Origin of the sequence: Cyanobium gracile PCC 6307, assembly GCF_000316515.1 — a bacterium.
GTDB lineage: Bacteria > Cyanobacteriota > Cyanobacteriia > PCC-6307 > Cyanobiaceae > Cyanobium > Cyanobium gracile.
This window is the reverse complement of the sequence record NC_019675.1, coordinates 993872-1047723: the sequence shown is the minus strand read 5'-3', so window position 1 is coordinate 1047723 and position 53852 is coordinate 993872. Positions and strand designations below refer to the sequence as shown.

General features: G+C 68.5%; 59 protein-coding genes (2 of these 59 running past the window's edge). 28 read left to right on the top strand and 31 right to left on the bottom strand.

Annotated elements, in window-relative coordinates; translation table 11 throughout:
- On the bottom strand, positions 1-383 hold the 5' portion of the coding sequence (locus tag CYAGR_RS04995) for a glycogen/starch/alpha-glucan phosphorylase (RefSeq protein ID WP_015108695.1). The gene continues 2143 nt to the left of window position 1, outside the view; only the first 383 of its 2526 coding nucleotides appear in the window; its start codon is at positions 381-383; its stop codon lies off the left edge, out of view.
- A gap of 134 nt (positions 384-517) precedes the next feature.
- On the opposite strand from CYAGR_RS04995, the gene CYAGR_RS19375 reads away from it, so the two are divergent.
- Positions 518-2458, top strand: a complete 1941-nt coding sequence (locus tag CYAGR_RS19375) for an NAD-binding protein (protein WP_015108694.1) — start codon at positions 518-520, stop codon at positions 2456-2458.
- The gene (locus CYAGR_RS04985; RefSeq protein WP_015108693.1) at positions 2455-4296 is read left to right on the top strand and encodes a pyruvate kinase; all 1842 of its coding nucleotides are present in this window, start codon (positions 2455-2457) and stop codon (positions 4294-4296) included. The genes CYAGR_RS19375 and CYAGR_RS04985 overlap by 4 nt, the downstream gene beginning before the upstream one ends.
- A 26-nt stretch (positions 4297-4322) precedes the next feature.
- Here CYAGR_RS04985 and CYAGR_RS04980 read toward each other — a convergent pair whose 3' ends face one another.
- Entirely contained in the window at positions 4323-4610 is a 288-nt protein-coding gene (locus CYAGR_RS04980) for a DUF7219 family protein (protein ID WP_245552615.1), read from the bottom strand.
- A gap of 148 nt (positions 4611-4758) precedes the next feature.
- On the opposite strand from CYAGR_RS04980, the gene corA reads away from it, so the two are divergent.
- The 7 genes from corA to CYAGR_RS04945 all read left to right on the top strand — a co-directional run bounded on the left by corA (position 4759) and on the right by CYAGR_RS04945 (position 11787).
- A complete protein-coding gene (gene corA, locus CYAGR_RS04975) occupies positions 4759-5856 on the top strand; it encodes a magnesium/cobalt transporter CorA (protein ID WP_245552614.1) in 1098 nt (365 codons plus the stop codon).
- 26 nt (positions 5857-5882) lie between these two features.
- Positions 5883-7055 (top strand): PstS family phosphate ABC transporter substrate-binding protein, encoded by a 1173-nt coding sequence (locus CYAGR_RS04970; RefSeq protein WP_015108690.1) that lies wholly within the window; start codon positions 5883-5885, stop codon positions 7053-7055.
- 17 nt (positions 7056-7072) lie between these two features.
- A complete protein-coding gene (locus CYAGR_RS04965) occupies positions 7073-8032 on the top strand; it encodes a CHAD domain-containing protein (RefSeq protein WP_015108689.1) in 960 nt (319 codons plus the stop codon).
- A 77-nt stretch (positions 8033-8109) separates the two neighbouring features.
- On the top strand, positions 8110-8742 hold the full coding sequence (ptrA, locus tag CYAGR_RS04960; protein WP_015108688.1) for a Crp/Fnr family transcriptional regulator PtrA: 633 nt from the start codon (positions 8110-8112) through the stop codon (positions 8740-8742).
- A 44-nt stretch (positions 8743-8786) separates the two neighbouring features.
- Positions 8787-9479, top strand: coding sequence for a response regulator transcription factor (locus tag CYAGR_RS04955; protein ID WP_043325450.1), 693 nt, complete (start codon positions 8787-8789; stop codon positions 9477-9479).
- A complete protein-coding gene (locus CYAGR_RS04950) occupies positions 9480-10580 on the top strand; it encodes a sensor histidine kinase (protein ID WP_015108686.1) in 1101 nt (366 codons plus the stop codon).
- A gap of 34 nt (positions 10581-10614) precedes the next feature.
- Entirely contained in the window at positions 10615-11787 is a 1173-nt protein-coding gene (locus CYAGR_RS04945) for an aminotransferase class I/II-fold pyridoxal phosphate-dependent enzyme (protein WP_015108685.1), read from the top strand.
- Between the two features lie 13 nt (positions 11788-11800).
- On the opposite strand, the gene CYAGR_RS04940 is transcribed toward CYAGR_RS04945, so the two are convergent.
- From CYAGR_RS04940 to CYAGR_RS04925, 4 genes are read right to left on the bottom strand one after another with little or no spacing between them, the layout of a single operon-like run.
- Positions 11801-12481 (bottom strand): hypothetical protein, encoded by a 681-nt coding sequence (locus CYAGR_RS04940; protein ID WP_015108684.1) that lies wholly within the window; start codon positions 12479-12481, stop codon positions 11801-11803.
- Positions 12478-12843 (bottom strand): ExbD/TolR family protein, encoded by a 366-nt coding sequence (locus tag CYAGR_RS04935; RefSeq protein ID WP_015108683.1) that lies wholly within the window; start codon positions 12841-12843, stop codon positions 12478-12480. Before CYAGR_RS04935 ends, CYAGR_RS04940 begins: the two co-directional genes overlap by 4 nt.
- Positions 12840-13193 carry a hypothetical protein gene (locus tag CYAGR_RS04930; RefSeq protein ID WP_015108682.1) on the bottom strand — a complete coding sequence of 118 codons (354 nt, stop codon included), beginning with the start codon at positions 13191-13193 and terminating at the stop codon, positions 12840-12842. The genes CYAGR_RS04935 and CYAGR_RS04930 overlap by 4 nt, the downstream gene beginning before the upstream one ends.
- Complete coding sequence (locus tag CYAGR_RS04925; RefSeq protein WP_015108681.1) at positions 13190-13687, bottom strand: MotA/TolQ/ExbB proton channel family protein; 498 nt, start codon at positions 13685-13687, stop codon at positions 13190-13192. The genes CYAGR_RS04930 and CYAGR_RS04925 overlap by 4 nt, the downstream gene beginning before the upstream one ends.
- Before the next feature lie 135 nt (positions 13688-13822).
- Between CYAGR_RS04925 and cysK (CYAGR_RS04920) the strand changes: the two genes are divergently transcribed.
- From cysK (CYAGR_RS04920) to CYAGR_RS04910, 3 genes are all read left to right on the top strand, one after another.
- Positions 13823-14803, top strand: coding sequence for a cysteine synthase A (cysK, locus tag CYAGR_RS04920; RefSeq protein ID WP_015108680.1), 981 nt, complete (start codon positions 13823-13825; stop codon positions 14801-14803).
- Between the two features lie 37 nt (positions 14804-14840).
- Entirely contained in the window at positions 14841-15275 is a 435-nt protein-coding gene (locus tag CYAGR_RS04915; RefSeq protein WP_015108679.1) for a hypothetical protein, read from the top strand.
- Between the two features lie 96 nt (positions 15276-15371).
- Positions 15372-15653 carry a 2Fe-2S iron-sulfur cluster-binding protein gene (locus CYAGR_RS04910; RefSeq protein WP_015108678.1) on the top strand — a complete coding sequence of 94 codons (282 nt, stop codon included), beginning with the start codon at positions 15372-15374 and terminating at the stop codon, positions 15651-15653.
- 15 nt (positions 15654-15668) lie between these two features.
- Here CYAGR_RS04910 and gorA read toward each other — a convergent pair whose 3' ends face one another.
- Genes gorA through CYAGR_RS04895 form a run of 3 tightly spaced genes read right to left on the bottom strand, consistent with a single transcriptional unit; the run spans position 15669 to position 17987 of the window.
- Entirely contained in the window at positions 15669-17027 is a 1359-nt protein-coding gene (gorA, locus tag CYAGR_RS04905; protein ID WP_015108677.1) for a glutathione-disulfide reductase, read from the bottom strand.
- Positions 17024-17704 (bottom strand): pentapeptide repeat-containing protein, encoded by a 681-nt coding sequence (locus tag CYAGR_RS04900; RefSeq protein ID WP_015108676.1) that lies wholly within the window; start codon positions 17702-17704, stop codon positions 17024-17026. Before CYAGR_RS04900 ends, gorA begins: the two co-directional genes overlap by 4 nt.
- Positions 17682-17987: an ArsR/SmtB family transcription factor gene (locus CYAGR_RS04895; protein ID WP_015108675.1), complete on the bottom strand. Its 306-nt coding sequence runs from the start codon at positions 17985-17987 to the stop codon at positions 17682-17684. Before CYAGR_RS04895 ends, CYAGR_RS04900 begins: the two co-directional genes overlap by 23 nt.
- A 144-nt stretch (positions 17988-18131) precedes the next feature.
- On the opposite strand from CYAGR_RS04895, the gene acsF reads away from it, so the two are divergent.
- The 9 genes from acsF to cpcA all read left to right on the top strand — a co-directional run bounded on the left by acsF (position 18132) and on the right by cpcA (position 26674).
- Positions 18132-19160, top strand: coding sequence for a magnesium-protoporphyrin IX monomethyl ester (oxidative) cyclase (gene acsF, locus CYAGR_RS04890; protein ID WP_015108674.1), 1029 nt, complete (start codon positions 18132-18134; stop codon positions 19158-19160).
- Positions 19157-19831, top strand: a complete 675-nt coding sequence (locus CYAGR_RS04885) for a long-chain fatty aldehyde decarbonylase (RefSeq protein ID WP_015108673.1) — start codon at positions 19157-19159, stop codon at positions 19829-19831. The genes acsF and CYAGR_RS04885 overlap by 4 nt, the downstream gene beginning before the upstream one ends.
- Positions 19832-19890: 59 nt before the next feature.
- Entirely contained in the window at positions 19891-20907 is a 1017-nt protein-coding gene (gene cysK, locus CYAGR_RS04880) for a cysteine synthase A (RefSeq protein WP_015108672.1), read from the top strand.
- An 89-nt stretch (positions 20908-20996) separates the two neighbouring features.
- Positions 20997-21374, top strand: coding sequence for a rhodanese-like domain-containing protein (locus CYAGR_RS16900; RefSeq protein WP_071881550.1), 378 nt, complete (start codon positions 20997-20999; stop codon positions 21372-21374).
- 1 nt (position 21375) lies between these two features.
- The gene (epsC, locus tag CYAGR_RS16895; protein WP_015108670.1) at positions 21376-22380 is read left to right on the top strand and encodes a serine O-acetyltransferase EpsC; all 1005 of its coding nucleotides are present in this window, start codon (positions 21376-21378) and stop codon (positions 22378-22380) included.
- A 148-nt stretch (positions 22381-22528) separates the two neighbouring features.
- Positions 22529-23458 (top strand): family 2A encapsulin nanocompartment shell protein, encoded by a 930-nt coding sequence (locus CYAGR_RS04870; protein WP_015108669.1) that lies wholly within the window; start codon positions 22529-22531, stop codon positions 23456-23458.
- A 262-nt stretch (positions 23459-23720) separates the two neighbouring features.
- A complete protein-coding gene (locus CYAGR_RS04865) occupies positions 23721-25178 on the top strand; it encodes a cysteine desulfurase (protein ID WP_245552612.1) in 1458 nt (485 codons plus the stop codon).
- 444 nt (positions 25179-25622) lie between these two features.
- Positions 25623-26144, top strand: a complete 522-nt coding sequence (locus CYAGR_RS04860) for a C-phycocyanin subunit beta (protein WP_015108667.1) — start codon at positions 25623-25625, stop codon at positions 26142-26144.
- A 38-nt stretch (positions 26145-26182) separates the two neighbouring features.
- On the top strand, positions 26183-26674 hold the full coding sequence (cpcA, locus tag CYAGR_RS04855; RefSeq protein ID WP_015108666.1) for a C-phycocyanin subunit alpha: 492 nt from the start codon (positions 26183-26185) through the stop codon (positions 26672-26674).
- 82 nt (positions 26675-26756) lie between these two features.
- On the opposite strand, the gene CYAGR_RS04850 is transcribed toward cpcA, so the two are convergent.
- From CYAGR_RS04850 to CYAGR_RS16340, 4 genes are all read right to left on the bottom strand, one after another.
- Entirely contained in the window at positions 26757-28052 is a 1296-nt protein-coding gene (locus CYAGR_RS04850) for a bifunctional o-acetylhomoserine/o-acetylserine sulfhydrylase (RefSeq protein ID WP_015108665.1), read from the bottom strand.
- A 49-nt stretch (positions 28053-28101) separates the two neighbouring features.
- Positions 28102-28569 carry a beta-class carbonic anhydrase gene (locus CYAGR_RS04845; RefSeq protein ID WP_245552640.1) on the bottom strand — a complete coding sequence of 156 codons (468 nt, stop codon included), beginning with the start codon at positions 28567-28569 and terminating at the stop codon, positions 28102-28104.
- Between the two features lie 546 nt (positions 28570-29115).
- A complete protein-coding gene (locus tag CYAGR_RS04840) occupies positions 29116-30156 on the bottom strand; it encodes an L-lactate dehydrogenase (RefSeq protein WP_015108663.1) in 1041 nt (346 codons plus the stop codon).
- A 203-nt stretch (positions 30157-30359) separates the two neighbouring features.
- The gene (locus CYAGR_RS16340; protein WP_015108662.1) at positions 30360-30785 is read right to left on the bottom strand and encodes a hypothetical protein; all 426 of its coding nucleotides are present in this window, start codon (positions 30783-30785) and stop codon (positions 30360-30362) included.
- A 147-nt stretch (positions 30786-30932) separates the two neighbouring features.
- On the opposite strand from CYAGR_RS16340, the gene CYAGR_RS04830 reads away from it, so the two are divergent.
- Both CYAGR_RS04830 and hemN read left to right on the top strand, forming a co-directional pair.
- A complete protein-coding gene (locus tag CYAGR_RS04830; RefSeq protein ID WP_015108661.1) occupies positions 30933-31622 on the top strand; it encodes a biliverdin-producing heme oxygenase in 690 nt (229 codons plus the stop codon).
- Positions 31623-31688: 66 nt separating this feature from the next.
- Positions 31689-33059 (top strand): oxygen-independent coproporphyrinogen III oxidase, encoded by a 1371-nt coding sequence (hemN, locus tag CYAGR_RS04825; protein WP_015108660.1) that lies wholly within the window; start codon positions 31689-31691, stop codon positions 33057-33059.
- A gap of 6 nt (positions 33060-33065) precedes the next feature.
- On the opposite strand, the gene CYAGR_RS04820 is transcribed toward hemN, so the two are convergent.
- The 4 genes from CYAGR_RS04820 to CYAGR_RS04805 all read right to left on the bottom strand — a co-directional run bounded on the left by CYAGR_RS04820 (position 33066) and on the right by CYAGR_RS04805 (position 36464).
- Positions 33066-33788 (bottom strand): SDR family NAD(P)-dependent oxidoreductase, encoded by a 723-nt coding sequence (locus CYAGR_RS04820; RefSeq protein WP_015108659.1) that lies wholly within the window; start codon positions 33786-33788, stop codon positions 33066-33068.
- Between the two features lie 174 nt (positions 33789-33962).
- Positions 33963-34301 (bottom strand): P-II family nitrogen regulator, encoded by a 339-nt coding sequence (locus CYAGR_RS04815; protein ID WP_015108658.1) that lies wholly within the window; start codon positions 34299-34301, stop codon positions 33963-33965.
- A 13-nt stretch (positions 34302-34314) separates the two neighbouring features.
- Positions 34315-35784, bottom strand: a complete 1470-nt coding sequence (locus CYAGR_RS04810; protein WP_015108657.1) for an ammonium transporter — start codon at positions 35782-35784, stop codon at positions 34315-34317.
- 161 nt (positions 35785-35945) lie between these two features.
- Positions 35946-36464, bottom strand: a complete 519-nt coding sequence (locus tag CYAGR_RS04805; RefSeq protein WP_015108656.1) for a C-phycocyanin subunit beta — start codon at positions 36462-36464, stop codon at positions 35946-35948.
- Positions 36465-36583: 119 nt separating this feature from the next.
- Here CYAGR_RS04805 and CYAGR_RS04800 point away from each other — a divergent pair, with 119 nt between their 5' ends.
- From CYAGR_RS04800 to CYAGR_RS04790, 3 genes are read left to right on the top strand one after another with little or no spacing between them, the layout of a single operon-like run.
- A complete protein-coding gene (locus CYAGR_RS04800; RefSeq protein WP_015108655.1) occupies positions 36584-37864 on the top strand; it encodes a glutathione S-transferase family protein in 1281 nt (426 codons plus the stop codon).
- Positions 37865-37890: 26 nt separating this feature from the next.
- The gene (locus CYAGR_RS04795; protein ID WP_071881625.1) at positions 37891-38463 is read left to right on the top strand and encodes a DUF2808 domain-containing protein; all 573 of its coding nucleotides are present in this window, start codon (positions 37891-37893) and stop codon (positions 38461-38463) included.
- A 44-nt stretch (positions 38464-38507) separates the two neighbouring features.
- The gene (locus tag CYAGR_RS04790; RefSeq protein ID WP_425386790.1) at positions 38508-38801 is read left to right on the top strand and encodes a DUF427 domain-containing protein; all 294 of its coding nucleotides are present in this window, start codon (positions 38508-38510) and stop codon (positions 38799-38801) included.
- A 19-nt stretch (positions 38802-38820) separates the two neighbouring features.
- Here the strand turns inward: CYAGR_RS04790 and CYAGR_RS18155 are convergent, their stop codons facing one another.
- From CYAGR_RS18155 to CYAGR_RS04740, 10 genes are all read right to left on the bottom strand, one after another.
- Positions 38821-39093, bottom strand: a complete 273-nt coding sequence (locus CYAGR_RS18155) for a hypothetical protein (RefSeq protein ID WP_245552611.1) — start codon at positions 39091-39093, stop codon at positions 38821-38823.
- 86 nt (positions 39094-39179) lie between these two features.
- Positions 39180-40313 (bottom strand): FAD-dependent oxidoreductase, encoded by a 1134-nt coding sequence (locus CYAGR_RS04780; RefSeq protein WP_015108651.1) that lies wholly within the window; start codon positions 40311-40313, stop codon positions 39180-39182.
- The gene (locus tag CYAGR_RS04775) at positions 40310-40729 is read right to left on the bottom strand and encodes a tellurite resistance TerB family protein (RefSeq protein WP_043326492.1); all 420 of its coding nucleotides are present in this window, start codon (positions 40727-40729) and stop codon (positions 40310-40312) included. Before CYAGR_RS04775 ends, CYAGR_RS04780 begins: the two co-directional genes overlap by 4 nt.
- Positions 40730-40839: 110 nt before the next feature.
- Complete coding sequence (locus CYAGR_RS04770) at positions 40840-41106, bottom strand: DUF3136 domain-containing protein (RefSeq protein WP_015108649.1); 267 nt, start codon at positions 41104-41106, stop codon at positions 40840-40842.
- Positions 41107-41261: 155 nt separating this feature from the next.
- Positions 41262-43430, bottom strand: a complete 2169-nt coding sequence (locus tag CYAGR_RS04765; protein ID WP_015108648.1) for a glutamine synthetase III family protein — start codon at positions 43428-43430, stop codon at positions 41262-41264.
- 95 nt (positions 43431-43525) lie between these two features.
- The gene (locus CYAGR_RS04760) at positions 43526-43954 is read right to left on the bottom strand and encodes a hypothetical protein (protein WP_015108647.1); all 429 of its coding nucleotides are present in this window, start codon (positions 43952-43954) and stop codon (positions 43526-43528) included.
- Positions 43955-43967: 13 nt separating this feature from the next.
- Positions 43968-44333 carry a hypothetical protein gene (locus CYAGR_RS04755; RefSeq protein WP_043325444.1) on the bottom strand — a complete coding sequence of 122 codons (366 nt, stop codon included), beginning with the start codon at positions 44331-44333 and terminating at the stop codon, positions 43968-43970.
- 72 nt (positions 44334-44405) lie between these two features.
- Positions 44406-45098, bottom strand: coding sequence for a pirin family protein (locus tag CYAGR_RS04750; protein ID WP_015108645.1), 693 nt, complete (start codon positions 45096-45098; stop codon positions 44406-44408).
- 11 nt (positions 45099-45109) lie between these two features.
- Positions 45110-45628: an NADPH-dependent FMN reductase gene (locus CYAGR_RS04745; RefSeq protein ID WP_015108644.1), complete on the bottom strand. Its 519-nt coding sequence runs from the start codon at positions 45626-45628 to the stop codon at positions 45110-45112.
- Position 45629: 1 nt separating this feature from the next.
- The gene (locus tag CYAGR_RS04740; protein WP_015108643.1) at positions 45630-46697 is read right to left on the bottom strand and encodes an alkene reductase; all 1068 of its coding nucleotides are present in this window, start codon (positions 46695-46697) and stop codon (positions 45630-45632) included.
- 146 nt (positions 46698-46843) lie between these two features.
- Here CYAGR_RS04740 and CYAGR_RS04735 point away from each other — a divergent pair, with 146 nt between their 5' ends.
- Positions 46844-47200 (top strand): winged helix-turn-helix transcriptional regulator, encoded by a 357-nt coding sequence (locus tag CYAGR_RS04735; protein ID WP_245552610.1) that lies wholly within the window; start codon positions 46844-46846, stop codon positions 47198-47200.
- Here the strand turns inward: CYAGR_RS04735 and CYAGR_RS04730 are convergent.
- The 4 genes from CYAGR_RS04730 to CYAGR_RS04715 form a co-directional block, all read right to left on the bottom strand.
- Positions 47109-49109 carry a glycosyltransferase family 2 protein gene (locus CYAGR_RS04730; RefSeq protein WP_015108641.1) on the bottom strand — a complete coding sequence of 667 codons (2001 nt, stop codon included), beginning with the start codon at positions 49107-49109 and terminating at the stop codon, positions 47109-47111. The genes CYAGR_RS04735 and CYAGR_RS04730 overlap by 92 nt on opposite strands.
- A 630-nt stretch (positions 49110-49739) precedes the next feature.
- Positions 49740-50987, bottom strand: a complete 1248-nt coding sequence (gene glnT / locus CYAGR_RS04725; RefSeq protein WP_015108640.1) for a type III glutamate--ammonia ligase — start codon at positions 50985-50987, stop codon at positions 49740-49742.
- 58 nt (positions 50988-51045) lie between these two features.
- Positions 51046-52104: an alpha/beta fold hydrolase gene (locus tag CYAGR_RS04720; RefSeq protein ID WP_015108639.1), complete on the bottom strand. Its 1059-nt coding sequence runs from the start codon at positions 52102-52104 to the stop codon at positions 51046-51048.
- 11 nt (positions 52105-52115) lie between these two features.
- Positions 52116-53087: a fatty acid desaturase gene (locus CYAGR_RS04715; RefSeq protein ID WP_245552609.1), complete on the bottom strand. Its 972-nt coding sequence runs from the start codon at positions 53085-53087 to the stop codon at positions 52116-52118.
- A 170-nt stretch (positions 53088-53257) separates the two neighbouring features.
- On the opposite strand from CYAGR_RS04715, the gene CYAGR_RS04710 reads away from it, so the two are divergent.
- On the top strand, positions 53258-53852 hold the 5' portion of the coding sequence (locus tag CYAGR_RS04710) for a sugar phosphate isomerase/epimerase family protein (protein WP_245552608.1). Its footprint extends 266 nt past the window's final position; 595 of the gene's 861 nt are visible here — the first part of the coding sequence; it begins with the start codon at positions 53258-53260; its stop codon lies off the right edge, out of view.

The following is a 53852-nucleotide window of genomic DNA, read 5'->3' as shown; positions in this document are numbered from 1 at the left end:
TCGAGGATCTCCTCAATGTCGTCGATGCCGAACTGGCGCAGGGCCTCGGCGGCCTCCTTCTGGATGCCGAGCATCAGCAGGTTGTTGCCGAGCTGGGGGCCGATCAGGAATTCGGCCGAGAGATAGGCCACCACCCTGGCGGGGCTGGCCAGGATGGCGTCGAGACCCGCCAGGTAGCGGGTCATCAGCCTGTCGCGCACTGCGTAGCTGAGCGCCATGTAGAGGTCGTGGCGGTCGGCCTCCTGCACCCGCCGGCCCAGGGAATAGAAGAGGTGCTCGACGAGGCCGTCGAGAAGATCCTTCGTCGCCAGGCCGTTGCGCTGGGGATCGGCGTAGGTGCCGGGCTCGGGGAGACCCATCACCGGGGCGAGGGTGCTGGTCATGGCTGGACGGTCATGGGCACACCCTCACCCTCACCAGGGATGGTTAAGACCCGGGGGCAGCGGCATCAACGTGAGCTTGGGAAGATGGGAGGGCCTGCCAGCGTTCCATTCCCGACCCTCTAGCCCAGCCCGGGGTGGCCAGCACTCCGTCCTCCACCCCCGGGGCGTCCTGCCCGCGGGAGGGCTCGGTGCTGATCTGTGGCCTGGGGTCCCTGGGCCAGGCCTGTCTGCTGCGCCTGCTGCCCTTCGACGTGCCGCTGCGCTGTCTGGACCGTGAGCGGCCGGACTGGCGCGATCCCCGCCTGGAGGAACGCTTCGGATCCACGCTGGTGCTCGGGGACATGCGCCTGCCCCATGTGCTCTCCCAGGCCGGGGTCGAGACGGCCCGTGCCGTGCTGCTGCTCAGCACCGAGAGCACGGTGAACGTGGAGGCGGCCCTGCAGGTGCGGTTGCTCAATCCCTCAGCCGACCTGGTGGTGCGCTCCTCCGGCCAGCTGGCCAGCCTGGGGGCCCTGCTCGAGGAGCGCCTGCCCGGGGTGGCCGTGGTGGATCCCCTGTTGCTCACGGCCGGGGCGATCACCGAGGCCCTCCGGCCCGGTGACCAGGAGGCCTGCTTCCGGGTGGATGGCCAGTCCTACCTGGTGGTGGAGGGAAACGACCCGGCCCGCCGGCAGCAGCGCAGCCTGCGCCAGGACGGCACCGACCCGGCCCGGCCCCTGCAGGTGGTGCCGATGGGCTCGCACCACCACCGCTCGGCGGACGCCGTCCCCGCCACGACGGCCAGGGGCCGGTGGCTGGCCATGCGTCGCGGCCTGGGGGCTCCGCTGCGCCTGTGGCGGCATTGCAGCCGGCTGCAGCAGGCCGGGTTGCTGGTGATCCTGGCGTTGCTGGCCCTGGGTCTGACCCTGTTCTCCGCCGGTGGCGGCTGGAGGCAGGGGGTGTTCGTCACCCTGGCGTTGCTGCTGGGGGAGTTCGTCGATCCGGTGAATGTGCTGCTGCCCCCGGGTGACGGCATCGAGGCGGCGGCCCCCTGGCTGATCGGCATCACCCTGCTGTATTCCCTTGTGGGGACGCTGCTCACCTCCGCCCTGGTGGCGGTGATCCTGGAACGGTTGTTGCGGGAGCGTTTCGGACTGGGCCATCCCGGCCGCTTCCGGCGCGGCAGCCGCTGGATCCTGCTGGCCGAAGGGGACGAACTCGCCGTGCGGGTCGCCGACAATCTGGTCAGGGATGGCCTGCAGGTGCTGCGGATCGATACGCGACCCGTGACACCACTGCACCGACCGGGGATGGTGGTCTTCCATCGCTGGGAAGCCGCCCTCGCCGCTCTGCAGCACTGCCGACTGGAGGGGATCGGCCTGCTGTCCGTCGATCTGCTCGCCAACCTCCAGGAGACCTTCCAGCTGCAGAAGTCCTGGCCTGAGGCCCGTTACGTGATCCTCTCCCATGCCGTCGAGGCGGCCGAACAACTGGGCGACCTGCTCGGCGGCATGGCGGTGATCTCCAGCATGGATCTGGTGGCCGATGCGGTCGTGGCCACGGCCTTCGGCGAACGGGTGGAGGAGATCTGCCGCATCGATGGGGCCAACCACCTGCTGGTGCGCTACCGGATTCAGCAGGGCGATGCCCTGTGGGGCCTGAACCTCTCCCGGGTCGAGCAGGGCTACGGGGTCACCACCATCCATCTGCTGCGTCCCGGTCGCCGTTCTCCCCTGGTGTTGCCCTCTCTCGATCTGGTGCTGGCGGCGGGGGATCAACTGGTGGTGCTGGCCACCCTGGCTCAGCTGCGGCGGGTCGAGCTGGGCTGCCCCGTTCCGCCCGGGTGGCGCCTGCGCCTGCAGGGTGCCCCCAGGGAAGAAGGCCGTTTCGAGGCCCTGCAGTCCCTGGCCAGGCATCTGGGCGGCGCGCCGGGGACCATGGCCCCTTTGCTCGATGGGGCGGAGCACCTCACCCCGGCCCTCGACCGCGTGCTGGCCGAGCAGCTGGCGGAGGAGTTGCGCCGCCAGGGGCTCCACTGCTCGGTGGAAGCCGTTGCCGTGGGTGAAGCTGTAGCCGGCGAGGGCCTGCGGCCATGAAGGACCCCACGCCCGCCCCGGCCCTCTGGCTGCTCGACACCTTGCGGGCCCTCAGGGCCACCCTGGAGCGCATCGAGGTGGAGGAGGCCGCCTGCCTGGAGGGCATTCACCCCGACTACCGGGTCAGTGCCCGCAACCTGCTGCATTTCATTGCCTTCCATCGCCATGCCCATCCGGGCCTGCCGAAGGCGCTGCGGCAACGGGGTCTGTGTTCCCTCACGGATTGTGACGCCCACCTGCTGTCCAGTCTGGAGGCGGTGATCACCGCCCTCGAAGCTCTCGATGGTCAGGGCCCCTCGGCGGCGGCGTCGCAGGACCAGCCGGGCGGCCCCCCAGGCCTGGGCGGTCCCGAGGTGCTGGAGCGGCATTGCGACAGGCTGTTCGGAGCCCTGGCCGCCACGGGGGTCGCCGGAATCATGGTCACACTGCCGGCGGAGGCGGCCGAGCGCCCCGCCCTGGTCGTCGATCTGCTGGCGGCGGGGATGTCCATCGCCCGCATCAATTGCGCCCATGACGACCCCGTGGTCTGGGGCCGGATGGTGGACGCGCTCAGAGAAGCCCGGGTGATCACGGGCCGCCCCTGTGCGATCGCCATGGACCTGGCGGGCCCGAAGCTGCGCACCGGCCAGCTGGCCCTCCAGCCCGCGGTGATCCGCGCCCGTCCCCCCCGCGACCGGATGGGGCGGCCCAGCCAACCGGTGCGGATCCTGGCGGTGCCGCGTGGAGCCTTGGCCGGGCCGCAGGACACGCAAGCCGTGCTGCTGCCGGCGCGACTGTCGAAGGCGAAGCGGCTGAAGCAGGGGAATCGCCTGCAGGGGCGGGATGCGTCCGGCCGCCGCCGCTCCCTCCAGGTGGTCCGACGCGGCCCCGATGGGGTTCTGCTGCTGCAGGCCGAAAAGACCTGCCATTTCACGTCCGGCCTGGTGTTCCGCCAGCGGCACGGCAAAGCCCGGCTGCGCGTGGGTCCACTGGAGCCGGTGAGCGGGGAACGGCTGCTGCGTCCGGGCGATGTCCTCCGCCTGACACCGGAGCCGGACCAGGGCGGCGGCACGCTGCCCTGCACCCTGCCGGAGGTCTTTTTTGATCTGCGCCTCGGTGAGCGGGTCCTCTTTGACGATGGCCGCATCGGTGCCGTGATCCGGGGGGTGTCACCCCAGGCCGTGGTGCTCGAGGTCACCACGGCCCAGGCCAGAGGCAGCCGACTTCGCTCCGACAAGGGGATCAATTTCCCCGACAGTGAACTGCGCACGCCGGCCCTCACCGCCAAAGACATCGAGGATCTGGCGTTCGTGACACGGCACGCCGACATGATCAGCTATTCCTTCGTGCACCGGGAGTCCGACATCCAGACCCTGCGCCACTGCCTGGAGGAGATGGGCCGGGGCGATCTGGCGGTGGTGCTCAAGATCGAAACCCGCCAGGCCTTCCTGAACCTGCCCCGGCTGCTGCTGGCGGCCATGGCCCACGGCGCCCCGGTGGGCGTGATGATCGCCCGGGGCGATCTGGCGATCGAGTGCGGCTGGGAGGCCCTGGCTCCGATTCAGGAGGAGATCCTGCGGATCTGCGCGGCGGCGCATGTCCCCTGCATCTGGGCCACTGAGGTGCTCGACACACTGGCCCAGCACGGCCATCCCACGCGGGCCGAGATCACCGATGCGGCGATGGGGGCCCGTGCCGACGCGGTGATGCTCAACAAGGGACCCAACATCACGGCCACCGTGAAGGTGCTGGAGGCGATCGTGGCCCGCAGCGCCAGCGACCGAAGCGATCGCAACGTGCCCCTGCTCACCTGCCTGGCGTTCCGGAGCAACTGTGAACCCGACGACCCGCTGCCCTGATCGCCGTCACCGCGCAGACGGCAGGATCAGTGCGTGGATTCGTCGAAGAGGGAACTGCGGGTGAATTTGAGCCCTTTCCAGATCTTCTTGATTTTCGCGTAGGCCTCGTCCTGGGTCATCTTGCCGTTGGCCTGCAGGCCGACGATCAAGCCGACCTGGTCGGCGAAGGACTCCAGGTTCTGGTGGAACATCAGCCGCTCCGGGCTCCAGTCGCTGCCCCGGTAGCTCCCATGCGCCTCCATGGGAGATTGGACATCCCGTTCCGGCCGGCCGAGTTCGGGATTGGATGGTCCCGTGGAGGGCTGGTTGGTCAACGAATCGTCAAGAGCAATGACTAAACCTAGCCAGCCAGCCTTAAGACCCCGTAAAGACCAGGGGCCAGCGCCAAAACCCTCGCCACGCCTGCCATTCCCACCATTCGGCCGTTGCGGTTGAATCATGGCAACAACCGGGACGTCAGTCGTGCGACTCACCCCTGGGGCGCTGAGCTCCCAGCGTCTGGAGCAACGTCCGGCGGGCCTGCCCACCCATCTCTACGTCCATGGCGGGCTCGGGCCCACCCGGGCCGATGCTGTGCTGTTCCTGGATTCCGGGCCGGTGCGGACCCCCGCCCCCGCCATCGAACGGCTGGCCAGCCTGTGCCAGGAAGGCACCCCCCTGTGGCTGCGCCTGCAGGGGCTGGGTGACCGCCGCTACATCCAGCAGCTGCTGGATCGCCTCGAGGTGCCGGCGGTGCTGCTGGCCCCCCTGCTGGAGGTGCCCCAGCGCCCCCAGGTGAACGGATTGGAGGATGTGCTGCTGGTGGTGCTGCACCGACTCAGCTTCGCCAAGGACCCGGCCCATCTGGTCAGTGAGCAGGTGGGCCTGGTGCTGCTGCCTGGCTTGCTGATCACCCTGGAGGAGGGCTGCGGCGGGGATCCCTTCCCGGATCTCACCGAATGGCTGCTGTCCAAGTCGGGGTCCCTGGCCGACCGGGACCTGGACGACATCCTGCACTTCGTCATCGATGACCTGCTTGATGATCTGTTCCCGATGCTGGAGGCGATGTCCCAGCGGCTTGATGCGCTGGAGGAATCCTCCCTGCGCAATCCCCGCCCCCTGATCCTGCGCCGCTCCTACGAATTCAGGAGCAACCTGCGCATCATTCGCACCCTGATCTGGCCCCTGCGTCACCAGATCCGCCTGCTGCTCCGTCAACGGCAGCGATTGCTGGGAACCGAGGCCCTGGAGGGCTTCCGGGACATGGCCGAACTGGTCGACCAGCTGTTCGAAGCCTGCGGGTCGCTGCGGGGCCAGTGCGATGCCATCACCCAGTCCTATGCCGCCAGCGTGGGCAACAGGATGAACCAGGTGATGAAGACCCTCACCATCCTCACCAGCATCTTTGCGCCGCTCACGTTCATCGTCGGCATCTATGGCATGAACTTCGAGTTCATGCCCGAGCTGAAGTGGCGCCATGGTTACGCCTTCGTCATGTTGCTGATGCTGCTGATCGCCTCACTCCAGGCCTGGTGGCTGTGGCGCCGGGGCTGGTTCCAGGACTGGACGGGCCAGGGCTGACGGGCTGGGAAGGCACCCCCTGCAGGGTGGGATTCAGCGGCCGCAGCCACAATCTGTCCTTAACCCAACCCCTTGGCTTGCTGGTGCAGGATCGGCGCAGCGTCCTCCCTTCGCTGGTCTCCACCATGGTCCTGAAGCTGCCTGCGACAGTCCGGTCGATGGGCGTGATGGCCTTCAGTGGACTGGGTGCCCTCCTCGGCGTCGGGCTGACGCCATCGCTGGCCCCGGTGCCTGTCCAGGCCCAGACCGGGATGGCTCCGGTGGTGCGCATCGAGGGCTCCAGCACGGTGTTCCCGATCATGGAGGAGGCCGCCAAGGCCTTTCAGAAGCGCCAGGGTTCGGCGTTGTCCATCGCCCTGAAGGAGACGGGCAGCTCGGCCGGGATGCGCAGGTTCTGCCGCGGCGAGATTCCGATCAGCAACTCCTCCCGCCCGATCAGCTCCAAGGAGCTGAAGGCCTGCGCCGCCAAGGGGGTCACGTTCATTGAACTGCCGCTGGCCTTCGATGCCATTTCGGTGGTGGTCCATCCCAGCAACAGCTGGGCCAGCCGCATCAGCACGGCCGAGCTCTCCACCCTGTGGAACCGCAAGGCGCAGGGACGCATCAAGCGCTGGAAGCAGGTGAACGCCTCCTGGCCGGATCGGCCGATCAATCTGTGCGGCCCGGGCGCCGAATCAGGAACGTTTGATTACTTCAACAAGGCAATCAATGGGGATTCTCGTAATTCCCGCACCGATTACACCGCCAGCGAAGATGATAACGTTTTAGTAAGTTGTGTTGAGAAGAACCCTCTGGCGCTGGGCTATTTCGGCTTTTCCTACTACCGCGCTCAGGCAGCCAAGTTGAAGGCGCTCGCCATCAGAGGTCCCAGGGGAACCTGGCCACCGACCATCGAGAACGTGCAGCAGGAGCGCTACGTTCCGCTGTCCCGACCCCTGTTCGTCTACATCAACGACAAGGATCTCAGGGATCGGCCCGAGGTGCGTCGCTTCATCACCTTCACGGTCCAAGGTGGGTTGCGTTTCAGTGAGAGGGCCGGTGTGATCCCCCTGCCTCCGGACACCTATCGTGTAGTTGAGTCCAAGCTTTATCGCCACTTGATCGGCACCTCCTTCGGGGGTGATCTGCCCGTCGGGCTCTCGATCAATGAGGCGATCCGGCGCAGCTTCGAGCAGATCCGTTCGAAATCACCCCGCTGAGGCCCCCGGCCCGTCCCATGGCCAGCCCGCACGATGATCACCCGTTCAGCAATGGAGCGTTTGCGGTCGGTCTGATCGGGCGCTTCACCCACAAGCTTGCGTCACTGCAGGGGCCCGTGCTCGCCGACAACGATCCCGAACCCCTGCATCAGATGCGGGTCGCGTTGCGGCGGCTGCGCACCTGCCTGCACCAGTTCGCCCCCGCCCTGCAGCTGCCCAAGGCCGTCGCTGACCCCCGCCTGGCCAAGACCGTGCGGCGGCTCGGCATGGCGCGGGACCTGGATGTGCTCCGGGATCGGCTGGAGAAGGATCTGATGCCCGAGCTTCCCGAGGCGGAACAACGGGCTCTCAAGCCCGTCTTCAAGCAGCTGCGGCGTGAACGGGCCCTGGCCTACGAGCAGGTGGTCACCACCCTCCAGAGCAGCGGCTACCTGAAGCTGCTGTCCCAGCTGCAGGGTTGGCTGCGCCATCCCGAGTTCACGCGGCTGGGGGAGCTGCCGCTGCTGGCCTGGACCCTGGAGTGGCAGGCCCCGATGATCGCCGGGCTGTTCCAGCATCCCGGCTGGTTCATCCTCAAACAGGAGGGGGACATGGAGCGGGTCCACGACCTGCGCAAACGACTCAAGACCGCCCGTTACGGCCTCGAGAATCTCGGGGCCGTCACCGGCTCACGCTGCCGGCAGTGGGTGGCCGAACTGAGGGAGCTGCAGGAACTGCTCGGAGAACTCAACGATCTCCATGTCCTGGAGAGGGCGATCGATGACCAGTTGCCGGCCGGACTGGCCAGGAGCCTGCCGGTTCTGGAGGCCCTGTTGCGGCGCAGGGCCCTGGGCTGCTGGGACCAGTGGCGGCAGCGAGCCGATGGGCTGATCCTCCCCGAACGCCGGCGCAGCCTCTCGATGGCGCTCTGGCTCGAGCGGCGTTCCGACAGCCACCCTGAAGTGCCCCCGCTGGCCCTCGCCTTACCGAGCTCTTAACCAAAGCACTAACAGCCCTTTGCCCGTCCCTCGGGTGTCGCTGCATACAGTTCGCTGCATCCGATGCGCTTTCCCCGATGGTATTCACGCCCTCCCGTGAATCCGGCAGCAAGGATGGATTCCGCGAACTTCTCGAAGCGAACTACCAGAAACGCAGTCTGGTTCATGTCAGCGCCGGGAGCCATGTCCCCTTGCTGAAGAACAACGTCTGGCTCGTGGTCCGCGGCATGGTGAAGCTCAGTGCCATCACCATTCACGGCGACGAGATGCTGCTCGGGCTGGCCGGCCCCAACGAGCCCTTCGGCGATCCCCTCAATGGTGTCGAGGCCTACGCCGCCACCACCCTGGCCGACACCGACCTGCTCTGCCTCAGCTGCAGCGAGATCCGCCAGGACGGCACCCTGGCCGTGGCCATGCTGGAGGCCCTCGGCCAGCGCATCCATCAGAGCCAGGCCCTGCTGGCCCTGATGGGTCTGAAGCGCGTCGATGAACGGGTGCGCGGCTTCCTTGAGCTCCTGGCCAGCGAGTACGGCCAGCCCTGCGAGTCGGGTCTGCGCCTCAACCTGCGCCTCACCCATCAGGAGGTGGCCAGTGCCCTGGCCACCACCCGGGTCACCGTCACCCGCGTGATCGGCGCCCTCCGCGACGAGGGCTGGCTGCAGCTCGACAGCCAGCGGCGTCTGGTGGTCAGCTATCTGCCACGCCGTTGAGACAGTTCTGGGATCTCCCCGCCGCCGACACTGATAATGCCGGCATGCATCCCCCCCTCCTGGTCGTCGAGGACGACGACACGATCCGCGAGACCATCCGCGACGTGCTGGTGCTGGAGGGTTTTTCCGTCACCGCCTGCGGCAACGGCACAGAGGCCCTGCGCACCCTGCAGGAATGCCCTCCGGGAGAGGAATTCTCCCTGGTGGTGCTCGATCTGATGCTGCCCGGCCTGGGGGGCCTCGATCTCTGCCGGCAACTGCGTTCCGCCGGCAACCAGACCCCCATCCTGGTGGTCAGTGCCCGCGACAGCGAAACCGACCGGGTGCTGGGCCTGGAGGTGGGGGCCGACGACTATCTGATCAAGCCCTTCGGCCTGCGGGAACTGGTGGCCCGCTGCCGGGCCCTGATGCGCCGCAGTCGCTCCGTGGAGGTGGCCGCCAAGGTGCTCCAGCACGCCAATCTCAGCCTGTACCCCGAGGAGTGCCGCGTCACCCGCGATGGCCTGGAGGTCAACCTTTCGCCGAAGGAGTACCGGCTGCTGGAGCTGTTCATGCAGAACCCCCGCCGCGTCTGGAGCCGCGACAAGCTGCTGGAGCGGGTCTGGGGCTACGACTACTTCGGCGACAGCAAGACCGTCGACGTCCACATCCGCTGGCTGCGGGAGAAGCTGGAGGCCAACCCCTCGGCTCCGGAGCACCTGATCACCGTCCGGGGCTTCGGCTACCGCTTCGGCTGAATGGAGGCTCTGCTGGCGGGTCTGCTGGGGCTGGCCCTGGGCTGGCTGCTGGCGCGCCGCACCGGTCGGCCCGGCCTGTCCCGTTCCGGGCTGTCTCAGCGCCAGCTGCTGCGCTGGATCGGGGAGGCCCCCGATGGCTGGCTGATCCTCGACAGCGGCGATCGCATCCAGCTGATCAACCAGCGGGCTGAACGGCTGCTGGAGGCCCCCGGAGCGGGACTGCGGCGTCAGGAACCCCTCGATCGGGTCTGCCGCTCGCCCGAGCTGCTGGAGGTGGTCCGCAACGCTCGCCGGCGGGAGCGTCCCCAGCGCCTCGACTGGGAGCTCGGCGAGCAGCAGCTGGCCGTGTTCGTCCTGCCCGGCGACGACGGCTGGGTGGCCCTGCTGCTCCAGAGTCGTCGTTCGCTCGAAGCCCAGCTGGAGCAGCAGGAGCGCTGGGTGAGCGATGTGGCCCACGAGCTCAAGACGCCCCTCACGGCCCTGCTGCTGGTGGGTGACAGCCTGGCCGCCCACGTCAACGACGCCAATGTGGTGCTGGTGGAACGGCTGCAGCGGGAGCTGCTGCGGCTGCAGCGGCTCGTGGGCGATCTGATGGAGCTCTCCCGGCTGGAGAACACCCTGCCCGAGGGGCTGCGCAGGCGCAGCCGCGTGGAGCTGCCCCAGCTGGTGCAGCAGGTCTGGCTTGGCCTGCGGCCCCTGGCCGAGCGGCGTTCCATCCGCCTGGAGCTCACCGCCGCGGGGGATCTGGCGGTGCTGGGGGATGGCTCGCGGCTGCACCGGGCCGTGCTCAACCTGCTGGACAATGCCCTGCGCTACAGCCCGGAGGAGGGCACCGTGTGGGTGGAGATCGAAGCGACGGCGGGCTGGTGCCTGCTGACGGTGCGCGACGAGGGCCCTGGCCTCAGCGAGGACGACCTCGAGCACATGTTCGAGCGCTTCTACCGCGGTGATCCCTCCCGGGTACGCAGCGACCGGGGCGGCAGCGGACTGGGTCTGGCGATCGTCCAGCAGATCGCGCTCACCCATGGCGGCCGCATCCAGGCGTCCAACCATCCCCGGGGCGGGGCGGTGATGGAACTGCTGCTCCCCGCGGTGGCCTGAGATGGAAAGGACAGCCCCTGGAGCCGCGGGGCGGATGGCGGCGGTGGCCGACCCGGTGATTGCCCAGGTGGGGTGCCTGATGCGCCAGCGCCCAGATGCCCTCTCCCTGGCGCAGGGCATGGTCAGCTGGGCGCCGCCGGAGGCGGTGCGCCAGGCCGTCGGCCGGGCGGTGGCGGAGGCTGACCCGCGGCTCGACCGCTACGGGGCGATGCAGGGCGAGGAGGCCCTGCTGGCGGCGGTCCGGCGGGAGCTCACCGAGGAGCGGGGGCTGGATCTGGAGGGCAGCGACCTACTGGTGACCGCCGGCAGCAACATGGCCTTCCACGCCATTGCCCAGGTGCTCTGTGACCCGGGCGACGAGGTGCTGCTGCCGCTGCCCTTCTACTTCAATCACGCCATGGCGATCCGCCTGGCCGGCGGCGTGCCCGTGCCGGTGGCGGCGGGGCTGGTGCCCGATCCCGAGCGGCTGGCGGCGGCGATCACCCCCCGCACCCGGGCCATCGTGACGATCTCCCCCAACAACCCCAGCGGCCTGGTGACGCCGCCGGAGGTGCTGGCGGCCATCAACCGCCTCTGCCACCGCCATGGGCTGCTGCATGTGAGCGACGAGGCCTACGCCGATTTCCTCCATGGGACGGTGCCCCATGGAAGCCCTGGCCGGCTGCCGGGCAGCGGAGCCCACACGGTGTCCCTGTTCTCCCTGTCGAAGGCCTACGGCATGGCCGGCTGGCGGGTGGGCTACGCGGCGGTGCCGCGCCAGCTGATGGGGGCGCTGGCCAAGGTCCAGGACACGGTGCTGATCTGTCCGCCCCTGGTGAGCCAGCGGGGGGCACTGGCGGCCCTGGAGGCCGGTCCGGCCTGGTGCCGGCCCCACATCGCCGCCCTCGGCGAGCGGCGCCGGCAGCTGTTCGAGGCGGTGGCGACGGCCCGCGCCGGCGGCCAGGCGGTGGAGCTGCTGGGTCCCCCCGACGGCGCCTTCTATGGTCTGGTGCGGTTCCCCTGCGGCCTGGGGGGCGAGCCGTTGCTGCGCCATCTGGTGCTGGGGCACGGGGTGGCCGCCCTGCCGGGCGACAGCTTCGGCCTGCCGCCGTCCGGCGGTCAGGCCCTGCTGCGGCTCAGCTACGGCATGCTCGAAGCCACCGCCCTGGCGGAGGCTCTGGAGCGTCTGTTCGAGGCGCTGGCGGCGCTGCAGCCCACCGGCGACTGAGCCCTGTCTCCGCTCAGGGCCTGGCGCTGGAGGTACGGCTGTCGCTTGCCGCCGCCAGCAGCCAGAACGTGCTCCCGTCCGGCCACAGCAGCAGCACCTTGCCGCCCGCCAGCACGGCGAGGGGATCGCTGGAGGCCAGACCGGCGCTGCGGGCTTTGGCGAGCGGCAGCCGCCGCAGTTCCATTCCCTCCGGAGCGGCGGCCATCCCGGCGGGGGCCTCCCGGGTGGGCGTCGCCTGCTCCCAGAGCGTCGCAACGGCGGTGGCCTCGGCTGACTCGAGTGTTCTGGCCTGCAGGGCAAGGGCGAGCATCCGGGTGGTCGCCGCCAGCTCCGCGCCCGTCCTGGCGCCGGTGCGCTCCTGGCCGGCTCCTGGCGGCGCCGGCGTGGCCGCCGCTGGCCGTGCCCGGTCCGCGCCCCTGTCGGCCCTACGGCGCGGCTGCGCCGGCAGATCCGTCGGCGGGGGCGGCGGCAGGGCGCTGAGCGGGGGGAGGGGCAGGGCCGCCAGGGCCGGCTCCCGCGCCTGCTGGCGGCTGAACCGCAGCAGCTCAGGGGTGTCATCCGGTGGTGGGGCCGCCACGGCGGGTGCCGTCCTGGCGGGCGGACGCAGGGCCGCCACAACAAGAAGCCCGTTCAGGGCCAGGGCCCCCAGCAGGGGCAGCCGCAGATGGCGCCAATGGGGAAGGCTGGCCTTCATGGCAGCTGCAGCTCCAGGGGCAGATCGGAACGGCCCAGGCGCTCCATCAGCTGCTGCACCGATCCCCAGGGGACGTCCGGTTCGGGGATCAGACGCAGGGTCGGTTGGCCCCGGCCGTCCTTGAGACCCTGGAGCACGGCGGCCAGCTGTCCGGGTGGGACCGGCTGATTCCAGAGCCGTAATTGGCCGTCGGCGTCCAGGTGCAGGCTGACGACCCCCTGGCTGGCCGGACGCTGGGCCAGCCGCTGGGGAACCAGGACCAGGGCCAGGGAGAGCAGCGCCAGCCCGGTGGCCATGGCCCCGAGGGCCACGGCGTCCAGGGCGGGTCCCCAGCGAGGCGTCGGGGCAGCGTCGGCGTTCATGGCCCCGCCTCCGGCAGGGTCAGCCCCACCGGCTGGGGGCTGATCGAGCGCAGGTGGGCCAGGGAGCGGGCTACCTCGCCCAGGGGCAGCCGGGCCGCCGGCAGGAAGTGGATCTCGCTGCCGGCCGGTTGGGAGCCCAGCAGGCCGGGCAGCCGGCCGCGGGAGACGGGTTCCCCGTTCACGAACCAGCGATCCCCGGGCGCCTGCACGATCCAGAGGGCGCCCGTGAGGGACGGGCCCCCCGGGGGGCGCAGCCGCGGCTGGCGCTGCCGGGCCAGGTCGGCCAGCGCCGCCACCGACCCGCACAGCAGCAGGGTCAACCCCACCAGGGCGGCAAGGGCGTGGTTCATGCCGGCGGGGCCCAGGTACGGCCGAGCCGCTGCAGCCGCAGGCACTGGCTGCGCCGCAGCCATTGGTTGGCGAACAGGCCGGTGCTGGCGATCAGGCTGAGGATCAGCCCCAGGGCCGTGCTGAGCAGCACCTGGCCGAATCCGGCCAGGTTGGCCCCCGCCGGCAGCAGCAGCTGGGGGCCGAGGCTGGCGAGCACCTGCATCAGACCGAGCACCGTGCCCACCAGACCCAGCAGCGGCGCCAGCACGACGGCGGCCTGCAGCAGCGGCTCGCCGAACCGCATCTCCAGCTCCCAGTCCTCCAGCAGGCGTCCCGCGGCCGATCCGCCCTGGTCGGCCAGCACCCGTTCCCACTGCCCGCGGCGGGAGGCGCGGCTGCGCCACCAGCTCCACCAGTACCTGCCCCGGTCGATCACCACGGTCACCACGGCGATGGAGAGCAGCAGCAGCAACAGGGCGATGGGTCCATGGATCCCGGGGACCGGTGTCTTCACCCCTGACGACGCTGCATCCGATGGGGGCGATGGTATGGGCCGACGTCGCCCGGACGACGTGCCCCAGCTGCTTGACAGTCCCCCGTGATCGGGCGCTGACTAAGGTGCCCATGGACCGGATCCAGAGGGAGCACCATGAGCCCCATCCATGCCGATAACAGCCTCAGCATCGGGCAGACCCCGCTGGTGGAGTTGCATCGCGTCACGGAGGGATGCGGCGCCCGGGTGCTCGCCAAGATCGAGGGCCGCAACCCGGCCTACTCGGTCAAATGCCGCATCGGCGCGGCGATGATCTGGCAGGCCGAGAAGGAGGGTCTGCTGGGGCCCGGCAAGGAACTGATCGAGCCCACCAGCGGCAACACCGGCATCGCCCTGGCCTTCGTGGCCGCGTCCCGGGGCATCCCCCTCACCCTCACCATGCCGGAGACGATGAGCCTGGAGCGGCGCAAGCTGCTCACGGCCTACGGCGCCCACCTGGTGCTCACCGAAGGACGGCAGGGAATGGGGGGGGCCATCGCCGCCGCCAGGGAGCTGGCGGAGTCCGAACCGGACCGCTGGGTGATGCTGCAACAGTTCGTGAACCCGGCCAATCCCCGCATCCACCACGACACCACCGGCCCCGAGATCTGGACGGACACCGGCGGCGTGGTCGATGCTCTGGTCTGTGGTGTCGGCACCGGCGGCACCATCACCGGCGTCAGCCGCTACATCAAGACCACCCTCGGCCAGCCGCTCGTGTCGGTGGCCGTGGAGCCGCTCAACAGCCCCGTCATCCGCCAGACCATCGCCGGTGAGGACCTGCGGCCCGGTCCCCATAAGATCCAGGGCATCGGTGCTGGCTTCGTTCCCGCCAACCTCGACCTCAGCCTGGTCGACCGGGTCGAGGCCGTCAGCGACGAGGAGGCGGTGACCATGGCCCGCCGCCTGATGAAGGAGGAGGGGATCCTGGCGGGCATCTCCTGCGGTGCCGCCACGGTGGCCGCCCTGCGGCTCGCCCGGGAGCCGGCCTTCGAGGGCCGCACGATCGTGGTGGTGCTGCCCGACTCCGGCGAGCGCTATCTCAGTTCGGTGCTGTTCGAGGGGGTGTTCAACGAACGGGGCCTGGCGGCCGTCTGACCCCACCGACCGCACGAGTGCTGCGAGGCCACCACCGATGAGTTACCTGCGTCAGATCATGCAGCGGCTCCATGACCGCAGCACCGCTCCGGTCCCGGTCGATCGCTCCGGGGACCCTGCCGTGCTGGAGGAGCATCTGACGCTCTATGCCGGCCGTCTTGAGGACTGCAGCGACGCCATGCTCCACTACGAGGCCGCCTGGCTTGAGCAGCACATCGAGACGCTGGAACTCTGCGCGCGGCAGCCGACGATGCTCGCCAGCGCCGGGGGGGCCGAGCGGGTCGAGCGGCTGCTGCAGGAGAGCCTGAGGTTCCGCCAGCTGCTGGAGCACTGCCGGGCGGCCAGGGGGCTGACGGGGGAAGGGGTGCGGGCCGCCGTGGTGGCCAGCGAACATGCCTGGGAACTGTCCGACCCGGGACTCCGCCGGGCCTGGGGGTTCCCCGCCGACCCCTCCAGCGGTCCCGGGGCCTGACCTCCGCGCGTGTCCCCTCGCGCATCCTGTTCGCTGCGATACATACCGCTGCCCGAGGTTCCCCCAAGGATTGGCTGATCGTCCTTCTGCCGCACCATGGCGAGCTTCACGATCAGCCTGGAAGGGGGCAAGACCTTCACCTGTCCCGACGACACCTACATCCTCGACGCGGCCGAGGAGCAGGGCATCGATCTGCCCTATTCCTGCCGCGCCGGGGCCTGCAGCACCTGCGCCGGCCGGATCCTCTCCGGCAGCGTCGACCAGTCCGACCAGAGCTTCCTCGACGATGACCAGATCGGCGAAGGCTTCGCCCTGCTCTGCGTCAGCTACCCCCTTTCCGACTGCACCATCCAGCCGGGGGTCGAAGAGGAGCTCTGATCGTCCCGGTCCTGTTCAGCCGGCCATGGTGACGAACTCCTCGGCCACCGAGGGGTGCAGCGCCATGGTGCGGTCGAAGTCGGCCTTGGTGGCGCCCATGCCGATGGCGATCGCCGCCATCTGAATGATCTCGGCGCTGTGCTCGCCCACCATGTGGCAGCCCACCACCCGGTCGGTGGCGGCCTCCACGATCAGCTTCAGCAGCACGCGGGGGCCTCGGGCCGGCAGGGCCTGGGCCATGGGGCGGAAACGGGCCCGGTGCACCCGGATGCCCTCGGCGCCGAAGCGCTCGATCGCCGTCTCCTCGCTCAGCCCCACCCCGGCCAGTTCCGGCTGGCTGAAGACGGCGCTGGCCACCAGGTCGTGGTTCACCTGGCGGGGCTTGTTGCCGTAGACGGTGTCGGCGAAGGCGCGGCCTTCATCCACCGCCACCGGGGTGAGGTTGATGCGGTCGGTCACGTCGCCGACGGCATGGATGTGGGGCACGTTGGTGGTCTGGTCGGCATCCACCGGGATGCGGTGGCCTTCCACCGCCACCCCGGCGCACTCCAGCTGCAGGCCGTCGAGGAAAGGCCGGCGGCCCGTGGCCAGCAGCACCCCGCCGCAGGGCAGCAGCTCGCGGCTCTGGGTGACGAGCTCCAGGGCGCCGGGGACGCCGGTGATGGCGGCGGGGCTGTGGGCGAAGCGGATCTCGATGCCTTCGGCCTCCATGGCCTCCTGCACGGCAGCGGAGGCCTCCCGGTCGAAGCCCCGCAGCAGGTGGTCACCACGCACCAGCAGGGTCACCGCCACCCCCAGGCCGTGCAGGATGCAGGCGAATTCGCAGGCGATGAAGCCGGCGCCCACCACCACCACCCGGTCCGGGAAGCGCTCCAGCAGAAACATGTCGTCGCTCACCCAGCCCAGTTCGGCCCCGGGGAAGCTGGGCCGGTGCGGCCGGCCGCCGGCGGCGATCAGGATCCGCTCCGCCTGGAGCCGACGGGTGGTCTCGGCGCCCTGGACCACATCGATGTGGTGGGGATCGGCGAAACGGCCCCAGCCCCGCACCAGTTCGACGCCGGCCTTCTCCAGCAGGGTGATGTGCAGCTGGTTGAGCCGGTCCACCTCCCGGCGCACGTTGGCGAGCAGCACGGAGGCGTCGGGCCTGAAGCCATCCAGCTGCCAGCCGTAGCTGGCCGCATCGTCGAGCAGGTGGCGGTAGGCCGAGCCGTAGACCAGCAGCTTCTTGGGCACGCAGCCGCGGATCACGCAGGTGCCCCCCACCCGGTCGCCCTCCACGATCGCCACGGAGGCCCCGTAGGAGGCCGCCCGTTTGGCGGCCGCCAGGCCACCGGAGCCCGCCCCGAGGACGATCAGATCGAAGCAGTCGGTCATGGCAGCAGGGCGTCGTGGAGCACGGTGCCTTCCAGCATGGCGTCCCGGAGATCGGTGTCCCGCAGGTCGCAGCCGCTCAGATCGGCCTCGCGCAGGTCGGCGCCTTCCATGTTGGTGCCGTAGAGGCAGGCACCGCGCAGATCACTCCCCTGCAGCAGGGCCCCCTGCATCTGGGCGAAGCTCAGGTCGGCCCCCTGGAAATCGGCCCCGCCCAGGTCGGTGCGCTGGTCGAGGCCGCCGCGGAAGTCGGCCTCCACCAGTCGGGTGGACCGCCAGTGGCTGTGGGCCCCGAGCACCCCCCGCAGGCAGCAGCGGTGCATCAGGGCGCCGCCGAAATCGGCCCCCTGCAGCCGGGCCGCCGACAGGTCGGCGTCGTGCCAGAAGGAGCCGCGAGCCTGGAGTTCGGAGAGGTCGGCCCCCCAGAGCAGGGCCTGCTGGAAGCAGGCGGCCTCCACGTTCGCTCCCGCCAGCCGGGCATGGCCGAAGCGGCCTTCCTTGAAGCAGCCGCCTTCCAGGTTGCAGTCGCCAAGATCCAGGGCGACCCCATCGAGATCCCCCAGCCGCAGGCCGGCGAAGTCGCGTCGTCCCTCGGCCAGGGCACGTTTGAGGGCCTCCAGGTCGGCGGGGAGATCGCCCGGCAGGTCGGCGGAACGGTCAGAGGATGGCCGCAAGGGCATCGAGTTGCTGGCGGCGGGAGGCGAGCATCAGCTTCCGGGCCTGGGCCAGGAGCTGGAAGACGCCCTTGTCGATCACTTCATAGAACACCAGGCTGCCTTCGGGACGGCGGCGCACGACGCCGGCGATGGTGAGCAGCTTGAGATGCTTGGACACCAGGGCCTGGCTCAGGCCGGTCTTCTCGACGACGGCGGTGACGTTGAGGGGCCCCTGGCGCAGGGTCTCGAGCACGGTGAGCCGGTTGGGCTCGGAGAACACCTTGAAGTAGTCGGCCAGAGATTCCATCGACCGCAGCGAAGCCCGGGATGGTGGGAGGTTACCACGCTTGCGTCTCAGACTGTTGATGCAGAATCGTGAAACCACAGGTCTGCTTCACGTGGACCACGTAGTATCGCGATGTCGTTATGACGCGCAGCCGCGTCGCCCCTGATGACCGCCACCCTCTCCTCCCCTGCTGCGGCGCCCCACCTGCGGGAAGACCTGCTGACCCCGCGGTTCTATACGACCCAGATCGCCAAGGCGGCTCGCACGGATCTGGAGCCCCAGCGGCCGGCCTTCGACGCCATGCTCGCCGAGATGGAAGCGGACTACAACCGGGACCATTTCGATCGCAAGGCACCACTGGACCGGCTCCGGGACCTGAGCCCCGAGGAGAAGGAGGCCTACGAGAGCTACCTGGTGCGCTCCTGCGTGTCGGAGTTCTCCGGTTTCCTGCTGTTCAAGGAGCTCTCCCGCCGGCTGTTCCAGGCGCAGCGTCCCGAGATGGGGCGGCTGTTCCAGCTGATGGCCCGCGATGAGGCCCGCCATGCCGGTTTCCTGAACCGGGCCCTGGTGGCCGAGGGCATCGAGATCGACCTGCCCAGCCTCAGCACCAAGCGGCCGATCACCTGGTTCCCCCTGAGCTGGGTGCTCTACAGCGTCTTCCTGTCGGAGAAGATCGGCTACTGGCGTTACATCCTCATCGACCGCCATCTCAAGGCCCACCCCGACAGCAACTTCGCGCCGCTGTTCGATTTCTTCGAGCCCTGGTGCCAGGACGAGAATCGCCATGGCGACATCTTCAACATGCTGATCCGCTGCTGGCCGGCCCTGCGCCAGGGGCTGCGCGGCAAGCTGCTCAGTCGCTTCTTCCTGTGGTCGGTGTTTCTCACCCACAGCCTCACGGTCTGTGAGCGCGGCGAGTTCTATCGGATCCTGGGCATGGACCCGGAGTCCTTCGACGCCGAGGTGATGCGTCAGACCAACCGCACGGCCCGCCGTGCCTTCCCATGGGTGTTCGATCTGGAGTCCGGCGGTTTCATCGCCCTGCGGGACCGCCTCGTCGCCTGCTTCCAGGAGATGGGGGCCGCCCGCCGCCAGGGGGCCGGCCCCCTGCAGCAGCTCGGCCTGCGGCTGCGCTTCGGCGGGCTGCTGTGGCGGCAGTTCTGGCAGCCGATGGTGCGGGTGGATGCGGCATGAACTGCGCCTATCGCGACGCCTACAGCCGCATCAACGCCCTGGTGATCGTGGGTGAGGGCCTGGCGGACAGCCATTTCCGCCTGCTGGCCGGCCTCCTTCCGGAGGACCGGGACGACCTGATGCGGCTCGCCGCCATGGAGGGGCACCATGCCCGCGATTTCTCCGGCTGCGGCAAACAGCTGGGGATCCGCCCGGATCTGCCGCTGGCGCGGCGCCTGTTCGCACCCCTGCATCGGCTGTTCCGTGAGGCGGTGAGCAGCGGCGACCGCGTCAGCGCCCTGGTGATCCAGTGCCTGATCGTGGAAAGCTTCGCCGTGGCCGCCTACCGCTGCTACCAGCCGGTGGCCGATGCCTATGCCGCCCCGATCCTCCAGACGGTGCTGGACGATGAGGCAGAACACCTCGACTACGGCGAGCGTTGGCTGGCCGTCCGCTTCCCCGAAGTGGCGGCTCCGATCGCGGCTTGCTGCGAGCGGGCCGTTCCGATCGTGCTGGCGGTACTCAACGCCGTGCGTGCCGATCTCACCGCCATCGGCATCGATCCGGCCGAGCTGGTGGGCGAGTTCGTGGGCTGCTTCCAGGCGGCGATCGAGATGGTCGGCTTCGAGCCGCGCCAGGCCCGGGGGCTGGTGGCGCGACTGGCGGGCCAGGCGGTGGCGGTGGGGGTGTAATCGCCACCACGACGGGGTTAGCAGGTCCATGGCTAGGTCTGGCTTTTCGTCGCCCCGTCATGACCTCCACAGGTTTCGCCGCCACGCCGGCGGCGGCGGCCCTTCCCGCCTTTGAGGACAACAGCCTCACGATTGGCCACACGCCGCTGGTCCGACTCAATCGCGTCGTCGGTGAGGCCAAGGGAATCGTCTACGCCAAGATCGAAGGACGCAATCCCGCCTATTCGGTGAAGTGCCGGATCGGAGCGGCGATGGTGTGGCAGGCGGAAAAGGACGGTCTGCTCGGTCCGGGCAAGGAAATCGTCGAACCCACCAGCGGCAATACAGGCATCGCCCTCGCCTTCGTGGCCGCAGCGCGGGGGATCCCGATCACCCTCACGATGCCGGAAACCATGAGCCTGGAGCGGCGCAAGCTGCTCATCGCCTACGGAGCGAAGCTGGTGCTCACCGAGGGTGCCCGGGGCATGGCCGGTGCGATCGCCAGGGCCCAGGACATCGCCGCCTCCGATCCCCATCGCTATGTGCTGCTGCAGCAGTTCGCCAATGCAGCCAACCCACGCATTCACCACGACACCACGGGACCGGAGATCTGGGCCTCCACCGGCGGTCGCGTGGCGGCACTGGTGGCAGGCGTCGGCACCGGCGGCACGATCACCGGCGTCAGCCAGTACATCAAGCGAACGCTCGGCGAGCCCCTGGTGTCGGTGGCCGTGGAGCCCGTGGAGAGTCCGGTGATCAGCCAGACGCTGGCGGGACAGCCGCTTCAGCCTGGGCCCCACAAGATCCAGGGGATCGGGGCTGGATTCGTCCCAGCCAATCTGCATCTCGATCTTGTTGACAGGGTTGAACAGGTCAGCAGTGCTGACGCTGTGGTCTTTGCGCGGCGCCTCACCCGCGAAGAGGGGATCCTGTCAGGCATCTCCAGTGGCGCCGCCGCTGCAGCGGCGGTGCGGCTGGCCCATGAGGAGGCCTTTGCCGGTCGGACGATCGTGGTGGTGCTGCCGGATTCCGGCGAACGCTATCTGAGTTCAGCGCTCTTTGAAGGACTCTTCAATGAGCATGGCCTGGCGCTTTGATTGAAGTCGCAGGTACCCATCGATGTGGCTGAAACTACGTTGTCAGGCACACCAATCAAGGGATGATCAATGGATCACGCAGCGGCCACATGTCTCTTCTGCATGGCTCGGATTTCCTTCAGAAAGCGGCGGCGGCGCGCTTGCAGATCCGGGAGGTTGATGCCAAGGGCGTGAAGCACCTGATCGCTGATGGAGCCACAGTGATCGATGTCCGTGAAGCAGAGGAGTTTGAAGCTGGGCACATCCCTGGTGCCATCAATGTGAGGTCTTCAATCCTCTCCCAGCAGGCCCCGAGGATTCTCAAGGATCAAGCCCATTCGCTGGTGGTGGTCTGCGCCGGTGGCAACCGAAGTGCAATCGCAGCCCTCGAACTGCAGGCTCTCGGTTACACAGCCGTGGCCTCGTTGCAGGCTGGACTGCGTGACTGGCCTGATGCGTTGGTGCGTCCCGTAGCCGCTGGATGCTGACGTGATCACATCTGTGCATACCGATCGCCCCATCTCCCTTCTCGATGAGCATGAAGGCATGGGAGATCACGACTTGAATCTGGCAGGAATAGTCGACTCTCTCCGTGCCATTCGGGTGCAGTCTCCACTCCTCTGGCAACATCCGAACACCCTGGTTCCCCTGCCTTCAACCCATGCTCTCAAAAAGGTACTCGTCGGCCTGAGAGCCTCCCTCTATCCCCATCGCCTGGGGTTGCCGGAGCCCGATCTGATGGGTGTACCAAGCTCTTCGACGGCCACTGACTGCTTCATTGGCCATACCCTCGACACCAGCCTTCGGGAACTTCGTCATCAGGTCCGGATTGAGCTCGAGGCCCGTCGATCCTTGCCCCATGGAGATAGGCAGGATCCGACTCTTGATCAGCAGGCCACGGACATTGTTTACGCGTTTGCTCACCAGCTTCCGCATATCCGTTCCCAGCTCGATTCCGACCTCCATGCGGCGTTCCGAGGCGACCCTGCCGCCAGCAGCATCGAGGAGGTGCTTGTCTGCTACCCAGGGATGAAGGCCATCACCGACCATCGTTTTGCCCATGCCCTTCACAGGCTCGGCGCACCAGTGGTGGCTCGCATCATTGCTGAACTGTCCCATTCCGCCACGGGCGTGGATATTCATCCCGGCGCTGCCATCGGTGACAGCTTCTTCATCGATCATGGCTCAGGCGTTGTGATCGGCGGGACGTCCATCATTGGCAAGAATGTGCGTCTCTATCAGGCTGTCACCTTGGGGGCCAAGCACTTCCCAGTCGATGAGCATGGACATCTGGTTAAGGGTGAGCCCCGACATCCGATCGTTGAAGACGATGTCGTTATCTATTCTGGAGCAACGATCCTGGGCCGTGTAACCATCGGAAAAGGATCCACGATCGGTGGGAATGTCTGGTTGACAAGCAGCGTCCCGCCAGGCACCACCATCACCCAGGCCAAGGCTCTCTCTGAGACCTTTGGAGAGGGGGGAGGTATTTAAGTGATCCCATGAGTGGCTCCCTGATAGGACGTGATGTCTTGCTCTCCAATTTCTGAGGGCCAGTGCACCACTGACTGTCTCCTCCAGGGCGATAGGAATGCTCTGTGGCTTGTTGATTCTAGTCCTGTCAATTTTTGATTGAACATCCATGGCAACCAGCAAATCCTCCCATCTCGCTTTAGGTGATGCAGCGGCACGCCAGCTGGCGAATGCCACCAAAACGGTCCCGCAGCTGCTCGGCATCTCGCCGCGTTGGTTGGTGCCGATGCTGTCCTGGGTTGGAGTTGAGGCCGGGATCTATCGCGTCAACAAGGTCAAGGATGAGTCACGAGTGCTCACGGCATGCTCACAGCGAGATGAGATCGATCTCCCCGAAACCTTCGTCGATTATGAAGAGGAGCCCCGTGAGTACTTCCTCAGCGCTGTTACAACGACGGTGGATATCCATACGCGGATTTCTGACCTCTACAGCAACCCCCATGATCAGATCCAGCAGCAGCTGAGGCTGGCCATTGAAACGATCAAGGAGCGCCAGGAAAGTGAACTGATCAACAACAAGGAGTATGGGCTTCTCAATAACGTCATTCCATCCCAGCGTCTTCAGCCCATCAGTGGTGTCCCCACCCCTGATGATCTCGATCAACTGATCACCAAAGTGTGGAAGCAGCCGGCCTTCTTCCTGGCGCACCCCCGTACCATTGCCGCCTTCGGCCGGGAATGCACCCGTCGCGGTGTTCCTCCGGCGACGGTCACCCTCTACGGCTCGCCCTTCATCACCTGGAGGGGCCTGCCGATCATCCCCAGTGACAAGCTGAAGATCGAGGCGGGGCGCAGCAGCATTCTGTTGTTGCGCACCGGTGAAGCGCGACAGGGGGTGGTGGGTCTGTACCAGCCAGGCCTCCCTGGCGAACAGGGCATGGGGCTGTCGGTGAAATTCATGGGCATCGGACGCAAGGCGATCGCCTCCTATCTGATCTCGCTTTACTGCTCACTGGCCGTTCTCACAGAAGACGCCATCGCCGTGCTTGAAAACGTTGAAGTGGACAAATTCCATCACTACCAGCATGACTACCGCTGATCACCATGGGGCCGGTGACGAGGCTGTCATTCCACATGGTTTCCCAAGTGAGGCGGAATTGGGTCGTCTGGCCCACCTGATCCAGGCCCAGCTGTCTGGCCATCCATCCCAACCCGTTGCATCCGTTGTCCAGCTCCCCGCTGCATCGGAGGGTCTTTCCTCAGACCCACCACTGAGCCAGGCAGATTCGGGAGGATCAGAGCTCCATGTGGATCGTCAACTGCGCGATGACGTCTCTGCAACCCATTTGTCTCCCCAAGCGGTGCCTGAACGGGCCGATCCACGCACACTGACCCCCTTCGCCATTGAGATTCCCCATTCCTTTCCTTCGTTGCAGGGGGTGATCAGCCAGTTCCCCGTGGCCATGGACCTGCCCTACTTCATGGCAGAGCGCGCCCCATCCCCCACTCGCCTCCCCACCTCGGAGGTGCCCCAACCCGAGGCCATGGCCGGGGCACCAGCGGGGCTCTCGCAGCTGGACCTGACCCAGCAGGCTTCCCACGCGGCACAACCCCTTGATCCGGCCTACCTGCGGCGCGACTTTCCGATCCTGCAGGAGCGCATCCACGGTCGGCAACTGGTGTGGCTCGACAACGGCGCCACCACCCAGAAGCCACTCGCGGTGATCGAGCGGCTGGAGCGCTTTTACCGCAGCGAAAACTCCAACATCCACCGGGCGGCCCATGAGCTGGCGGCGCGCGCCACCGAGGCCTATGAGCAGGCCCGCGCCACCTGTGCCCGCTTTCTGCATGCCGCCAGCAGCGAGGAGATCGTGTTCGTGCGAGGCACCACTGAAGGCATCAATCTGGTGGCGCAGTCGTGGGGTCGGCGGTACATCGAGACGGGTGATGAGATCGTGCTCACGCACCTGGAGCACCACGCCAACATCGTTCCCTGGCAGCAGTTGGCTCATGAGAAGGGAGCCCGGCTGCGGATCGCCCCAGTGGATGATACCGGCCAGGTGATCCTGGAGGCGTACGAGCATCTGTTCAACTCCCGCACGAAGCTGGTCGCCTTCACCCAGGTCTCCAATGCCCTGGGCACGATCCCTCCGGTTGAGGAGATGATCGCGATCGCCCATCGGCATGGTGCCCTGGTCTTGCTGGACGGGGCCCAGGGCATCGCCCACACGCCGGTGGATGTGCAGGCCCTGGACGTGGATTTCTATGTGTTCTCAGGTCACAAGATCTACGGACCCACCGGCATCGGCGTGCTCTACGGCAAGCGCGATCTGCTCCAGTCCATGCCCCCCTGGCAGGGGGGCGGCAACATGATCCGCGACGTCACCTTTGAGCGCACCCTCTACCAGGATCCGCTCCAGCGCTTTGAGGCCGGTACCGGCAACATCGCTGACGCCGTGGGTCTGGCCACGGCCCTGGAGTACGTGGAGCGGATCGGCATGCACGCGATCGACAGGGCGGAGCAGGCTCTGCTGGCCTATGCCACGCCTCTGCTGCTCGCCATTCCCGGCCTGCGGTTGTTCGGTCGTGCGGATCACAAGGCCGGCGTCCTCTCGTTCCTGCTTGATGGGCTGGCTCCCGAGGCGGTGGGTTCGGCCCTCAACCAGGCGGGAATCGCCGTCCGCGCTGGTCACCACTGCGCCCAGCCGATCCTGCGTCGCTTTGGCGTGGAAAGCACCGTGCGGGCGACGTTGGGTCTCTACAACACCCACACCGACGTGGATGCCCTGGTGGCTGCGCTGCGGCGGCTGGCTGCCTGAGCTGACGTCTCGGTGCAGGCCAAGGGAGGGGCGTTGCCGAGCGAACGGAAGTCGCGACCAACGAGCCCTGGGCCACGGTCGCTGTGCCCCTGATTCAGCCGTGAGAACGCCCTTGGATGCCGGGCCCCCCAGTTCGGCCAGCCAGGAGATCCGGGTAAGTCGTTGTAAGCATCGGTTCAAGATGGGGTGGTCAGGACTACATCAGAGTGCCATTTTATTCTTCCATTTCTGGATCAGGCTATGGAGTGCAATACTGCCGTTGTAACTGACACTACAATGGCCATGATTGCGATGACTCTTTGTGAAGTCAATGGGGGAAGATCAGTCCCTTGGTGACGAGAATGTCTGTACGCGATGAACCCTTCAGGTCGGATCATTCGGCCGGAGTGGTACGCGTACTTTTCAATCAACCTCATCCCCACATCGGGAGAAGTAGTCACTGTCATGACCTACGACGCTTTCACCAAGCTCATCGCCCAGGCGGATGTCCGCGGCGAGTTCCTCAATTCCGGCCAGCTGGATGCTCTCTCCGGCGTCGTCGCCGACAGTTTCAAGCGTCTGGATGCCGTGAACCGGATCACCTCCAGCGCCTCCACCCTCGTCACCAACGCCGCCCGCGAGCTGTTCGCCCAACAGCCCGCCCTGATCGCGCCCGGCGGCAATGCCTACACCCACCGTCGCGTCGCCGCCTGCCTGCGCGACCTTGACATCATCCTCCGCTATGTCACTTACGCGGTCTATCTCGGTGATGCTTCGGTGCTCGAGGACCGCTGCCTCAACGGCCTGCGGGAGACCTACCTGGCCCTCGGCGTGCCCGGAGCCTCGGTGGCCGAAGGCGTTCGCCTGATCAAGGGCGCGGCGATCGAACTGGTGCTCGACCGCAACGGCATCACCCAGGGGGACTGCTCCGCGCTGGCCTCCGAGATCGGCACCTACTTCGACCGCGCCGCCGCTGCCGTCAGCTGACGGCGTTCCACCCATTCACCTCCGCGATTCCTCCCGTCATGTCCAAGACTTCCCTCACCGAAGCCGTTGCTGCCGCCGACTCCCAGGGCCGGTACCTCAGCAACACCGAACTGAACGCCGCCTTCGGTCGCTACGAGCGCGCCAAGAATGCCCTTGAGGCCGCCAAGGCGCTCACCGCCAAGGCCGACGAACTCGTCAACGGTGCCGCCCAGGCGGTCTACAACAAGTTCCCCTACACCACCCAGCTGCAGGGCAACAACTACGCCTTCGACGCCCGCGGCAAGGCCAAGTGCTCCCGTGACATCGGCTACTACCTGCGTCACATCACCTACTCCCTGGTCGCCGGCGGCACCGGCCCCCTCGATGAGTACCTGATCGCCGGTTTGGATGAAATCAACCGCGCCTTCGAGCTCTCCCCCTCCTGGTACGTGGAAGCCCTGAACTACATCAAGGCCAACCACGGCATCTCCGGAGACCCCGGCGTCATCGCCAACAACTACATCGACTACGCGATCAACGCCCTGATCTGAAGATCACCTCACACGGAAGACCACCGGGGCCCCGCCAGGGCCCCTTTTTGATGGCGTTGCCGCCGGCAGGTTCCGGCCGGTTTCAGTGCTGCCTCGTCGCCCGGAAGCCCCGCTCCAGATCGGTGAGGAGGTCTTCCAGGGTTTCCAGGCCCACCGACAGCCTCACGAGGCCGGCTGTGACGCCGGTTTGCGCCAGCTGCTGTTCGTTCAGCTGGCTATGGGTTGTGCTCGCCGGATGGATGATCAGGCTTCGCACGTCGCCCACATTGGCGAGGTGGCTGAACAGTTCGGTGGCCTCCACGAAACGCTTGCCCGCCTCCAGCCCTCCGGGAAGCTCGAACGAAACGATCGCCCCCTGGCCCCTGGGCAGATAGCGCCTGGCTCGTTGGTGCCAGGGGCTGCTGGCAAGCCCAGGGTACACCACCCGAGCCACGTCCTGGCGGGCCTCCAGCCACTGGGCCACCGCCAGGGCATTGCTGCAGTGCCGCTCCAGGCGCAGAGAAAGGGTTTCCAGACCCTGCAGGAACAGGAAGGAGTTGAACGGGGTCACGGCTGGGCCGAGGTCGCGCAGCAGCGTGATCCGGGCCCGCAGGATGTAGCGGGCAGGGTGCAGGGCCTCCGGCAGCTGGCTGAACACCAGGCCGTGGTAGCTGGGATCAGGCGTGGTGAATTGGGGAAAACGCCCACTGGCTTCGTAGTCGAAGTGTCCCCCGTCCACGATCACCCCGCCGATCGCCGTGCCATGGCCACCGATGAACTTGGTGGCCGAGTGAATCACGATGTCAGCGCCATGCTCGAGGGGGCGAAGCAGGTAGGGAGTGGCGAGGGTGTTGTCGATCACCAGTGGAATCCCGCTGGCGTGGGCCACTTCGGCGACAGCCTCGAAGTTGAACACGTCGCCCTTGGGATTGCCGATGCTCTCCCCGAAGAAGGCCTTGGTGTTCGATCGGATCTCACGTCGCCAGGCTTCGCTGTCATCCGGATCGTCAACGAAGCTCACCTCGATGCCGAGCTTCGGCAAGGTGTAGGCGAACAGGTTGTAGGTGCCGCCGTAGAGGGAGGTGCTGGCGACGATGTGGCCGCCGTGTTCGGCCAGATTCAGCAGGGCGAGTGTTTCAGCCGCCTGGCCGCTGGCGGTGGCCAGGGCCGCCACGCCCCCCTCCAGATCAGCCACCCGAGCCTCGAAGGCCGCCTGGGTGGGGTTCATGATCCGCGTGTAGATGTTGCCGAGTTCCCGAAGCCCAAAGAGGTTGGCAGCGTGGTCGGTGTCGCGGAAGACGTAGCTGGTGGTCTGATAGATGGGTACCGCCCGGGCGCCGGTGGTGGGGTCCGGTGCTGTGCCGGCATGGATCTGACGGGTGGCGAAACCTTGGGTCATGAAGGGAACTCTGTTGATGGGGCGAATGATTGGGCGGAATGTCGGCGTGTCAGCGGGGGGCCCCGACGGCGGAGGCGGCCGGTACCTCGCGGAGCTCGCAGGTTTCCACCTGATAGATGAAGCCGTGGATGGGGATCCGGCCGGGCACCAGGGGATGCTCACGGATCCGTCTGACGTCCTCCACCACGCTGCGATCCAGGTCCTCAATCGTGAGCCAGTCGATATCCCCGGCGGCCTCCGATCCTGGCCCGGGGCCCACGTCCTCAAAGCCGTTGGGCCCGAGCACAGCCGTTTCCAGACTGCGGGACAGGAGCTCCGCGATCGTCTCACCGCTGAACAACTCCATGCCGCAGTTGCTGTGGTGAATCACGAACCACTCGTTGGTTCCGAGCAGTTTGTAGGAAATCACCAGTGAACGAATCGCATCATCACTGGCTCTGCCCCCCGCATTGCGAATCACGTGCGCATCCCCCTCCTGAAGTCCAGCGAATCTGGAAGGCAGCAGACGTGCATCCATACAGGTGAGCAATGCCACCTTCCGAGCCGGTGGAAGTGGCAGTGATCCTTTGTCTCCAAAGTTGGAAGCATACCCAGTATTGGCTTCCAGAATCGCGGTGTGTTCGCCCATGGTTGGCTTCAGGAGCAAGGGATCAATTCTCTTTCAAAGACCAGGGCTGATGAGTCGTCTAAGAAACACCCCGCAGGACAGAACGACGCTGCGGCAGGTGTTCTGCAATGGACAAAAAAAGGGAGAAAGGATAGAGATCCTCCCTCCCCCTTTGCCCAACCCTTCTCTTATCGAGAACCCCACCAGAGTGCACGAGTCGCCGGGACTGCCGCGTTGTCCTGACCACATGGTCGCTGCGCTGCGACTACACCTCTGCCGCTGCTCCGGAGCAGTGGGAGTTCCTGCTCTGGCCTGTCCTCGATGCTGGCTGGGGTGGCGAGCTGAAAGGCTCGTTGAACCTCCGCGGCGTCTGCTCCACGACCGCCTTGGTGGGGTGTCGCTCGGCTTCGCGCAGGCGCCCATCGCGGAAAAGCGGTCGTCTCACAGCGCATCCCCTCAGAATCCCGCCTCATCGAGCATGCCCCGCAGCACCTCGGCGCTGTGGCGCAGCTGCCCCATCTCCTTCTCGGTCAGGGCCATCTGCACCAGGGCGGCGGCGCCGCTGTCGTTGACGATCGTGGGCAGGCTGAGGCAGACATCGGGCAGGCCGTAATGGCCGTGGCTGCGGCTGCTCACGGTGAGCATCTGGTCCTTGCTGCGCAGCACCGCCTCGACGATCTCGGCAGTGGCCAGCCCGATCGCCCAGGAGGTGCTGCCCTTGAGCCGGATGATCGCGTCGGCGGCCTGGCGCACCTCGTCATGGAACAGCTCCTGAAGCTCAGGATCCGCCAGGGTGCGGCTGCCTTCCCAGCCCCCATCCACCAGCCCCGAGCCAGCCACCACCACCCGGCTCCACACCGGCACCTCCGAATCGCCGTGTTCGCCGATCACCCAGGCCTGGACGTCGTGGGGATCGATCCCCAGCCGGCGACTGATGGCCATGCGGAAGCGGGCGGAATCGAGCACGGTGCCCGAGCCGATCACCCGGTGGGCGGGGAAGCCGCTCAGCTGGCCGGCGATGTGGGTGAGCACATCCACCGGATTGCTCACCACCAGCAGCACCGCCCGGGGGCAATGGAGGGCGATCGGCGGCACGAGCTTGCGGAACAGGGCCGCATTGCGTTCGATCAGCTCCCGCCGCGACTGGCCCGGCTGCTGGGCCACACCGGCGGTGATCACGACCAGATCGGCATCCCGTCCCTCCTCCTCCACGCTCCCGGCCCGCAGGTCGGTGCGGGGCAGGAACGGCAGGCCATGGCAGAGGTCCATCACTTCCCCCTCCAGCCGGTCGTGGGCCACATCCACCAGCACCAGCTCCTCCTGGCAGCCCCGATGCAGGATCGCCACGGCGCAGGCCATGCCCACGGCGCCGCAGCCCACGATCACGACCTTGCGGCCGGGGAGGGTGCGCCCCCGCGCCTGGGCGCCGGTGGGCAGCAGCAGGTTGCAGAAAGGGGCGGCGGAGGCGTCGCCGACGGCCGGGGTGAGATCAGGCACCGGCGGCAGGGGCCTGGGGGTGGCTCGAACGGGTCGCTGCGATTGGGTTCGTTGCCGTTGGGTTCACTGCGCCTCCGCCCTGGGAATCAGGCCGTCAGCCCAACGGAAACACCGGCGAGCGTTGCTGTCACGGCCCCGGGACCACCGCTGGGGGTGTTCCCCGAGGCCAACGGCCGGACGCCCCCGGCGCCGGGATTCCTCCTCTAGGTCCAGGCGGCGCGAGCGGTGTTGGTGGCGGTGTCGGCGGCCGGCGCCCGGGGAGGCAGTGCTGCCGCCCGCTCCTGCAGCCAGCCTGCCGGCAGAGCGAGGCTGCCGGCGCAGCCGCCGAAGCGCAGCTGCAGCCAGGTGATCACCGCTGCATCACCGGCCACGATCGCTTCGATGGGCTCCTGTGGCCGCGTCTGCTTCTGGTCTTTCGCAGGGGGATGGCGAAAGGCCTGAGCCAGTCGCAGCTCCTCCACCAGCTCCGGCCCCAGGTACCAGAGCTCCACGTCCGCGCCCTTGCGCTGGCGGCGTTCCTCGACCAGTTCCCGCAGCTGGCCGTCCTCGCTGAGCTGGCCCCTTGGGGCCACCAGAAAGGAGAGGGAGCGCAGGGGCGCGGCGGGCGGGGCCTGGGTGGTGGTGGACATGGCGGAGCGGGGTGCGGAAGGGACGGAGGTGGGGAGTGGATGCGGCGGTTGCAACGAAATTGTTTCCATACAAGCATGGAACAACAGTACCGTTATACCGTAAGCAGCGCGCCCTCGCGGGCCCGTTTTCCCCCAGCGCCGTTCCCCATGACCACCGCCATCCCTGCCGCCATCTCCGACCATGCCAGGCCCGCCGATGTGCTCGCTCGCAAGGGGTTCGGCCCCCGGGTGCGCCGGCTCCACGGCCGCATCGGTGCCGCCCACCACCAGGCCGAGGGCATGTCCTTCTCCCGGTCCCTGCTGGCAGGGCAGGCCCACCCCCGCCAGCTGGCCGCCCTGATCCGTGCCCTTGCCCCCGGCTACGACCTGATCGAGACCCGGGGGCCCCTGCTCGCCGCCGCCCTGGGAGCCGAGGGTTTCCCCTGGGCCGACCTGGCCCGCAGCCAGGCCCTGCATCAGGACATCGCCGAGCTGGCGGTCGTCCCGGCCACGCCCGCTTCCGCTGCGGCCACGATCTGGCTGGAGCATCTGCAGCGCCTGGCCCAGCAGGCCCCGCACCGCTTCATGGCCCACGTCTACGTGCGCTACGGCGGCGACCTCTCCGGGGGCCAGCAACTGGCCGCACAGGCCAACGCCATCCTCGCGGGCCAGGGCCTGCCGCCCCTGCAGTTCTGGGAGTTTCAGCGCCCCATCCCCGAGCTGAAGCAGGAGCTGCATGACGCCTTCGAACGGATGGACCTCAGCGAAGACGAGGAGCTGGAACTGCTGGAGGAATCGGTGATCGCCTTCCACGACACCCAGCGCTTGCTGGCGGAGCTGGGAGAGCTCGCCGCCTAGCCGCCCTGCGCGCCCCCTGGCCGCACCGGCCGCCCCCTTCTCCCGCCACACTCCCCTCCCCTCCCCATGACCCCTGCGGCCACCGTTTCCCCGCGTCCCACCACCCCGATCGATCTGCTGCTCAAGTACGACCGGCCCGTCCCCCGCTACACGAGCTATCCCACGGCCGCGGCGTTCCACGGGGGCGTCAGCTCGGCCGATCTGGAGGCCCAGCTGGCCCGCCCCACCGACGCGCCGCTGTCGCTCTACGTGCATGTGCCTTTCTGCCGCAACGCCTGCTGGTTCTGCGGCTGCAACCGCATCACCACCCGCGCCGGCTCGAAGGTGGTGGATCCCTACCTGGAGGCCCTGGCCGCAGAGCTGGAGCTGATCAGCCGCCACTCCGCCCAGCGGCGCCGCCTCGCCCAGCTGCACTGGGGCGGGGGCACCCCCAACTATCTGACGATCCCCGAGCGCGAGCGCCTCTGGGAACTGATCGAGCGCCACTTTGATCTGGAGAGCGATCTGGAGGCCTCGATCGAGGTGAATCCGGAGGCCCTCAGCCGCCAGGATGTGATGGAGCTGCGCCGCCTGGGCTTCACGCGGATCAGCTTCGGCATCCAGGATGCCGACCCCCTGGTGCAGAAGGCGGTGAACCGGGTGGTGCCGGTGGACCAGCTGCGCCGGGCCATGGGCTGGATGCGGGAGGCGGGTTTCGCCAGCGTCAACGTGGATCTGATCTGCGGTCTGCCGCTCCAGACCCCGGAGCGGTTCGAGGCCACCCTGGCCCTGGTGCAGGACCTGCGCCCCGACCGGGTGTCCCTGTTCTCCTTTGCCTACCTGCCCGAGCAGCTGCCCCTGCAGCGCCGGATCGCGGCGGAGGATCTGCCCAGCCAGCGCCAGCGGCTGCAGATGCTCGACAGTGCCGCCGCCCGCCTGGGCGGCTGCGGCTACGACGCCATCGGCATGGATCACTACGCCCTCTCGGGCGACAGCCTGGCCCTGGCCGCCCGCCAGGGGCGCCTGCACCGCAACTTCCAGGGCTACACCACCGGCGGGGAGCTGGAGCTGCTGGGGGTGGGCCCCACGGCCATCAGCCAGTTCCCCGGCCTCTTCAGCCAGAACCAGCGGGATCTCAAGGCCTACGCCGCCAGCATCGCCGCCGGCCAGCTGCCGGTGGAGCGGGGGCTGGTGGTGCGGGATCCGGAGGTGCTGGAGCGGCGGGAGCTGATCCGCGAGGTGATGTGCCAGTTCCGGGTCGCGATCGATCCGGAGCGCTACGCCGCCGAGTGGGCCGCCCTCGAGGCCCTGGCCGAGGACGGACTGGTGCGGCTCAGCCGGGCCGATGGCCGCGGCCTGGTGGTGGTCACCGCCTCGGGCCGCTGGCTGATCCGCACCGTGGCGGCGGTGTTCGATCCCTCCCAGCGCCAGGCGGCCTCCGGCTCGCGGCTGATCTGAGCGGCCTCAGCAGGGTTCCAGCACGCAGTTGATCTTCAGCTCGAAGGGAACGGCGCTGGCGGGCAGTCGCAGCAGCTGCGCGGTGAGGGCGGCCAGGTCCTCGGGCTGGGTCATGGCGTCGGCGGGCAGGGCCGTCACCTGGGAGGCCATGGCGGTGTTGACCCAGCCCGGGCAGATCGCCGTCACCCGGATCCCGGCGTCCCAGCCCTCGTTGCGCATCGACTGGCACAGGGCCATCAGGGCGAACTTGCTGCAGGGATAGGCCGCCAGGGAACCCTTCACCCGCTGGCCGCTCATCGACACCAGGGTGATCACCCGTCCGTCGCCACTGGCCACCAGCGCCGGCCAGGCGGCCCGGGTGAGCCACCAGGGACCCATCAGATTCACGCGCCACAAGTCCTCGATCTCCTGCTCGCCGCCGGGCGCGAACAGCAGGCCCACCCGGGAGAACAGGCCGGCGCAGTGGATCACCCCGTCGATCGCCCCGAACCGGGCCAGCGTCGCCGCCACCCAGGCCGTCGCCTGGTCGGGGTCGCGCGCCTCATAGGGATGCACGAAGAGCCGGTCGCTCCACCGGTTGGCGGCCTGCCGGAGCGGGCCCTCCGGCAGGGCGGTGGGATCGCGCAGGCCGAGGCTGAGCCGATGGCCCTCGGCCAGGGCCCGTTCTGCGATCGCCCGGCCGATGCCCCGGCTGGCGCCGCTGATCAGCAGGGTGCGGGGCTGCTCCATGGCCGGCGACGACGTGTCCGGAAATCCTGGCCGATGGCCAGGGCGGCGGACAGCGCAATCCCGCAGGACCCCCTTCAAGGTGTGTGGGACCTCCGTGTCAGGAACCCAAAAAAAGAGCTGACCGCGATGGCCAGCTCCGGTTGGGGGGGGGGCGCCGCTGCCGGCGGCTGTGGCTCAGAGGGTGGATTCGCCGGATTCGCCGGTGCGGATCCGGATCACCGATTCAACCGGGGTGACGAAGAGCTTGCCGTCGCCGATTTCACCGGTGTGGGCCGCTTCGGTGATGGCGGCGATCGCCGCGTCCAGCTTGGCGGAGGGGACGACGATCTCAATCCTCGCCTTGGGAAGGAACTCAACGGTGAACTCCGTTCCCCGGTAGCGCTCAACCTGGCCTTTCTGGCGACCGAATCCACGGGAGTCGGTGACCGTCATCCCGATGATGTCAAGGGCGACGAGGGCTGTCTTGATGGCATCCACCTTGGAGGGGCGGACCATGGCCGTGATCATTTTCATGGAAGGTTTGTCTTCAGTTGGTCATTGGATCGTACGCCTCTTCCCCGTGAGCCACGAAGTCGAGACCGCGCTCTTCCTCTTCGATGCTGACGCGCAGGGGCATCAGGGCACCGAGAATCCATAGAATAATAGCCGTACCCAGCGCGACAAATCCATAGGTGAGGATTACGGCTTTGAGCTGGGCGATGAACAGGCCGAAGTTTCCTGATTCCTCAAGGATCTTGGCCGACAACGGGAAGTAATCCGCGGGCACAAGGGTCCTGGAAGCGAGAATCCCGGTCAGCAGAGCGCCCACGGTCCCGCCCACGCCGTGAAGCATGAAGGTGTCCAGCGAGTCGTCGAACTGGATGGCGGCCTTGACCCGCACGGCGATGAAGCAGGCGGCTGCCGTGAGGATGCCGATCAGGAGCGATTGCTCCATGTAGACGAAGCCTGCGGCCGGGGTGATGCCCACCAGGCCGGCAACGGCACCGGTGGAGGCTCCCACGGCCGTGGGTTTGCCGTCCTTGATCCATTCGATCATGCACCAAGTGAGCAGGGCGGCGGAGGCGGAGGTGGTGGTGGTGAGGAAAGGGTACCCCGCCGTCTTGGAGGCAAACATGCTGGCCCCGTTGAAGCCGAACCAGCCGAACCAGAGCAGACCCGCTCCCAGCAGGATGAAGGGGACGTTGTGAGGCGGACGCTTGTTATTGGGCCAGGTGGTGCGTGGGCCGATGATGGCCGCCGCCACCAGGGCCGCGACGCCGGAAGCGATGTGAACCACGGTGCCGCCGGCGAAATCGATCGCGCCGATCGTTCCGAACGGACCGATGAAGCCTCCACCCCACACCATCTTCGCCATGGGGGAATAAATCAGCAGGCTCCAGAGCAGGCAGAACCAGAACCAGGCCTTGAAACTGACGCGCTCCACCAGGGCCCCGGAAATCAGGGCTGGCGTGATGATCGCGAACATGCCCTGGAACAGGGCGAAGGATGTGGCACTGATCGGGAAGCCGGCCGCCAGGGGCTGGTCGCCGAGTTCACCGCCGACCCCATGGAGAAACATCGACCCCAGCCCACCGATGAAGGGGCTGCCGAAGCCGACGTCGAAGGCCAGGCTGTACCCCAGCACCACCCAGAGAACGCCGATGAGCCCCATCAGGAAGAAGCTCATCATCATGCAGTTCAGCACGTTCTTGGAACGGGTGAACCCTCCGTAGAAAAAGGCCAGGCCCGGGGTCATCAAAAGGACCAGGGCCGAACCCACCAGCATCAGCAGGGTGTCGGCCCCGTCGGTGGGGGCCATGGTCAGGGCCGCCCGGGCCGAGCCGGCCAGCAGCGGACCGATGCCGGCCCCCAGCGCCAGCAGAAGGAAGGCGATGCTCCGCAGTCGTTGATCCTGTAGCCCAACCAGGCAACGGCTGCGGAGGCGATCGAAGGTCGTCAGTGCGGATGGCGCGGATGGCGCGGATGACGACGATGCACCAGTCGGAGATCCCTGCATCGGAAAAGGGGGGGTGGAACCTTGGAAAAGGCCAAATTCACCCTCAACGCAGGGGAAGGATGGCTATGTAGCCAATCGAACAAACAAGCCCTCCCACCAGTGAATGGTCATAAAAAAAGCCGGGGCTTGGCCCCGGCGGGATGGTGGATGGCAGACCCGACTCAGGCGACGGCGGCGGCGGCGCGGTCGAAGTAGGTGCCCACCTCGGACATCAGGGCGGAGCAGTCACCGGGGGTGATCCCGTTGCGATCATTGGCGATCGCGATGGCGGCGTCCTTCATCTTGCGAATCCCTTCGGCCACGGAGGCACCGGGCACGCCAAGGGCCAGGTAGGTCTCCCGCAGGCCGTTGAGGCAGCGGTCCTCGAGCACGGAGGCGTCGCCGGTGAAGATCGCATAGGTGATGTAGCGCAGCACGATCTCCATGTCGCGCAGGCAGGCGGCCATGCGGCGGTGGGTGTAGGCGTTGCCGCCGGGGGCAATGAGGGCGGGCTGCTGATCGAACAGGTCGCGGGCGGCGTTGGTGACGATCTTGGAGGCGTTCGAGGTGATGCGGTTGACCGTGTCCATCCGCTTGTTGCTCTCGGCCACCATCGCTCCCAGGGCATCGATCTGGCCGGGGCTGAGGAATTCGCCGCGGGCGTCGGCTTGGGCGACGAGCTTGGTGAAGGCGTCGAACATGGGGGCTGCTGGGAAGCGTGGAGGAGTGAACTTTAGATTCGCAGCCCCTGGTGGTGCGAGCGCGCCGGAGGAAGCGCCCCTGGCGTCCTGACTAGGGTGGATGGCCCTCGCCCCAGCGCATGGCCGGCTCCGAAACCATGCCTCTCGAGCCGATGGACTGGGGTGCGCTGGCCCTGGCGGCCAGCCCGCTGCCGAGCGATCGAACGGCCGGTCCCGCCAGCCCCCAGGCCCAGTTGCGGCTGTTCGGGCGCCCGGAGGCGGAAGTCCGGGTCACGCTGTACCGCGACCACCACGCCTGGTGTCCTTACTGCCAGAAGGTCTGGCTGTGGCTGGAGGAGAAGCGGGTTCCCTATCGGATCCGCAAGGTGACGATGTTCTGCTATGGGCAAAAGGAGCCCTGGTACACCGAGCGGGTGCCCAGCGGCATGTTGCCGGCCCTGGAGCTGGATGGTCGGTTGATCACCGAGAGCGACCGCATCCTCGAGGCCCTCGAGCAGAGCTTCGGTCCCCTGGGGGAGGCGATGCAGTCCTCCCGGGCCCTGCCGCTGCGCCAGCTGGAGCGTCAGCTGTTCCGGGCCTGGTGCCAGTGGCTCTGCGTCCCGGCCCGGGGGGCCGCCGAGGAGGCCCGTGGGCGGGAGGGCTTCGACCGCTGGGCCGAGCGTTTCGCGACCGCCCTCGACGCCGAGCCGGGAGCGTTCCTGCTCGGGGAGCTGGGGACCGTGGATCTGATCTTCGTGCCCTACGTCGAGCGCATGAATGCCAGCCTGGCCTACTACAAGGGCTACCTGCTGCGACAGTGCCATCCGGCCATCGATCGCTGGTTCCGGGCCCTCGAGCAGCGCTCCACCTACCTCGGCACCCAGAGCGATTTCCACACTCACGCCCATGATCTGCCTCCCCAGATGGGGGGCTGTTATGCCAGCGGCAGCGGCGAGCAGCGGGATCTGGCCGAGAGGATCGATGCCGGGCCCTGGCCGATCGTGGCGCCACCCGGGTCCGACCCCGAAACCAGCCAGAGCGAGCCGGCTGACGCGGCCTCCGTGGCCCTGGCCCGGGTGCTCCGGCACCGAGGGCCCCTCCTGGCGCGCAATCCCTTCGGAGCCGAGGGGTTCGAGCGGCCGTTGCGCTGCGCCCTCACCCGGCTGATCACGGGCCAGGACTGTCCCCCTCCCCCCGGTTCGGCCCGTGGCCTGCGTTACCTGCGGGATCGCATCAGCGTGCCCCGGGACATGCCGCTGCACGCGGCCCGCCTGCTGCGGCGTTCCCTGGAGTCCACCGCCCGCCTCGATCCGGCAGAACCCTCGGCGGCAGGGGAACCGATCCCGCTGCAACATCGGCGCGACCAGGATCCGTCCCCTTTCCTGGCCGTCATGGGCCGCCCGTCGGGCGGCGGCCCCTAGCGTTGGCACCGGTGGCAGTGGTGGCCATGGCAGATGTTTCGGCTCGCGCTTCCCTGGGGGGCCTCCGCCGGCTCTTGCCGCCCCTGGCGGCTCTGACCCTGGCCGTGGCGGCGGCCGCCGGACTCGCCCAGGAGCCGGGCGGTCGTACCCAGTTCCTGCGGGCCCCCTGGAAGGTCACCCTCACCAGCTACACCACCAACGTGGGCCAGTCGCCGGCGGAGTACTTCTTCACCCTCAGCCTCGATGCGAGCGCGGGGGCCTCCCTCGGCGGCATGACCATCCAGCAGATCCGCGGCGCCGACTGGCAGTTTCCGTTTGCCGTCGAACGCACCCGCGCCTTTCTCGGTGTGCCCCGCCGCGAGGGGCGCCGGATTCCGGTGCAGGCCGACTTCGATTCTGCCGCCCGGCGCTTCAGCCTCAGCTTCCCCGAGCCCGTGCCGCCCGGTGCGACCGTCACGGTGTCGCTGCGGCCCTGGTTCAACCCCGTGCAGGCCGACACCTACCTGTTTCAGGTGACGGTGATCCCGGCCGGCCCCGGGCCGGTTCCCAGCCCAGTGGGGGTGGGGACCCTGAGGATCTACCAGCCCAACGAGTGGTGAGACGATCGGCCGCTGCCGCTGGTCAGGCGCCAGGATGGTGACCCATGAGGACCCCCACGATGCAGGCCAGCTGGAACGGAAAGGTGATCGCCAGCAGTGACGACATCGTGACGGTGGAAGGCAATGCCTACTTCCCGGCCGAGGCCCTCGATCCGGCCTGCATCCGCACTTCCAGCCACCGCTCGTTCTGCGGCTGGAAGGGGGAGGCCCACTACTACGACCTGATCGTCGACGGCAAGGAGAATGCCAATGCCGTCTGGTACTACCCGGAGCCGAAGGAAGCGGCCAGCAACATCCGGGGCCGGGTGGCGTTCTGGAAAGGCGTGACGGTGGCCTGAGACCTCAGACGCCCGGCGATCAGGTGCCGGGGTACCGCAGGGTGCGCCACTCGCCGCTGAGGGTGCTCACCTCCACGCCGATGCCGACAGGGCCCTGGACGGGGCCGAACTCCTCCTGCCACCAGTTCAGTGCCTCGCTCCAGGCGGCATCCAGGGATTCGTAGAGGTCGTCGAGGATGGGATGGGGCTCACCCTGCAGATCCACCAGCCGGTAGGTGCGGCACGACTGGGCCCTGACGCGTGTCTGGGAGCTGTTGCGCGCGTGGGAGGACTGAGGTAAGGAGATCGCCACGTCTTGCCTCGTATACAGGATTTTCATTCTGGCCCCTGTGCCAGATCTGAACTGTCACCTTCACAACATCTTTCGGTGTTGCTCCCCTACCGAGTCCTGGCGGTATCACGGGTCGGTGGACGCTTCCGTCCCGTGCGATGGCTCACCTGGCGGCTGCGCTCCTGGTAGCGGTGGACGACCGGTAGCCGCTCCTCCTGGTAGGCCTGCAGCGCCAGCTGCGGCGTGGCGGCGGCGCCGGGAGCGAGCTTTGCCGCCAGGGCCACCGCATCCTCCAGCCCCGCGGTCATCCCCCGGGCCTGGGAGGAGCTCATGGCGTGGGCGGCGTCGCCGATCAGGGCCACCCGCCCGGCCACGAAGGCGGGCAGGGGATCGATATCGAACGACCAGTTGGCCACCACGCCCTCCGGGGCGGTGGCAGCGATCACGGCGGCCGCATCAGCCGGAAGCTTGGCGAGGGCGGCGGCGGGCACCCCCTCTTCCAGCAGCCGCTGCCGGGCCACCCGGTCGTCGGGGAGCTCCTCCTCCTGGAAGAAGCCCCAGTGGGTGCGGCCCCGGCCCTCCCGGTCGGGGCCCAGGTCGAAGAAGTTGGCGTAGATGCCCCGGCCCCGGGCATAGACGAAGAAATCCCCGCCGCTGCAGAAAGCCTCGTCCGTCACCACCCCCCGCCAGACCCGGTCCCCCAGGTACTGCAGGCGCCGTTCCGGGCAGAGCAGGGCCGCCACGCGGGAGAAGATTCCATCGGCCCCCACCAGCAGATCACCGGTCCATTGGCGGCCGTCGGCGAAGCGGGCCACGACCCCGTCCTCCCCCTGGCTCCAGCTGACGAGCGCATGGTCGCCGTGGAAGCTGGCGGGATCGAGATGGCCCCAGAGGGCATCGAGGATGGCGCGGCGGTGGATCAGCAGGGAGGGCAGCTCCTCCGCCTCCCGCTCGGCCGGGCTGGCTTCGATCAGATCGCCCCGGAGATTGCGGAACACGAAGCGCTGCACCGGATGGCCGCCTGCGAGCAGGTCGTCAAGCAGGCCCGGGACGGCGGCCGCCGCCACCGCCTCCACCCCGCTCTTCACCAGCAGAATCCCACAGCCCTCGGTGCGCAGCCGCCCGGAGCGCTCGAACAGGGAGACCCGGTGGCCCTGGCGCTGCAGCATCAGGGCGAGCAGCAGGCCGGAACTACCGGCCCCCACCACGGCGATGCGGAGGCCGGCGGGGGCGGAACTCATGCGCTCACGGCAGGCTCCAGGATGCTGGCATGGAGAACGTCCATCACCTCCAGCACCTTGGTGGTCTCCTCCGGGTCGAGGCGCAGGGTGCTGGCGAGGTCGGCGAGGATCGCCTGCTCCTGGTCCTGCAAAGGGCCGTCGGAGCGCATGATCTCCGCCGCCACCGCATAGGCCGTGTGCCGCTGCCGGTCGTCGAGCACCGCGGCCGCCTCCTCCATCAGGCCGATCGCGCCCTTGGCCCGCAGCCCCTGGAGCAGGGTGTCCATCAGGCTGATCATCTCCTTATCGCTTCTCCCCTTGAAGGGGGCGCGGTAGTCGAGGGCGTGGCGAAGGGCCCGCGTGCCCGCCATGGTGAGGGCACCGTCCCAGGAGACGGCGGCGAGAGCGACCGCGGCGAAGGCCGTAGGTGCGTCCATGGACAACGTGGAAAGCTTGGGAATCCCTGTCATCGTTCGCTCCAGGGGTGTCTGTCAGTGGCCGATGCGACCGAATCCAGGAAAGGCTCTCCGCCGCCCCGGTCCGCGCCTCAGCGCTTCGCGGCCGCGCCGCCGGCAGCCCCTCCCTCACGGCACAGCCTCAGATAGAGGGCGTCCGGCTCCTGGTAGCGGGCCGGGCGGCAGTCGTGCAGTCGGGCCAGCTGCTGCCAGCAGACCGTCTGTTGCACGGTCTTCAGACTCTTGCCCTCCCGCACCAGCATCCGCATGGCCCGGCAGTAGGAGCCGTAGTGCTCATCCAGGTCCGGGAGGTCGCGGGACCGGTCGGCGGTGGGGCGCTGGTTGGAAGGAACGCTCATGCATCGACTCCAGCACCTCCGCTCGAGCAGCGACTGTGCCGAGGGGAACCAAGCGGGCAGATCGTGAGGTTTCGCCCCGGCGGCACAACCCGCGGGCAAGACCAGCGAAAAAAGAGGGCCCTGGAGGACCCTCCCCGCCGGGGCCGCTGGGGTGATCAGCGGATGAACAGCATCTCCTGGTAGGAGGGCAGGGGCCAGAGGTTGTCGTCCACCACGGCCTCCAGCCCGTCGACTGCTTCGCGCAGCTGGTGCATCAGCGGCAGCAGCGTGTCGGCTGAGTAGCGCATGTGGGCCATGGTGCCGTGGGGGGCGTTGCCGATGGCGCTTTCCAGGGCACTGCTGAGCTCCATGAGCTTTGCGCTGAGGGACGCCACCTTGGTCTGGGTTTCCGAGGACACCTGGAGGCCCATGGAGGTCTGGAGCTGCAGGGAGCTGGCCAGCTCTCCCAGGTAGCGCATGGCGGCCGGATAGATCTGGGTCTGGGCGATCTGCACTGCCAGCTTGGCCTCCACGTCGATGGCGAGCACGTACTGCTCGGCGTAGACCTCGAAGCGGCTCTCCAGCTCAAGGGGGGTGAGCACACCCTGCTGGGCGAAAAGGTCGCGGACCTCAGGCCGCTGCAGGACGGGCAGGGAATCGGCGGTAGTGGGCAGATTCTCCAGGCCCCGCTCCTCCACGGCGATGCGGTGCCATTCGCTGGAATAGCCGTCGCCGCCGAAGACCACGTTGCCGTGGTCGGTCATGATCTGCTTGAGCACGGAGAAGGCGGCGCCGGGCAGGCTTTCCCCCGCGGCCATCTTCTGCTCCAGCTGGTCGCTCACGTAGGCGAGCGAGTCCGCCAGGATCGTGTTCATGGCCACCAAGGGGCCGGCCACCGACTGGTTGGAGCCGACGGCCCGGAACTCGAAGCGGTTGCCGGTGAAGGCGAAGGGGGAGGTGCGGTTGCGGTCGCCGGGATCCTTGGGGAATTCCGGCAGGGTGTCGACGCCCAGCTGCATCACGCCGGCGTTGCTGGAGCCTTTCACGTCCCCTTCCTTGATCTGGCGGAAGACGTCCTCCAGCTGGCTGCCGAGGTAGACGGAGATGATCGCCGGGGGCGCTTCGTTGGCACCGAGGCGGTGGTCGTTGCCGGCGGTGGCCACCACCGCCCGCATCAGCGGACCGAACTTGTGCACCCCGCGGATGACGGCGCCGCAGAACAGCAGGAACTGCATGTTCTCGTGGGGGGTGTTGCCGGGATCCAGCAGGTTGCCCTGGGTGGGGTTGCCCACCGACCAGTTGACGTGCTTGCCGGAGCCGTTGATGCCCTCGAAGGGTTTCTCATGCAGCAGGCAGTTCATCCCGTGGCGCCGCGCCGTGCTCTTGAGAATGGTCATGATCAGCTGCTGGTGATCCGTGGCCACGTTGGCCGCCTCGAAGAACGGGGCGATCTCGAACTGGCCCGGTGCCACCTCGTTGTGGCGGGTCTTGGCAGGGATGCCCAGCTTGTACAGCTGACGTTCCACGTCCTGCATGTACACCTGCACCCGCTGGGGGATGGCGCCGAAGTAGTGGTCATCGAACTGCTGGCCCTTGGCGGAGGGCTTGCCGAACAGGGTGCGGCCGGCCAGGAGAAGGTCGGGACGCAGGGGCACGTAGGCGCTGTCGATGAGGAAGTACTCCTGCTCAGCACCGCAGCTGGAGTTGACCGGGGCCACATCGGTTTCCCCGAGCAGCCGCAGCAGGCGCTGAGCCTGCTTGTTCATGGCGGCGTTGGAGCGCAGCAGGGGGGTCTTCTTGTCGAGGGCCTCGCCGGTCCAGGAGATGAAGACGGTGGGGATGCAGAGGGTGAGACCGTTGGGGGTCTCCATCAGGAAGGCCGGGCTGGTGATGTCCCAGGCGGTGTAGCCGCGGGCCTCGAAGGTGGTGCGGATGCCGCCGCTGGGGAAGGAGGAGCCGTCGGGTTCGCCCTGCACCAGCACCTTGCCGGTGAACTCGGTGATCACCGAGCCATCACCCTGCACCGAGATAAAGCCGTCGTGCTTCTCGGCGGTGGCGTTGGTGAGGGGGTAGAAGACGTGGGCGTAGTACAGGGCGCCGCGGCCGGTGGCCCATTCCTTCATCGCCTGGGCCACCACGTTGGCCACAGAGACGTCGAGCTTGCCGTTCTCCTTGATGGTGCGCTGCACGGACTTGAAGATGTCCTTGGGCAGGGCCGCCTTCATCTTGGCCAGGCTGAACACATCGCTGGCCCAGAGCTCATCCAGCGACTCGATGGGGGGGGTCACCACCGGAGGGCGCTGGTGAATCTCCTGAATGGCGGCGAAGCGTTGGGGGCTGGGCATGGAAACAGCTTGGGTCGGCTGGGGGGTATCCAATCCTTGTGTCCTGCCCCATGGGTGGAGCCGTTGATACAGAACGCCAGGTTGCCCGGGGGCCCTCAGCGCAGGTAGGAACGGATTGCGGGGCGGCACCAGAACACCAGGGCCGCCAGGGTCAGGCCCCAGGCCAGGGGGGCGGCCACCGCCAGCAGGAGCCGTTCCTCACCCACCAGCGCCAGGCGCACGATGCCGTAGGCCATCTCGATCGCCAGATCCAGCGACAGCGCCACGATCGCCAGCACCTGGCCCCAGAGGCGCCACTTCAGCAGGGCGACGCAGGCCACCACGCCCAGGGCCACTGCCGGCAGCACGGCACTGGTGTAGACCACGATATTGGCCGTCCGCCAGAGGCTGGAGAGCAGGATCGCCGCCAGGCCGAGCGGCAGGGCCAGCAGGTTGGCCACCAGGCCGAGCCAGGCGAGCACACGGTAGCCGCGGGGCGGCTGCAGTTCCGCAAGGGCGGCAGGGGTCGGTGAGAGCGTCTGCATCCGATGGATTCTCTCAGTTGCGGTCAGGGAGCGCGCCGTCCCTGTCAGATCGAAACACCAGCTCCAGCTCAGGCATCACCTCGGCCGCAATCGTCACCAGGGTCTCGAACAGCGCCTTGGTGAGGGGCGCCCCCGCCCCCATGGCCTCCCGGCTCATCAGCACCAGTTCCAGCACGGGGCCATCCGCCTTGGCCTGCACGTCGGCGATCAGCTGCAGCCGGAGGGTCTCGTGCTCCCCCCGCACGATGGCGCTGAGATGGGCGGGGGAGCGGTGCTCCACGTCGGCGTGGAACCGCAGGACCAGGGGATCCAGCCGACCGACGAGCTCCGTCGGCTGCAGGGGAACCCGGGGCCTGAAGAGCAGCAGGAAACGGGCCATGACGTCGGGCTGGTCCCCCCATCCTGGGGCCGTGCCGGGGTGTGCCTGCCACTCCGGCACGCCAGGGTCCGCTCAGCGCAGTTCGAACAGGAGCACGTCCGCCCCGGCGGGGCCGGCCTGGAGGCTGTCCGGAGAGGGCGCCGGGAAGCCAAGGCCGTCGCCCCGCTGCAGCGGTCGGCCGAAGGCCGTGCCTTCCCCCTCGATCACCTGCAGCCAGCCGGTGGCATCGGAGGCGATGGCTAGCTCCAGCCGCTCGCCTGCGCCAGCCCTGGCCCGCCAGAGCCGCACCGGCCGGTTGATGGCCAGGGCCCCATCGCGGCCGTCCGGATCGAGCAGCGGCGTCCAGCCTGGCCGGAGCACGAACGGCTCCTGGCGATAGGCGGGCGGGTGGCCGGCGCGATCCGGCTCGATCCAGATCTGCAGCAGCCGGCAGGGGATGGCGCCCCGGTTCATCTCGCTGTGGACCACGCCGGTGCCGGCGCTCATCGCCTGCACCTCTCCGGCCCGAAGCACCTCGCTGTGGCCCATGGAGTCCTGGTGGTTGAGCTGGCCGTCCACCATCACCGTGACGATCTCCATGTCCCGGTGCGGATGCATGCCGAAGCCGCGACCGGCGGCGATCGTGTCGTCGTTGATCACCCGCAGCGGTCCGAACCCCATCCAGGCCGGATCGTGGTGGTGGGAGAAGGAGAAGCTGTGCCAGCTGTCCAGCCAGTCGAGCTGGCTGTGGAAGCGCTCGGCGGCGGGGCGGAAGACGAAGGTCATGGGGCGGGTTCTCAGGGTTGGATCGGTTCCATGCGCTGGAGACGGTGGACGATGTCGTCGATGCTGCTGTCCTTGGCGGGATTGCTGCGGCTGCTGGAGAGCTGGCGACCCACCACGTGGGCCCCGAGGTGGGCCAGCTGGATGCGCAGCACCGCCAGCACCTCGATGCCGGGACCACCGGAATGGGTGGCGATCGCCACCGGCCGGCCGTTGAACAGCGTGCGGAAGCCGTCCCCCTGCACCGAGAGCCAGGCGATGGCGCTGGTCAGCACAGGCGGCAGGGAGCCGTTGTACTCGGGGGCGCAGATCACCCAGCGGGGGGCGGCCTCGAGCCTGCGGCTCAGCCCCTCCACCTCGGCGGGAAGGCCGGAATCCCCGTGGGTGCGGGGGTTGTAGAGCGGCAGGGACAGGATGGTGAGGTCGAGCACCTCGGCGGCCATGCCGCGGGCGCGGCCGGCGGCGGCGAAACGCTCGGCGAGTTTCAGGTTCTCGCCGTTGCTGGCACTGAGCACCAGAAGGTCGGGGGTCATGTCAGGCGGATTCCAGGAAGGGGTAGTCGGTGTAGCCGGCTGGGCCGGGGGAGTAATAGGTGGCCGGATCGGGGGACTGCAGGGGTGCGCCCCTGCGGAGGCGTTCGGGTAGGTCCGGATTGGCAAGGAACGGCGTGCCGAAGGCCACCGCGTCCAGCTGGCCGGCGGCGATGGCGGCGTTGGCCTCCTCGGCCGTGTAGCCCATGTTCCCTACCAGCACCCCGCTGAAGCCGGCCCGGATCGGGGTGAGCACATCGCCATGCTGCTGGCCGAGGAAGTCCCCCCGCATCACGTGCAGGTAATCCAGGCCGGTGCTCTCCAGCCGCTGGGCCAGCCAGCCCGACAGCCCGATGGGGTCGCTGTCGACCATGGCGTTGTAACCGTTCAGCGGCGAGATCCGCAGGCCCACCAGGGGCGATTCGGCCCGGGCGGCCTCCAGCACCTCCAGCAGCAGCCGGGCCCGGTTGGCCACCGGCCCGCCGTAGGGACCCTGGCGCCGGTTGCTGCCGTCCCGCAGGAAGGCGTCGAGCAGGTAGCCGTTGGCGCCATGCACCTCGACCCCGTCGAAGCCGGCGTCGATGGCGTTGCGGGTGGCCTGGCGGAACCCCGCCACGATCGCGGGCAGTTCGTCGTCCGCCAGCTCCCGGGGGACGACATAGGGCTGTTTCCCCTCCGGGGTGTGCACCTCGTCGCCGGTGATGGCGATCGGGCTCGGCCCCACGGGCTGTCGGCCATCGTTGAGCAGGGGGTGGCAGGCCCGCCCGCCATGCCAGATCTGCAGCACGATGCGCCCACCGGCGGCATGGACCGCGTCGGTGGTGAGCCGCCAGCCCGCCACCTGGGCCGCCGAATGGATGCCGGGTTCGTGCCAGAAGGCCGAGTTGCCCTCCATCACCATCGTGGCCTCGGCGATCAGCAGGCCAGCGCTGGCCCGCTGCTGGTAGTAGATAGCCATCAGCGGGCCCGGAACGTGGTCCGGCTCGGCCCGGCATCGGGTGAGGGGGGCCATCAGTATCCGGTTGGGCAGCAGCAGCGGGCCCACGGTCAGGGGGGTGAACAGGTCGCTCATGGGGCGGTGACCGGCCGGCCAGGGCGGGAAGGCCCCGGTCCGTAAGGGATTGTTAAGGTCATGGGGGGACTCTGGCGGACACGCACCCTGACTGACAAGAACGCACCGGCTTGTGCCTGGGGCACCTGCCGGTAACCCAGATCCCTGTGACGGTCTCTTTCCCCGATTCCCTGGACTCCGGCGGTTCCCAGCTCTGCCCGGCGGAGCTGGCCCTGCGGGTCATGCGCGGCCGCTGGAAGCTGCTGATCCTCTGCCGGCTCCGGGAGGGTCCCCAGCGCTTCTCGGCCCTGCAGCGGTCCCTGGTGGGGGTCAGCCACAAGGTGCTCACGGCCCAGCTGCGGGAGCTGGAGGCCGATGCCGTCGTCTGCCGGCGCGTCTTCGGTGAGGTGCCGCCGCGGGTGGAGTACGACCTCAGCGAGCGGGGTCGGGCGCTGCTGCCTGTGCTGGAAGGTCTGCACGCCTGGGGAGCGGCAGCCCCACCAGCGGTGGAAGCTGGGGAATGAGACTGCGGCGGAACCAGCTTTCTGGTTCCACCCGCTGCAGCGTGCGCAGCAGCACCAGGGGCAGGGTGCGGAGCTCGAAGGGGGCCCGCAGGGTGGGCCACAGCCCCTCGCGTCGGTAGAGGAGGGTCTCCAGCTGGTCGCGCTGCGGCGGGGTGAGCGGCCCCCAGACCCCGCCGATGGCACCGGCCTCCCGGGCCATCGCCAGGAACGGCAGCGCAACACCGGGCACCAGACCCTCCAGGCTGAGGCTGTCGGCCGCCTGTAGCACCGGCCCGTCCTCTGCCCTCTCCAGGCCGAGTTCGGCGCCCGTGGCGCTGACGGCCCGCAGGCGCCCATGCACGGTCCCGTCGCTGTGCCGGAGCCGCACCGGCAGGGACAGGGCGAACCAGGGAACCCCATCCCGGTGGGGCCGATCCCAGCAGCTGCGGATCGCCAGCAGCAGCAGCAGGCCGTTGAGCAGGCTCCAGCCCAGCACCACCCCGACCGTGGCGGCCGAGACCGGCACCAGCCCCTCCTGGCCGGCAATCAGTGGCAGCCGACCCGGCGCCAGGTTCCAGAGCGCCACCAGCTGCAGGGCCAGCAGTGCCAGCAGCGGCAGCAGCAGGCCCGCATCCGGGCCTGAGTCCCGGCCGACCACCGCCTTCGGCGTGACCCGGAACCGCCGCGGCCGGCCCAGGGCCGTGGCGACCACGGCGGCACAGATCGGCACCAGGAAGATCCAGCGGTACAGCTCCGGCAGGAGCGCGGCCCGGGCGTGGCCGCTCAGCCAGCGGGTGAGCAGCAGCTGGCTGAACACGAACGGCATGGCGACCGTGAGCAGGGCATTGCCGCTGAAGAGGATCGGAGCGATGCCCAGCAGGCCGAGGCTGAGCGGCGTGCAGAGCAGCACCAGCTGGGCGGGGAAGGTGAACCAGTGCAGGATGCCTTCGCTGTAGGCGAGCCGCTGCAAGGGGCTGAGCCCCGGGATCCGCAGCGGATCGGCTCCCGTGCGCAGGGTCTGGAGGGAGCCGCTGCCCCAGCGGCAGCGCTGCCGCGTCATGGCCGCGGCCGTGAAGGGGGCCAGGCCGGCGCTCAGCTTCTCAGAGAGGTAATGGTTGCGGTAACCGGCGGCGGTGATCCGGATGCCGGTGGCCAGGTCCTCCGATGGGGTGGCCGTCTCGAAGCCGCCGACTCGCTCGAGCGCCTCGCGCCGCATGACGAAGGAGGTGCCGGCGCAGACCACGGCATTGAGGTTCTGGCGGGTGGGCTGGATCCAGCGGTAGAAGCTTTCCTCGTCCGGCAGCAGCCAGCGCTCCAGGCGCAGGTTGCGCATCACCGGATCGGCGTTCATGTAGCTCTGGGGGGTCTGCACGAAACCCACGGTCGGGTCGGCGAACAGGCCGACCGTGCGGCGCAGGAAGGGTTGCAGGGGGACGACGTCGGCGTCGAAGACCGCCACCAGCTCCCCTATGCAGTGACGCAGTCCGTGGTTGAGGTTGCCGGCCTTCGCGTGTGCGTGCTCCTGCCTGGCAACGTAGCGGCAGCCGAGGCGGTCGCAGAGTTCCGCCAGCTCCGGTCGGTCGCTGTCGTCGAGCAGCCAGACCGTGTGGCTGGGGTAGTCCATCGCCAGACAGCCCCGCAGGCAGCGCTCCACCAGCTCGGCCGGTTCGCCGCAGCTGGGCACGAGCACGTCGACCGACGGGACGGGGGTGGGGATCGGACCCGCGGGGGGCGCCGGCCGTTCGGGCAGGAGCGTGAACCAGAGCTGCAGGAAGAATCCGGCCAGCAGCACCAGTTCGGCCGCCAGGGTGAGGATGCTGAGGCTGGCGGCCAGGGGCGTGGCCAGGTTGAGGCTGGCACTGAAGCGCCAGCCCAGATACCGGGCCCCCAGCAGTGTCAGCAGCAGGACGGCCCAGGGCAGGCGTGCCATCGACCCTGACCAATTGTTAAGTAAATCTAGGCGGTTGACCCGGGCCGACGGGATCCGGCCGCCCGACTGGCGATGGACCATGAAAAAGCCCGGCGTCCAGGATCGCCGGGCTTGGGGCGGAACGAAGGTGTTCCTGCGCTGTCACTGATGCTTGACGATCAGATGACGGGTCTGACGAGCTGTTCAGAAGGGCTGACGATCGGGTCCTTGGGGACCGTGGATGGGTGATGGGGAGGGAGCCGAGGATGCTCCTTCGCCATGGGCGCGCCATCAAAGGGAGGTCAGCGGGGCTGGGGATCCATCGGAGTCCCCGGAGGTGGGTTTCGGAGTCGGAGCTGCGGAGGGAGGCACCTGGGGCCGAGGCATCCAGGGGCCGGTTTCCATGGACCCGTGGGCACCTGAACGATGCGTCGGGTGATCTGCGAAAGACCGGGAAACCGTTATGGGGAACAAGACTGTTGGAGCAGGGGCCTGCCGTCAGCACACTCCTGACATCTGACCGGGCGGGGTGTCTTCCATCGCTGGAGCCTCCTGGTTTCTGAACTCACTGTCATCCCTCCATGGCGCCCTGGCCATAGGCAATCGTGCTGGTCTTCGCCCGTGCGGGGGGTGGGCCGCCCCCCGGCACCCTCACTCGTCGTTGCGCTGGGCCACCAGGGCTTCGTAGGCGGTGCAGAACGCCTCCCCCAGGGAGTCCCGCAGCGGCGCGTCGTGGCGGAAGGCCTCGAGGGCATCGGCGTGACAGGTGGGCAGGGAGGCCGCCCCCGCCGGCGACTCCACGTAGGTGTTCACGTCGCTGCGGGCCCCGGGATCGAGCTGCCGTTCGATGCCGTCCAGGCCCGCCGCCAGCACCGCCGCCTGGAGCAGGTAGGGGTTGGCGGCGCCGTCGCCGAGCCGCAGCTCGATCCGCTGGTCGTCGGGGATGCGCACCATGTGGGTGCGGTTGTTGCCGCCGTAGCTGATCCAGGAGGGGGACCAGGTGGCCCCGGAACTGGTGACGGACCGCGCCAGGCGCCGGTAGCTGCCGGCCACCGGATTGGTGAGGGCGCAAAGGGCCGGCGCATGGGCCAGCAGACCGGCCAGAAAGTGGTAGGCGATCTCCGACAGGCCCTCCTCCCCGGCAGGGTCGTGGAATACGTTTCGCCCCCCCTCGTCCCAGAGGGAGGCATGCAGGTGGGCCCCGTTGCCGGTGAGGGCCGGGATCGGCTTGGGCTGGAAGCTCACCCGCACCCCATGGCGCTCCGCCAGGGCGGCCGCCATGACCCGGAAGAAGGCATGGCGGTCGGCGGTCAGCAGCGATTCGGCATAGGTCCAGTTGAGTTCGAACTGGCCGTTGGCGTCCTCGTGGTCGGCCTGGTACGGGCCCCAGCCGAGGCTCTCCATGCCGTCCAGCAGTTCGCTGATCAGCGGATAGTGGCGCATCAGGGCCAGCTGGTCGTAGCAGGGCTTGGACTGCCGATCGAGTCCATCGGCGATGGCGTCCCGTTCCGGGTCCATCAAGAAGAACTCCGCCTCTACGCCGCTGCGGAACTGCAGGCCCAGGGCCGCCGCCCGGGCGATCTGCTGCTGCAGCACCCGGCGGGGCGACTGCTCCAGCACCTGGCCCTCCACCTGCAGATTGGTGGCCACCCAGGCCACGTCTGGCTGCCAGGGGAGCACCATCAGGCTGGTGGGATCGGGGATCGCCAGCACGTCCGGATCGGCCGGGGTCATGTCCAGCCAGGCGGCGAAACCGGCGAAGCCGGCCCCGGATCGGGCCAGTTCGGCCGCCGCGGCCGCCGGCACCAGCTTGGCCCGCTGCACCCCGAACAGGTCGCAGAAGGAGAAGAGGAAGTGGCGGATGCCATGGGTGGCGGCGAAGCGGGCCAGATCGGTCATCGGGGGTGCTGTGTGGTGGGGCGGGTGTGGGCGGCGAGTGGGGGCCGGCCGGAGGCGGTCAGTCGGCGCAGAGCCGGTCGATGGCTGCCCGCAGCTGGCGCTGCTCGGCCGGCGAGTCGCGGGGGTTGCCAGCCCGGTGGCCCAGGTCGGACTCCAGGACCTCGAAGTGGGCCTCGCGGATCAGGGCGGCCTCCGCCTGGCAGTCGTCGGGGGTGAAATAGAGGTCGTGGCGGCCGGCGATCACGGCGGTGCGGGCCTGGATCCGGCCCAGGGCCGCGGCCAGGTCGGCATCGGGATCGCCAGTGCCATCGGTGGCGCTGATCCCGGTGGCGCTGATCCCGGCGGCGGCCGCCACGTCGTTCGCCAGCCAGACGTCGAGCATGGCCAGCAGGTCATGGGGGTCGTGGCGGCGGTAGGCCGGCAGCCAGGCCTGCTCCACGTAGGCCTCGACGCTGGCGTAGCCCAGCTGGCGGTGGGCGCCGCGGCGATAGAAGGGCTGGCTGGCGGCCCAGCTGGCGTAGATCAGGGCGAAGGTGCGCAAGCCCTGCTCGGGCACGCCCCGGAACCGCAGCCCATCCCAGTGGGGATCGGCGGTGAGGGCCTGGCGCAGGCTGAGCAGGAACACCCGGTTGTGGGCCGTGGTGCGCGCCGTGCCGCAGACGCAGCAGATGCGCCGGGTCCGCTCCGGCTCCAGCACGGCCCAGTGGTAGGCCTGCTGGGCTCCCATCGACCAGCCGTAGATCAGGGCCGGCGCCGCCACCTGGAAGACCTCCTCCAGCAGCCGGCGCTGGGCGGCCACGTTGTCACGGTGATCCACCGGCCAGCGGCCCGATACCAGGCCTGGCCGGGCGTTGCTGGGGCTGGTGGAGCGGCCATTGCCGAACTGGCTGACCAGCACCACGCACCAGCGCTGGGGATCGAGGATCGGTCCCACCACCCAGTCGATGTCCTCGGGCCAGGCGCCGTAGGAGCTCGGGTAAAGCACCAGGTTGGAGCGGTCGTCGGCCAGTGTTCCGTAGACCCGGTAGTCGAGCCAGGCGGCGGGAAGGGTCCCCCCGGCGGCGAGGGGAACGTCCCCGAGCGCGAAGCGACGCGGGGGCGCGGGGCTGGGGGGCAAGGGAGCGGGATTCAGGGGAGGGCCAGACGGGCGGGATCGCGTAGGAAGTCGCGGTGCACCGCCAGATATCCCTGGCCTGAGTGCACCAGATGGGGCGCCAGATGGCCATGGGCCTCGGCCAGGGCGTGGAAGGGCACCGAGGGGTAGAGGTGGTGCTCAACGTGGAAGGGCATCTCCCACATGAGCCAGCGCAGGGGCAGCAGTGTCAGGGTGGTGCGGGTGTTGGTGAGGCCGTTGCTGTGGGTGCTGCAGCCGCCGTGCTCGGCCATCAGCACGAAGCGCAGCAGGGGCTGGCCGACGGCCAGGGGCAGCAGCCAGAACCAGAACAGGGTGCCGTTTCCCTGCCAGAAGGAGGCGGTCAGCAGGACGGCGTAGGCGGCGACCTGGAGCCGGATCGAGCGGGTGACGGCCGCGGCGGCCTCGGCGGGGATGTAGGGCCTGCCGCCGAAGTCACCACGCAGGCCGGCGGCATGGCCGCGCAGCTTGCCGATCCACCAGGGAAGCCCACTGAGCTCGAGCAGGTAGCTGCCCAGGGTGCTGGGGGGGGCCTCCTCCAGCTCCGGATCGAGGCCCGGCTGGTGGGTGAAGCGATGGTGCCACTGGTGGTAGCGGCGGTAGTAATCGGCGTTGTAGAAGCTCAGCAGACCGGCCCACCAGGCCACGGTGTCGTTGAGGGCTTTGCTTGCGAAGGCGGTGCGGTGGCCGCATTCGTGCATGGCGCAGAAGCCGAAGGCCAGGCCCCAGCCCAGCAGCAGCAGACCCACCAGACGCAGGGCCCAGAACCCAGCGCTGGGAAGGGCCGGCGGCATGGGCCATCCCCAGAGCAGGGCCCCCAGCCCCAGCACCGTGAGGTGCAAGGTCAGCCGGCGCCAGCCGGGTCCGTCGCGACGCTCGTTGAGGCGCTGCAGCAGTGGAGTGGACAGCAGCGGCTCGGCGGCGTCCGGGCCGGCCGCCGGTGGCGCGGAAGGTGGGGAGGCGGTCACGAAGCTCGCCGTAGGCCGGCGCAAGGAGACGTCTTGGATCCACTGTCCCGCTCGGAGTCCGCCGCACACCGTTCGTCACGAACACTTGCACCGGGCGTGGCCCCGGTGGGGATGGTTACCTGCCGGGCGCCTGCGGCAGGGAAGAGTGGGCCATGCGTCGTGCCTCTTCGGTGCCTTCCCTGCTGTTTTTCTCCCTCTGGGGCTTCGAGGGCCCCCTTGCCACCGCCCTGGAGACGGCCGAGCGGGGGGGCTTCGACGGACTGGAGCTGAACATCCACCATCCCTCCCTGGTCGGCGATCCGGACGGGCCCACCCGCCTGCTGGAGTCCGGCAGACCCCTGGTGCTGGAGGTGGTCACCGGCGGTGGCTATGTGCCGGAGCTGGCTGTCACGCCAGCGCAGCACCTGGCGGAACTGGGCGAGCATCTGAACCGCTGTGCCGATCTCCGCCCCCACCGGGTGACCGTGCTCACCGGCAGTGATGCCTGGCCCCTGGAGCGGCAACGGACCTTCCTGGCCGAGGCCCACGCGCTGGCAGCCGCCAGCGGCCTGACGGTGAGTTTCGAGACCCACCGGTCCCGCTGCCTGGGGATGCCCTGGACGATCGTGCCGCTGCTGGAGGCTGTGCCCGGAATGCGGCTCACGGCCGACCTGAGCCACTGGTGTGTCGTGGCCGAACGGCTGATGACCCCGGATCTGGAGCCGGTGCAGGCGATGGCCGACCGGGTTGACCACATCCATGCCCGGGTGGGCCATGCCCAGGGTC

Bases quoted from the DNA above. Each gene is read 5' to 3' on its own strand.
- CYAGR_RS04780 (WP_015108651.1), bottom strand. From the start codon at position 40,313: ATGAGTTCCGCCCCCGCCGGCCTCCGCATCGCCGTGGTGGGGGCCGGT.
- glnT (WP_015108640.1), bottom strand. From the start codon at position 50,987: ATGACCGATCTGGCCCGCTTCGCCGCCACCCATGGCATCCGCCACTTC.
- CYAGR_RS04935 (WP_015108683.1), bottom strand. From the start codon at position 12,843: ATGAACGCCGACGCTGCCCCGACGCCTCGCTGGGGACCCGCCCTGGAC.
- CYAGR_RS16900 (WP_071881550.1), top strand. From the start codon at position 20,997: ATGTCTCTTCTGCATGGCTCGGATTTCCTTCAGAAAGCGGCGGCGGCG.
- CYAGR_RS04895 (WP_015108675.1), bottom strand. From the start codon at position 17,987: ATGGAATCTCTGGCCGACTACTTCAAGGTGTTCTCCGAGCCCAACCGG.
- CYAGR_RS04800 (WP_015108655.1), top strand. From the start codon at position 36,584: ATGGCCGGCTCCGAAACCATGCCTCTCGAGCCGATGGACTGGGGTGCG.
- CYAGR_RS04770 (WP_015108649.1), bottom strand. From the start codon at position 41,106: ATGAGCGTTCCTTCCAACCAGCGCCCCACCGCCGACCGGTCCCGCGAC.
- CYAGR_RS04755 (WP_043325444.1), bottom strand. From the start codon at position 44,333: ATGGCCCGTTTCCTGCTGCTCTTCAGGCCCCGGGTTCCCCTGCAGCCG.
- CYAGR_RS04910 (WP_015108678.1), top strand. From the start codon at position 15,372: ATGGCGAGCTTCACGATCAGCCTGGAAGGGGGCAAGACCTTCACCTGT.
- CYAGR_RS04750 (WP_015108645.1), bottom strand. From the start codon at position 45,098: ATGACCTTCGTCTTCCGCCCCGCCGCCGAGCGCTTCCACAGCCAGCTC.
- CYAGR_RS04760 (WP_015108647.1), bottom strand. From the start codon at position 43,954: ATGCAGACGCTCTCACCGACCCCTGCCGCCCTTGCGGAACTGCAGCCG.
- CYAGR_RS04885 (WP_015108673.1), top strand. From the start codon at position 19,157: ATGAACTGCGCCTATCGCGACGCCTACAGCCGCATCAACGCCCTGGTG.
- CYAGR_RS04730 (WP_015108641.1), bottom strand. From the start codon at position 49,109: ATGGCACGCCTGCCCTGGGCCGTCCTGCTGCTGACACTGCTGGGGGCC.
- CYAGR_RS04745 (WP_015108644.1), bottom strand. From the start codon at position 45,628: ATGACCCCCGACCTTCTGGTGCTCAGTGCCAGCAACGGCGAGAACCTG.
- gorA (WP_015108677.1), bottom strand. From the start codon at position 17,027: ATGACCGACTGCTTCGATCTGATCGTCCTCGGGGCGGGCTCCGGTGGC.
- CYAGR_RS04940 (WP_015108684.1), bottom strand. From the start codon at position 12,481: ATGAAGGCCAGCCTTCCCCATTGGCGCCATCTGCGGCTGCCCCTGCTG.
- CYAGR_RS04860 (WP_015108667.1), top strand. From the start codon at position 25,623: ATGACCTACGACGCTTTCACCAAGCTCATCGCCCAGGCGGATGTCCGC.
- CYAGR_RS04765 (WP_015108648.1), bottom strand. From the start codon at position 43,430: ATGCCCAGCCCCCAACGCTTCGCCGCCATTCAGGAGATTCACCAGCGC.
- CYAGR_RS04955 (WP_043325450.1), top strand. From the start codon at position 8,787: ATGCATCCCCCCCTCCTGGTCGTCGAGGACGACGACACGATCCGCGAG.
- cpcA (WP_015108666.1), top strand. From the start codon at position 26,183: ATGTCCAAGACTTCCCTCACCGAAGCCGTTGCTGCCGCCGACTCCCAG.
- CYAGR_RS04810 (WP_015108657.1), bottom strand. From the start codon at position 35,784: ATGCAGGGATCTCCGACTGGTGCATCGTCGTCATCCGCGCCATCCGCG.
- CYAGR_RS04820 (WP_015108659.1), bottom strand. From the start codon at position 33,788: ATGGAGCAGCCCCGCACCCTGCTGATCAGCGGCGCCAGCCGGGGCATC.
- CYAGR_RS04965 (WP_015108689.1), top strand. From the start codon at position 7,073: ATGGCCAGCCCGCACGATGATCACCCGTTCAGCAATGGAGCGTTTGCG.
- acsF (WP_015108674.1), top strand. From the start codon at position 18,132: ATGACCGCCACCCTCTCCTCCCCTGCTGCGGCGCCCCACCTGCGGGAA.
- CYAGR_RS16340 (WP_015108662.1), bottom strand. From the start codon at position 30,785: ATGTCCACCACCACCCAGGCCCCGCCCGCCGCGCCCCTGCGCTCCCTC.
- cysK (WP_015108680.1), top strand. From the start codon at position 13,823: ATGAGCCCCATCCATGCCGATAACAGCCTCAGCATCGGGCAGACCCCG.
- CYAGR_RS04830 (WP_015108661.1), top strand. From the start codon at position 30,933: ATGACCACCGCCATCCCTGCCGCCATCTCCGACCATGCCAGGCCCGCC.
- CYAGR_RS04790 (WP_425386790.1), top strand. From the start codon at position 38,508: ATGAGGACCCCCACGATGCAGGCCAGCTGGAACGGAAAGGTGATCGCC.
- CYAGR_RS04850 (WP_015108665.1), bottom strand. From the start codon at position 28,052: ATGACCCAAGGTTTCGCCACCCGTCAGATCCATGCCGGCACAGCACCG.
- hemN (WP_015108660.1), top strand. From the start codon at position 31,689: ATGACCCCTGCGGCCACCGTTTCCCCGCGTCCCACCACCCCGATCGAT.
- CYAGR_RS04930 (WP_015108682.1), bottom strand. From the start codon at position 13,193: ATGAACCACGCCCTTGCCGCCCTGGTGGGGTTGACCCTGCTGCTGTGC.
- ptrA (WP_015108688.1), top strand. From the start codon at position 8,110: ATGGTATTCACGCCCTCCCGTGAATCCGGCAGCAAGGATGGATTCCGC.
- CYAGR_RS04900 (WP_015108676.1), bottom strand. From the start codon at position 17,704: ATGCCCTTGCGGCCATCCTCTGACCGTTCCGCCGACCTGCCGGGCGAT.
- cysK (WP_015108672.1), top strand. From the start codon at position 19,891: ATGACCTCCACAGGTTTCGCCGCCACGCCGGCGGCGGCGGCCCTTCCC.
- CYAGR_RS04950 (WP_015108686.1), top strand. From the start codon at position 9,480: ATGGAGGCTCTGCTGGCGGGTCTGCTGGGGCTGGCCCTGGGCTGGCTG.
- CYAGR_RS04740 (WP_015108643.1), bottom strand. From the start codon at position 46,697: ATGAGCGACCTGTTCACCCCCCTGACCGTGGGCCCGCTGCTGCTGCCC.
- CYAGR_RS04795 (WP_071881625.1), top strand. From the start codon at position 37,891: ATGGCAGATGTTTCGGCTCGCGCTTCCCTGGGGGGCCTCCGCCGGCTC.
- CYAGR_RS04915 (WP_015108679.1), top strand. From the start codon at position 14,841: ATGAGTTACCTGCGTCAGATCATGCAGCGGCTCCATGACCGCAGCACC.
- CYAGR_RS04945 (WP_015108685.1), top strand. From the start codon at position 10,615: ATGGCGGCGGTGGCCGACCCGGTGATTGCCCAGGTGGGGTGCCTGATG.
- CYAGR_RS04985 (WP_015108693.1), top strand. From the start codon at position 2,455: ATGAAGGACCCCACGCCCGCCCCGGCCCTCTGGCTGCTCGACACCTTG.
- CYAGR_RS04815 (WP_015108658.1), bottom strand. From the start codon at position 34,301: ATGAAAATGATCACGGCCATGGTCCGCCCCTCCAAGGTGGATGCCATC.
- CYAGR_RS04845 (WP_245552640.1), bottom strand. From the start codon at position 28,569: ATGGATGCACGTCTGCTGCCTTCCAGATTCGCTGGACTTCAGGAGGGG.
- CYAGR_RS04775 (WP_043326492.1), bottom strand. From the start codon at position 40,729: ATGGACGCACCTACGGCCTTCGCCGCGGTCGCTCTCGCCGCCGTCTCC.
- CYAGR_RS04805 (WP_015108656.1), bottom strand. From the start codon at position 36,464: ATGTTCGACGCCTTCACCAAGCTCGTCGCCCAAGCCGACGCCCGCGGC.
- CYAGR_RS04870 (WP_015108669.1), top strand. From the start codon at position 22,529: ATGGCAACCAGCAAATCCTCCCATCTCGCTTTAGGTGATGCAGCGGCA.